This window comes from Streptosporangium subroseum (genome assembly GCF_900188345.1).
Taxonomy (GTDB): Bacteria; Actinomycetota; Actinomycetes; order Streptosporangiales; family Streptosporangiaceae; genus Streptosporangium; species Streptosporangium subroseum.
Genome location: NZ_FZOD01000030.1, coordinates 1 through 56,700, shown reverse-complemented (window position 1 = coordinate 56,700; position 56,700 = coordinate 1). Strand labels below are relative to the sequence as shown.

General features: G+C 68.5%; 51 protein-coding genes, 1 tRNA gene and 1 pseudogene (1 of these 53 only partly in view). 24 read left to right on the top strand and 29 right to left on the bottom strand.

Annotated elements, in window-relative coordinates:
• Positions 1-1,664, bottom strand: partial view of a sugar ABC transporter ATP-binding protein gene (locus tag CHC08_RS26635; protein WP_245878591.1) — the 5' portion only. 151 nt of this gene lie to the left of the window's left edge; the window shows 1,664 of its 1,815 coding nt (coding positions 1-1,664); its start codon is at positions 1,662-1,664; its stop codon lies beyond the left edge, outside the window.
• Between the two features lie 103 nt (positions 1,665-1,767).
• Positions 1,768-2,805 carry an ABC transporter substrate-binding protein gene (locus CHC08_RS26630; protein WP_089210103.1) on the bottom strand — a complete coding sequence of 346 codons (1,038 nt, stop codon included), beginning with the start codon at positions 2,803-2,805 and terminating at the stop codon, positions 1,768-1,770.
• Between the two features lie 785 nt (positions 2,806-3,590).
• Between CHC08_RS26630 and CHC08_RS26625 the strand changes: the two genes are divergently transcribed.
• From CHC08_RS26625 to CHC08_RS51715, 3 genes and pseudogenes are all read left to right on the top strand, one after another.
• A complete protein-coding gene (locus tag CHC08_RS26625; RefSeq protein WP_218825502.1) occupies positions 3,591-4,067 on the top strand; it encodes a peptidylprolyl isomerase in 477 nt (158 codons plus the stop codon).
• Between the two features lie 61 nt (positions 4,068-4,128).
• Positions 4,129-4,368 (top strand): annotated as a pseudogene (locus CHC08_RS52985) (SDR family NAD(P)-dependent oxidoreductase); the annotation flags it as partial.
• 29 nt (positions 4,369-4,397) lie between these two features.
• Positions 4,398-4,502 (top strand): SDR family oxidoreductase, encoded by a 105-nt coding sequence (locus CHC08_RS51715; protein WP_245878590.1) that lies wholly within the window; start codon positions 4,398-4,400, stop codon positions 4,500-4,502.
• A gap of 17 nt (positions 4,503-4,519) precedes the next feature.
• On the opposite strand, the gene CHC08_RS26615 is transcribed toward CHC08_RS51715, so the two are convergent.
• Positions 4,520-5,296 (bottom strand): ABC transporter permease, encoded by a 777-nt coding sequence (locus CHC08_RS26615; protein WP_089210102.1) that lies wholly within the window; start codon positions 5,294-5,296, stop codon positions 4,520-4,522.
• Entirely contained in the window at positions 5,293-6,192 is a 900-nt protein-coding gene (locus CHC08_RS26610) for an ABC transporter ATP-binding protein (protein WP_089210146.1), read from the bottom strand. The genes CHC08_RS26615 and CHC08_RS26610 overlap by 4 nt, the downstream gene beginning before the upstream one ends.
• A 346-nt stretch (positions 6,193-6,538) precedes the next feature.
• Here CHC08_RS26610 and CHC08_RS26605 point away from each other — a divergent pair, with 346 nt between their 5' ends.
• Positions 6,539-9,853, top strand: coding sequence for an AfsR/SARP family transcriptional regulator (locus CHC08_RS26605; RefSeq protein WP_089210101.1), 3,315 nt, complete (start codon positions 6,539-6,541; stop codon positions 9,851-9,853).
• Here the strand turns inward: CHC08_RS26605 and CHC08_RS26600 are convergent.
• From CHC08_RS26600 to CHC08_RS26585, 4 genes are all read right to left on the bottom strand, one after another.
• Positions 9,801-10,610 carry an ABC transporter permease gene (locus tag CHC08_RS26600; RefSeq protein ID WP_089210100.1) on the bottom strand — a complete coding sequence of 270 codons (810 nt, stop codon included), beginning with the start codon at positions 10,608-10,610 and terminating at the stop codon, positions 9,801-9,803. The two genes, CHC08_RS26605 and CHC08_RS26600, sit on opposite strands and share 53 nt — an antisense overlap.
• Entirely contained in the window at positions 10,607-11,557 is a 951-nt protein-coding gene (locus CHC08_RS26595) for an ATP-binding cassette domain-containing protein (protein ID WP_089210099.1), read from the bottom strand. The genes CHC08_RS26600 and CHC08_RS26595 overlap by 4 nt, the downstream gene beginning before the upstream one ends.
• Positions 11,558-11,775: 218 nt before the next feature.
• Complete coding sequence (locus tag CHC08_RS26590; protein WP_218825498.1) at positions 11,776-12,456, bottom strand: nucleoside/nucleotide kinase family protein; 681 nt, start codon at positions 12,454-12,456, stop codon at positions 11,776-11,778.
• Between the two features lie 68 nt (positions 12,457-12,524).
• Positions 12,525-13,607: a substrate-binding domain-containing protein gene (locus CHC08_RS26585; protein WP_089210098.1), complete on the bottom strand. Its 1,083-nt coding sequence runs from the start codon at positions 13,605-13,607 to the stop codon at positions 12,525-12,527.
• Between the two features lie 216 nt (positions 13,608-13,823).
• On the opposite strand from CHC08_RS26585, the gene CHC08_RS26580 reads away from it, so the two are divergent.
• Positions 13,824-14,519, top strand: coding sequence for a hypothetical protein (locus CHC08_RS26580; protein ID WP_089210144.1), 696 nt, complete (start codon positions 13,824-13,826; stop codon positions 14,517-14,519).
• 19 nt (positions 14,520-14,538) lie between these two features.
• On the opposite strand, the gene CHC08_RS26575 is transcribed toward CHC08_RS26580, so the two are convergent.
• The 3 genes from CHC08_RS26575 to CHC08_RS26565 form a co-directional block, all read right to left on the bottom strand.
• Complete coding sequence (locus CHC08_RS26575; RefSeq protein WP_245878589.1) at positions 14,539-15,396, bottom strand: SDR family oxidoreductase; 858 nt, start codon at positions 15,394-15,396, stop codon at positions 14,539-14,541.
• Positions 15,393-16,628, bottom strand: a complete 1,236-nt coding sequence (locus tag CHC08_RS26570) for an acyl-CoA dehydrogenase family protein (protein WP_089210097.1) — start codon at positions 16,626-16,628, stop codon at positions 15,393-15,395. The genes CHC08_RS26575 and CHC08_RS26570 overlap by 4 nt, the downstream gene beginning before the upstream one ends.
• A gap of 78 nt (positions 16,629-16,706) precedes the next feature.
• On the bottom strand, positions 16,707-17,756 hold the full coding sequence (locus CHC08_RS26565; protein WP_089210096.1) for a phosphotransferase family protein: 1,050 nt from the start codon (positions 17,754-17,756) through the stop codon (positions 16,707-16,709).
• Between the two features lie 120 nt (positions 17,757-17,876).
• Between CHC08_RS26565 and CHC08_RS26560 the strand changes: the two genes are divergently transcribed.
• Positions 17,877-18,581: a TetR/AcrR family transcriptional regulator gene (locus CHC08_RS26560; RefSeq protein WP_089210095.1), complete on the top strand. Its 705-nt coding sequence runs from the start codon at positions 17,877-17,879 to the stop codon at positions 18,579-18,581.
• Here the strand turns inward: CHC08_RS26560 and CHC08_RS26555 are convergent.
• The 5 genes from CHC08_RS26555 to CHC08_RS26535 form a co-directional block, all read right to left on the bottom strand.
• Positions 18,559-19,161 (bottom strand): GTP-binding protein, encoded by a 603-nt coding sequence (locus CHC08_RS26555; protein WP_089210094.1) that lies wholly within the window; start codon positions 19,159-19,161, stop codon positions 18,559-18,561. The genes CHC08_RS26560 and CHC08_RS26555 overlap by 23 nt on opposite strands.
• Positions 19,142-19,492, bottom strand: a complete 351-nt coding sequence (locus CHC08_RS26550; protein ID WP_089210142.1) for a DUF742 domain-containing protein — start codon at positions 19,490-19,492, stop codon at positions 19,142-19,144. The genes CHC08_RS26555 and CHC08_RS26550 overlap by 20 nt, the downstream gene beginning before the upstream one ends.
• Positions 19,489-19,914, bottom strand: a complete 426-nt coding sequence (locus tag CHC08_RS26545) for a roadblock/LC7 domain-containing protein (protein ID WP_089210093.1) — start codon at positions 19,912-19,914, stop codon at positions 19,489-19,491. Before CHC08_RS26545 ends, CHC08_RS26550 begins: the two co-directional genes overlap by 4 nt.
• Positions 19,895-22,276, bottom strand: coding sequence for a sensor histidine kinase (locus CHC08_RS26540; RefSeq protein ID WP_179282226.1), 2,382 nt, complete (start codon positions 22,274-22,276; stop codon positions 19,895-19,897). The genes CHC08_RS26545 and CHC08_RS26540 overlap by 20 nt, the downstream gene beginning before the upstream one ends.
• A 417-nt stretch (positions 22,277-22,693) precedes the next feature.
• Positions 22,694-23,983, bottom strand: coding sequence for an MFS transporter (locus tag CHC08_RS26535; RefSeq protein ID WP_245878588.1), 1,290 nt, complete (start codon positions 23,981-23,983; stop codon positions 22,694-22,696).
• A gap of 1,135 nt (positions 23,984-25,118) precedes the next feature.
• Here CHC08_RS26535 and CHC08_RS26530 point away from each other — a divergent pair.
• Positions 25,119-25,463 (top strand): MerR family transcriptional regulator, encoded by a 345-nt coding sequence (locus CHC08_RS26530; protein WP_089210090.1) that lies wholly within the window; start codon positions 25,119-25,121, stop codon positions 25,461-25,463.
• Here the strand turns inward: CHC08_RS26530 and CHC08_RS26525 are convergent, their stop codons facing one another.
• The 3 genes from CHC08_RS26525 to CHC08_RS26515 form a co-directional block, all read right to left on the bottom strand.
• Positions 25,464-26,492 (bottom strand): YihY/virulence factor BrkB family protein, encoded by a 1,029-nt coding sequence (locus tag CHC08_RS26525; protein WP_089210089.1) that lies wholly within the window; start codon positions 26,490-26,492, stop codon positions 25,464-25,466.
• A 205-nt stretch (positions 26,493-26,697) separates the two neighbouring features.
• Positions 26,698-26,771, bottom strand: a tRNA-Met gene (locus CHC08_RS26520).
• A gap of 92 nt (positions 26,772-26,863) precedes the next feature.
• The gene (locus CHC08_RS26515; RefSeq protein ID WP_089210088.1) at positions 26,864-27,670 is read right to left on the bottom strand and encodes a class I SAM-dependent methyltransferase; all 807 of its coding nucleotides are present in this window, start codon (positions 27,668-27,670) and stop codon (positions 26,864-26,866) included.
• Between the two features lie 148 nt (positions 27,671-27,818).
• Between CHC08_RS26515 and pcaD the strand changes: the two genes are divergently transcribed.
• The 5 genes from pcaD to CHC08_RS52510 all read left to right on the top strand — a co-directional run bounded on the left by pcaD (position 27,819) and on the right by CHC08_RS52510 (position 33,084).
• A complete protein-coding gene (gene pcaD / locus CHC08_RS26510; protein WP_089210087.1) occupies positions 27,819-28,559 on the top strand; it encodes a 3-oxoadipate enol-lactonase in 741 nt (246 codons plus the stop codon).
• Positions 28,560-28,619: 60 nt separating this feature from the next.
• Positions 28,620-30,353, top strand: a complete 1,734-nt coding sequence (locus CHC08_RS26505) for a pyruvate dehydrogenase (protein WP_089210086.1) — start codon at positions 28,620-28,622, stop codon at positions 30,351-30,353.
• Positions 30,354-30,380: 27 nt separating this feature from the next.
• Entirely contained in the window at positions 30,381-31,448 is a 1,068-nt protein-coding gene (locus CHC08_RS26500; RefSeq protein WP_245878587.1) for a DUF2293 domain-containing protein, read from the top strand.
• The gene (locus tag CHC08_RS26495) at positions 31,441-31,812 is read left to right on the top strand and encodes an MmcQ/YjbR family DNA-binding protein (RefSeq protein ID WP_218825497.1); all 372 of its coding nucleotides are present in this window, start codon (positions 31,441-31,443) and stop codon (positions 31,810-31,812) included. Before CHC08_RS26500 ends, CHC08_RS26495 begins: the two co-directional genes overlap by 8 nt.
• 435 nt (positions 31,813-32,247) lie before the next feature.
• The gene (locus tag CHC08_RS52510) at positions 32,248-33,084 is read left to right on the top strand and encodes a hypothetical protein (RefSeq protein WP_179282225.1); all 837 of its coding nucleotides are present in this window, start codon (positions 32,248-32,250) and stop codon (positions 33,082-33,084) included.
• A gap of 90 nt (positions 33,085-33,174) precedes the next feature.
• On the opposite strand, the gene kynU is transcribed toward CHC08_RS52510, so the two are convergent.
• Positions 33,175-34,419, bottom strand: coding sequence for a kynureninase (gene kynU, locus CHC08_RS26485; RefSeq protein ID WP_089210084.1), 1,245 nt, complete (start codon positions 34,417-34,419; stop codon positions 33,175-33,177).
• Between the two features lie 234 nt (positions 34,420-34,653).
• Positions 34,654-35,817, bottom strand: coding sequence for a low temperature requirement protein A (locus CHC08_RS26480; protein ID WP_179282224.1), 1,164 nt, complete (start codon positions 35,815-35,817; stop codon positions 34,654-34,656).
• A gap of 281 nt (positions 35,818-36,098) precedes the next feature.
• Between CHC08_RS26480 and CHC08_RS26475 the strand changes: the two genes are divergently transcribed.
• From CHC08_RS26475 to CHC08_RS26465, 3 genes are all read left to right on the top strand, one after another.
• Positions 36,099-36,491 (top strand): VanZ family protein, encoded by a 393-nt coding sequence (locus CHC08_RS26475; protein ID WP_218825496.1) that lies wholly within the window; start codon positions 36,099-36,101, stop codon positions 36,489-36,491.
• Between the two features lie 150 nt (positions 36,492-36,641).
• Positions 36,642-37,394, top strand: coding sequence for a GntR family transcriptional regulator (locus CHC08_RS26470; protein ID WP_089210081.1), 753 nt, complete (start codon positions 36,642-36,644; stop codon positions 37,392-37,394).
• 126 nt (positions 37,395-37,520) lie between these two features.
• Positions 37,521-37,757, top strand: coding sequence for a hypothetical protein (locus tag CHC08_RS26465; RefSeq protein WP_089210080.1), 237 nt, complete (start codon positions 37,521-37,523; stop codon positions 37,755-37,757).
• Positions 37,758-38,055: 298 nt separating this feature from the next.
• Here the strand turns inward: CHC08_RS26465 and CHC08_RS26460 are convergent, their stop codons facing one another.
• Entirely contained in the window at positions 38,056-39,306 is a 1,251-nt protein-coding gene (locus CHC08_RS26460; protein ID WP_089210140.1) for a hypothetical protein, read from the bottom strand.
• A 134-nt stretch (positions 39,307-39,440) separates the two neighbouring features.
• On the opposite strand from CHC08_RS26460, the gene CHC08_RS26455 reads away from it, so the two are divergent.
• Together CHC08_RS26455 and CHC08_RS26450 are read left to right on the top strand one after the other, a co-directional pair.
• Complete coding sequence (locus tag CHC08_RS26455) at positions 39,441-39,983, top strand: gamma carbonic anhydrase family protein (RefSeq protein WP_089210079.1); 543 nt, start codon at positions 39,441-39,443, stop codon at positions 39,981-39,983.
• Between the two features lie 166 nt (positions 39,984-40,149).
• Positions 40,150-41,493, top strand: a complete 1,344-nt coding sequence (locus CHC08_RS26450) for a hypothetical protein (protein ID WP_089210078.1) — start codon at positions 40,150-40,152, stop codon at positions 41,491-41,493.
• 483 nt (positions 41,494-41,976) lie between these two features.
• Here the strand turns inward: CHC08_RS26450 and CHC08_RS26445 are convergent, their stop codons facing one another.
• The 6 genes from CHC08_RS26445 to CHC08_RS26420 all read right to left on the bottom strand — a co-directional run bounded on the left by CHC08_RS26445 (position 41,977) and on the right by CHC08_RS26420 (position 48,739).
• Positions 41,977-42,258 (bottom strand): metal-sensitive transcriptional regulator, encoded by a 282-nt coding sequence (locus tag CHC08_RS26445; RefSeq protein WP_089210077.1) that lies wholly within the window; start codon positions 42,256-42,258, stop codon positions 41,977-41,979.
• An 18-nt stretch (positions 42,259-42,276) separates the two neighbouring features.
• Entirely contained in the window at positions 42,277-43,353 is a 1,077-nt protein-coding gene (locus CHC08_RS26440; RefSeq protein ID WP_089210076.1) for a glycosyltransferase, read from the bottom strand.
• Entirely contained in the window at positions 43,350-44,150 is an 801-nt protein-coding gene (locus CHC08_RS26435) for a hypothetical protein (RefSeq protein ID WP_245878586.1), read from the bottom strand. The genes CHC08_RS26440 and CHC08_RS26435 overlap by 4 nt, the downstream gene beginning before the upstream one ends.
• A 331-nt stretch (positions 44,151-44,481) precedes the next feature.
• Positions 44,482-46,629: a heterodisulfide reductase-related iron-sulfur binding cluster gene (locus tag CHC08_RS26430; RefSeq protein ID WP_089210075.1), complete on the bottom strand. Its 2,148-nt coding sequence runs from the start codon at positions 46,627-46,629 to the stop codon at positions 44,482-44,484.
• Between the two features lie 405 nt (positions 46,630-47,034).
• Complete coding sequence (locus CHC08_RS26425; protein ID WP_089210074.1) at positions 47,035-47,652, bottom strand: TetR/AcrR family transcriptional regulator; 618 nt, start codon at positions 47,650-47,652, stop codon at positions 47,035-47,037.
• 274 nt (positions 47,653-47,926) lie between these two features.
• Positions 47,927-48,739: a sugar phosphate isomerase/epimerase family protein gene (locus CHC08_RS26420; RefSeq protein ID WP_089210073.1), complete on the bottom strand. Its 813-nt coding sequence runs from the start codon at positions 48,737-48,739 to the stop codon at positions 47,927-47,929.
• A 481-nt stretch (positions 48,740-49,220) separates the two neighbouring features.
• On the opposite strand from CHC08_RS26420, the gene CHC08_RS26415 reads away from it, so the two are divergent.
• The 6 genes from CHC08_RS26415 to CHC08_RS26390 all read left to right on the top strand — a co-directional run bounded on the left by CHC08_RS26415 (position 49,221) and on the right by CHC08_RS26390 (position 54,537).
• On the top strand, positions 49,221-49,919 hold the full coding sequence (locus tag CHC08_RS26415) for a class I SAM-dependent methyltransferase (RefSeq protein ID WP_089210072.1): 699 nt from the start codon (positions 49,221-49,223) through the stop codon (positions 49,917-49,919).
• A 151-nt stretch (positions 49,920-50,070) separates the two neighbouring features.
• Positions 50,071-50,451 (top strand): MerR family transcriptional regulator, encoded by a 381-nt coding sequence (locus CHC08_RS26410; protein ID WP_089210071.1) that lies wholly within the window; start codon positions 50,071-50,073, stop codon positions 50,449-50,451.
• Positions 50,448-50,762, top strand: a complete 315-nt coding sequence (gene trxA / locus CHC08_RS26405) for a thioredoxin (RefSeq protein WP_089210070.1) — start codon at positions 50,448-50,450, stop codon at positions 50,760-50,762. The genes CHC08_RS26410 and trxA overlap by 4 nt, the downstream gene beginning before the upstream one ends.
• 186 nt (positions 50,763-50,948) lie before the next feature.
• Entirely contained in the window at positions 50,949-52,349 is a 1,401-nt protein-coding gene (radA, locus tag CHC08_RS26400; RefSeq protein WP_089210069.1) for a DNA repair protein RadA, read from the top strand.
• Between the two features lie 172 nt (positions 52,350-52,521).
• The gene (gene disA / locus CHC08_RS26395) at positions 52,522-53,607 is read left to right on the top strand and encodes a DNA integrity scanning diadenylate cyclase DisA (RefSeq protein WP_089210068.1); all 1,086 of its coding nucleotides are present in this window, start codon (positions 52,522-52,524) and stop codon (positions 53,605-53,607) included.
• 456 nt (positions 53,608-54,063) lie between these two features.
• A complete protein-coding gene (locus tag CHC08_RS26390; protein WP_089210067.1) occupies positions 54,064-54,537 on the top strand; it encodes a carboxymuconolactone decarboxylase family protein in 474 nt (157 codons plus the stop codon).
• Between the two features lie 163 nt (positions 54,538-54,700).
• On the opposite strand, the gene CHC08_RS26385 is transcribed toward CHC08_RS26390, so the two are convergent.
• The gene (locus CHC08_RS26385) at positions 54,701-55,381 is read right to left on the bottom strand and encodes a hypothetical protein (protein ID WP_089210066.1); all 681 of its coding nucleotides are present in this window, start codon (positions 55,379-55,381) and stop codon (positions 54,701-54,703) included.
• A gap of 350 nt (positions 55,382-55,731) precedes the next feature.
• On the opposite strand from CHC08_RS26385, the gene CHC08_RS26380 reads away from it, so the two are divergent.
• Positions 55,732-56,607: an A/G-specific adenine glycosylase gene (locus CHC08_RS26380; RefSeq protein ID WP_179282223.1), complete on the top strand. Its 876-nt coding sequence runs from the start codon at positions 55,732-55,734 to the stop codon at positions 56,605-56,607.
• Positions 56,608-56,700 lie beyond the last annotated feature (93 nt).

Here is a 56,700-nt window from a genome sequence, read left to right as displayed (position 1 = left end):
CCGCCGGAGGCCGATGGGCCTCCGGCTCCCCGAGCCGGAGGCGTCTCTGGTTCCGCGCCGCGGGAGGCCGGCGGAAGCCCGGCTCCCGTGCGGTTGGGGGAAGGCGGCGACTCCTGTCGAGGGGCCGGGATCTCCGCGCCCCTGCCACCACTGGCCAGGCGGAGCACGTCCTCCTCCGAGGCGGTTCCGGGAAGCTCGCCCGCGACCTCCCCGTCGCGCAGCACAAGGATGCGATCGGAGAGGCCCAGCAGTTCCGGGAGGTACGACGAGACCACGATGATCCCCAGCCCCTTCGCGGCCAGGTCTCCGATGACCGCGTAGAGCTCGCCCTTGGCCCCGACGTCGATGCCCTTCGTCGGCTCGTCGAAGATCAGTATTTTCGGCTTGGTCAGCAGCCAGCGGGCGAGCAGGACCTTCTGCTGGTTGCCGCCGGACAGCGTCGACACCGGCTGGTCGTAGGAACCGGCCCGCAGCCGCAGGCTGTCGAGCAGCCGATCCGCCTCCTCGGACTGCTCGCGGCCGGGCAGGAGGCCACGCCGGGAGCCGCTGCGCAGGCTGGCAATGGTGACGTTCTCCCGGATCGACAGCTCCGGCAGCAGCCCCAGCACCTTGCGGTCCTCGGTGAGCAGCCCCACACCGGCGTTCATCATCGCGCGCGGTCCACGGGGTTTCACGGGCCTGCCCTCGATCTCCAGCTCACCTGCCGCGATCGGATCGGCACCGAAGATGGACAGCAGCAACTCGCTCCGTCCCGACCCCAGCAGCCCTCCGATGCCGAGGATCTCCCCGGCTCCGACGTCGAAGTCGATGCTCGGGGAGTTCTCCGACCGTCGCAGTCCCCGGACCCGGAGCACGGGGGTTCCGGCATGCCGGTGACTCTCCGGATAGAGCGAGCTGATCTCGCGTCCGACCATGGCGGTGATCAGGCGATCCTCGTCGTAGTCACTGATCGGCCCCGACTCGGACAGGCCTCCGTCCCGCAGAACGGTCACCCGGTCCCCGATCTCGAACATCTCCTCAAGCCGGTGGGTCACGTACAGCATCGCTATCCCGCGCTCGCGTAGCCGCAGGATGTGTTCGAGGAGCCGCGCCGACTCCGCCTCGGTGAGCGCCGTGGTCGGCTCGTCGAACACGATCGCCTTGACGGAGTCGGCGGTGAGCACCTTGGCGATCTCCACGAGCTGGCGCGTGGCCGCCGGGAGCCGCTCCACGATCGCGTCCGGGCTGAGGTCCGTCAGACCGACCTCGTCGAGGGCCTCCCTGGTACGGCCGCGCAGCCGGCTTCTGGTGATGATCCCGCTGCGCGCCGGAAGGCGGCCCATGAACAGGTTCTCCGCGACCGACAGATGGGGAAGAAGGCTGAGCTCCTGGTAGACGGCCTGGACCCCGGCCGCCCGTACGGAGGCGGGGGTCGGCGCGGTGACCGGCTCGCCGTCGATCTCGTAGGCGCCGCTGTCGCGGCGCAACGCGCCCGTCAGCACCCGGATCAGCGTTGACTTTCCCGCGCCGTTCTCCCCCGCCAGGCAGTGCACCTGACCCGGGACCAGGCGGAGTGAGACGTCGGTGAGCGCCTGGACGGGACCGAAGGCCTTCGAGACGTCGCGCAACTCGACGACGGGCTCCCTCGTCGTTCCTCCCTCATCTCGTCCCGCGTTCCTCGCCATTCCGCCTTCGCCTCATCCCGCGTTCCGTGTCCCGTGCTCCGCGTTCACCGTCATTCCGCCTTCATCTCGTCCGTGTCCTGTGTCCCGTGTCCCGTGATCACCGTCATTCCGTCTTCATCGTCGGTGGGTTGAGCAGCTGCCTCACATCGGGCTCGTTGAGGTTCTTCTTGTCCGCCACGACCGCACCGGGGTCGATGTCACGCGGCGGGATACGGCCGGACGCGGCCATCCCGGCCGCCAGGACACCCTGGTAACCGAAGAAGTAGGGGTTCTGCACCACCAGCGCGTCGATGGTGCCCGCGGCGAGCGCCGCGTTCTCCTGCGGGTCGGAGTCGAATGCCACGACGGGAACGGTGGCCGCCACGTTGTTGTCCTGGATCGCCCGGGCCGCGCCCACCCCCGAGGTGTTGTTGTCCGCGAACACCCCCGCCAGGTCCCGGTTGGCGGTCAGCGCGTCGTTGACCTGCGACGCCGCGGTGTTGATGTCGTTGTTGTTGTAACGCTGCAGCGGCACCTTGACCTGCGGGCAGTTGTTCGCGAGGCCCTGCTTGAAGCCGGCGTCCCGGTCGACCAGTGACTGGATACCGGCCACGGAAGACTCGATCATGACGCTGCCGCTCGTCTTGTTCTGCGCCTTGAGCAACTCACACATGCGCTTGCCGGCCTGCATTCCGGCCTTGACGTTGTCGGTGCCGATGAACCCCTCCGAGGGCGTGGTCACGCGGCTGTCCACGGTGATGACCTTGAGACCCGCCTTGCGCGCGCGGTCGATCGCCGAGTTGAGGGCGCTGGAGGAGTTGGGCGCGATGACGATGCCGTCAACGCCCCGGGAGATGGAGTTCTCGACCAGCTGCACCTGCTGGTCGATGTTGGTCTCCGACGTGGGCCCGAAGGTGCTCACCTTGAGGCCGAAGTCCCCTCCCGACTGCTTCGCCCCGGCGATCATCGTCTGCCAGAACGAGGAGTCGCTCGCCTTGATGATCACATCGATCTTCTTGCCGCTCGCCGCCCCACCCGAGCCTCCGCCCGTTGGCTGGCCGGTCGAACCTGTGGCGCGCCCTCCCACCACCCCGAGCACCAGCGCCACCAGCGCGATGGCTGCGACGAGCGAGAGCGAGAAGGCGATACGTGAGCGAGCCATGACGACCTCCCGGAGATTCCTCTTCAAGGATCTCGACAGGCGTCCCAGGCGGTTGCCGCGACAAAAGCCACGGATCGCGGGCAAACGCCTGCGGCGGTGAGGTGACCCATACGGAAATCTTCACTCAACAAGGACTGATAAAAGTCGCTTATTTACAGCAAAGCTCGGAAAGTTTCGCAATGGAAACCGGCGAAGGAAAAGAACTCGTTACCTGCGGCGACCGTTCACACCGCCATCCCCATGGAAGATTCCAGAAACCGTGTCACCCGCTCCGAGCGGTGATGTCCTCTCCCGGTGACAACGCGCCCCGCACCATGGCCGGGCCTACGCGACCTCGCCACCGGCAAGGGAGCCTCCCGGTCCGGAAATCCGCGGAGACACGCACTTGATCGTTGATCATGCCATGATCGCGTCCTACTGTGAGTGTCCACGCGGATGCTCACAGTAGAAAATTTCCGGGTTTCAGATCATGGAAGATCGCGAATTTCGCCGGCTCATCGGGCCGGCGACTCGAATGGCGTCGGCCCGCGACAGAAGCTCTCGGCCTCCAATCGTCGCCTATGCGACCGGGTCGGCCGGGAGATTTCGGGGCTCCCTTCGCCGCACCTTTCATACCTCTTGTCAATCATCGATTCCAAACGAGGCTCCATATGAACAGGCACATCATTGGCCGAATGATCGTCACCCTGACGACCGCCGTCGTCGTCGTATCTCCGAGCGCGTCGGCCGGAGCATCGGCCCAGGTCGCGGGGGACCCCCAGAGGCTTCCGAAGGTGTTCTTCGATATGGAGCTGGGCGGAAAACCCATCGGGCGCATCATCTTCGAGTTGCGTAGCGACGTGGCGCCCGAGACGGCCGAGAACTTCAGGGCACTGTCCACCGGCGAGAAGGGCTATGGGTACAAGGGGGCCAGGTTCCATCGGGTGATTAAGGACTTCATGATCCAGGGTGGTGACTTCACCAGAGGCGACGGAACCGGCGGTAGGAGCATTTACGGAGAAAGGTTTGGCGACGAGAATTTCACCCTCCACCATGACGATCCAGGCGCCCTGAGCATGGCGAACGCCGGGAAGGACACCAACGGCTCGCAGTTTTTCATCACGACCGTGAGAACGCCCGGCCTGGACGGGAGGCATGTCGTATTCGGCAGAGTGGTCGAGGGCATGGACGTGGTTCGCACGATCGAATCCTCCCCGACCGACCAGGGGGACAGGCCGCTGGAGGATGTCGTCGTGAAGGACTGCGGATTGCTGTCGAGCTGAGAGAGCACGGGCGCCGAGCCGCTCGGGCGTCGTCACCTCCTCGCGGAACCCGGTCGACGACCTGCCCGGCAACGTCCACTACGTCCAAGCCGACCTCAGCACGGCCGACGGCGCCACCCTCCTCGCCCGTGAGACGCTCGCCCACCTCGGCGGCCTCGACATCCTCGTCAACAACGCGGGGGGCGGGACGGCTTTCCCCGGAGGCATCGCGACGATCCCCGACGACCAGTGGCAGAACGCGCTCGACGCGAACTACCTCAGCGCCGTCCGGCTGACCTCACGACTGCTGGCGGCGCTGACCGAAAGGGGATCCCGCTGGCCCGAAAGGCCGTGCCGCGCGACATCTCCGAAGCCGTACTCTTCTTCGCCTCCAGCCGGTCCGCATGGATCACCGGCAGCCGGCTGCTCGTCGACGGCGGCGAACAACTGGGCTGAGCACACCGATCCCGGTGTCAGGCATCCCGCGATCGGAACACCACGAAGGCAACCATCAGCAGGACGGCTGTGAAGGCGGCCATCAGGCCGAGCCCTGTCCAGGGGGCCAGCCGTCCCGCCTGGTGGACGGTGGTGGTGACCTGGAGGCCGGCCGAGATCGGCCAGTAGGTGGTCACCCAGTCTCCGACGGCCGCGGGCATGAGCCTGGGTCCGATGATGGGGATGATGAAGTTGACGGCCACCACCACGGTCGTGGCGGCCATCGTGTCGCGCAGCAGGCAGCCGAGTGCCACGCCGATGAGACCCACCAGAGCCCAGATCAGCCCCATGCCGACGACGGCGCGCAGGACGCCGGGATGGCCGAGCTCCGCGGCCGGAGCACCGGCGGCTCCGATCACGGTCTGGCCGAGGAGGAACGAGCCGAAGGCGGCGACCTCCCCCATCACCAGGGCGATGACGCCGAACGTCCAGACCTTGGCGGCCAGCAGCCGTCCTCGCCGCGGGACCACGGTCAGGCTCGTGCGGATCATCCCGGTGGCGTACTCGGAGGTCACCACCAGCACGCCGAGCGAACCCACGCTGATCTGGGCGAACAGGAACCCGCCGTACATGCTGATGTAGGTGGCGTCGAACGCCGCTCCCGCCGCCTGGTAGCCCTTGCTCGCGCCGCCGGCGGTGAGCGCGCCCGCGCCCACCATGACGGCGACGGTCACCAGCAGGACGGGCACGTTGGACGGGATCGAGCGGAACTTGGTCCACTCCGAACGCACCGTGTCCGCGATGGCCGCCGTCATGCCACGCTCGCGTGGAACTCGACGCTGTCGCGGGTCAGATCCATGTAGGCCTGCTCCAATGAGCGTTGTGGTGTCAGCTCCGTCAGCACGACCCCGGCGGCCAGCGCGGCCTCGCCGATCTGCCTGGCCTCCAGCCCCGTGACGATGAAAGAACCGTCGGTACCCTGCTGAATGGAGCCACCCGCCTCGATCAGGCGAGGGGCGAGCCGGTCTTGACCGTCCGCCCGCACCAGCACGTTGGAACCCTGCCGGACGAACTCGCCGATCCCGATGTCCGCGATCAGCTTCCCCCTGCCGATGACGATGAGGTGGTCGGCGGTCTGCGCCATCTCGCTCATCAGATGGCTGGAGACCAGGACGGTGCGATCCTCGCCGGCAAGGGAGCGCATCAGCTCGCGGATCCACTTGATGCCCTCGGGATCCAGGCCGTTGACCGGCTCGTCGAACAACAGCACCTTCGGATCGCCGAGGAGCGCCGCCGCGATCCCGAGTCGTTGGCCCATGCCCAGGGAGAAGGATCCGGCCCGCTTGCGCGCCACCGATTCCAGTCCGACCAGATCCAGCACCTCGTCCACCCGTTTACCCGGAATGCCGTTGGTCTGGGCGAGGCAGAGCAGGTGGTTGCGTGCCGTACGTCCACTGTGCAGCGCGCGGGCATCCAGCAGAGCGCCCACCTCACGCATGGGTCTGGCCGTGCCGACGTATCCGTGGCCGTTGATCGTCACGCTCCCGGCGTTCGGCTTGTCGAGACCGAGGATCATTCTCATGGTCGTCGACTTGCCCGCTCCGTTCGGGCCGAGAAAGCCGGTGACCCGGCCGGGCTCGACGGTGAACGTCAGGTCGTCCACGGCTGTCCTGTCGCCGAAGCGCTTTGTCAGTCCGTCTATTCGGATCATGTTCACGTGCCTCTCGTGCGTATTTCCCGATCAAGAGGTCACACCTCGGCCGGCCCGTACGCGGGCACAATGAGGGCGTCGAGCATGGGGCAGAACTTGAGCCTGGTCTCCTCGATCTCCGCGTCCGGATCGGAGCCTGCCACGATCCCGCACCCGCGTACAGGGTGGCGGTCCCCTCGTGCGGGTGAGATGGCCGGGGACCGCTGGTGATGCGGCACCGTCCAGAAGATCAAGGGCGCGGCGACAGCGGGTGGAGTGGCCGGGGTCCGGGTCCGCCCCACGCCCCATGCAGAAGCTCAGGAACCGGCGGTGAGCGCCTCATGGCGGTAGGTGGCACAGTGCTGGTATGCACGTGGACATCCTGGGAGCGCTGAAGGTGACGGCCGGCGGTGAGGCCGTCGAGGTCGGGGGCGCGCGGCTCCGGGTGCTGCTGATCCGGCTCGCGCTGGGCGTGGGACGGGTCGTCACCGTCGAGGAGCTGTCGGACGCCCTGTGGCCGGAGGACAAGCCCGCCGACCGCGCGAACGCGATGCAGTCGCTGGTGTCCCGGCTGCGCCGGGCCCTGCCGGACGCGTCGGTGCTGAGCTCCGTTCCCGGGGGCTACCGGCTCGATCTGCCGTCCGACGCCGTCGACGCCCATCGGTTCGAACGGCTGGCGCGGGAGGGGCGGCGCGCGCTGACCGGCGGGGATCCGGTGACCGCCTCGCGCCTGCTGGGTGAGGCGCTCGGGCTGTGGCGGGGACCGGCCCTGGCCGACGCCGCGGAGGTTCCCTTCGCGACCGCGTACGCCGCCGGGCTGGACGAGGCGCGGCTGGCCGCGGCGGAGGATCGCGCCGAGGCGGAGCTGGCGTCCGGTCGCCCCGCCCACCTGGTGGCCGAGCTGTCGGTGCTCGCGGTCCGTCATCCGCTGCGAGAGCGGCTGCACGGACTGCTGGTGAGGGCGCTGTACGCCGCGGGAGGGCAGGCCGAGGCGCTGGTCGCCTACGAGGACTTCCGGCGCAGGCTCGCGAACGAGCTGGGCACCGATCCCGGGCCGGAGCTGCGGAAGATCCACCTGGAGGTGCTCCGCGCCGATCGGACGCCGCAGGCCGTACGGCCGCACGCCGCGCACAGGTCGCGGGGGAACCTGAGGGCGCCGCTGACCAGCTTCGTCGGACGGGACCGTGAGATCAGGCGGATCGGCGAGCAGCTGAAGGAGGGCCGCCTGGTCACGCTGGTCGGGCCGGGAGGCGCGGGCAAGACCCGGCTCGCGACGACCGTCGGCGCCGACCTCCCCGGTGGGGCCTGGCTGGTGGAGCTGGCACCGGTGACCGACCCCGCCGACGTCCCGCAGGCCGTGCTCGGCACGCTGGGCCATCCGGGCATCCTTGAGATGCCGGGCGCACCGCGCGACACCATGAGCCGGATCGTCGAGGTGCTCTCCGCCGGTGACACCACGCTGGTGCTGGACAACTGCGAGCACCTGATAGACGCCGCCGCCCGCCTGGCCGACGAGCTCCTGGGGCGCTGCCCCCGGCTGCGGGTGCTGGCCACGAGCCGCGAGCCACTCGGGATCCTCGGCGAGGCGCTGTGCCCGGTTCCCCCGCTCGAACTGCCGCAGCCCGGCGCCGCGCCGGAGCTGAGCCCGGCGGTCCGGCTCTTCATGGACCGGGCGGCGGCCGTACGGCCTGACTTCGTCCTCACCGACGAGGTGGTGGAGATCTGCCGGCGGCTGGACGGGTTGCCCCTGGCGATCGAGCTGGCCACCGCCAGGCTGCGATCCCTCACCATCGAGCAGGTCGCGGCGCGCCTCGACGACCGGTTCCGGCTGCTCACCGGCGGCAGCCGTACGGCGCTGCCCCGGCACCGGACGCTGCGCGCCGTGGTCGACTGGAGCTGGGATCTCCTCGACGACGCCGAACGCCGCCTCACGGAGCAGCTGGCGGTCTTCCCCGCGGGCGCCACGCCGGAGGCCGCCGAACGGCTGGGCGGAAGCATGGATCTGCTCGCCGCGCTGGTGGACAAGTCGCTGATCCAGCTCGTCGAGGGTCCGCGCTACCGCATGCTGGAGACGATCAGGGAGTTCGGGCTGGAACGCCTGGCGGAGAGCGGGCGGATCGCCGACGTCAGAGCCGCCCACGCCGCCTACTTCCTGGAGCTGGCCGAGACCGCCGAGCCATACCTGCGGGGCTCCGAGCAGCTGACCTGGATGCGCAGACTTGAGGCCGACGGGGACAACCTGCTCGCGGCGCTCCGCTTCGCCGCCGACACGGGCGACGCCGCGACGGCGGTACGGCTGGCCGCCGCGCTGACCCAGTTCTGGGGGATCCAGGGGAAAGAGGCCGAGGCCGCGGGATGGCAGCGGCTGGCCCTGGATGTTCCCGGGGAGTCACCGGAGCCGGCACGGACGATCGTGGCGGGCATGTGCCTGATAAACGCCTTCACCGTCGGCGGTTACGCGAAGCTGGCGGACACCGTCGACGCGTTGCAGGGCCTCGCCCTCGACGAGGTTTCCGACGAGAGCCACCCCCTCCTCTTCCTGATCGATCCCTTTCTCACGCTCATCACCGATGACACCGCCCGGGGCACGGCCATCATCGAGCGACGGCTGTCCCATCCGGATCCGTGGATCCGGGCGACGCTCCGGATGCTGCGGGGCTTCCTCCGGGAGAACGACGGTGACATGGCGGGCATGCGCCGCGACGCGGCCGACGCGGCCGACGGCTTCCGCGAGGTCGGGGATCGCTGGGGACTCGCCCACGCGTTGACCTCTCTGTCGAACGGGCACGGGCTGTTCGGCGACTTCGACGGAGCCATCAGCACCCTGGAGGAGGCGATCCGGCTCATCCAGGAGCTGAACCCCGACGACAACGCGGGCCACCAGCGGATCTGGCTCGCCACCGTACGGGTGAACAAGGGCGATGTGGAGAGGGCCCGCGCGGAGATGCTGGAGATCGCGGAATCGAACGCGCAGGGGTGGCCCGCACGGGAGGTGTCGTTCGCCCGGCTCAGTCTCGGGGACCTGGCCCGCCACGAGGGCAACCTGGACGAGGCGGCGAGACAGTACGGCATGGCGACGACCTCCCTCGCGAACGCCCCCGTCATCGCCCCGCAGTTCCGCGCCCTGATCCTGTCCTCCGAGGCACACCTGGCGGCGGACCTGGGCGATCTGGAGACGGCGGAGCGGCAGATCGACGAGGCGATCGGCCTGGCGCTGGAGGTGAAGGACATGCCGGTGCTGGCCCGGGTCGGGGTCGCCGCGGCGATGCTGTGGATGTGCCGCGGCGATACGGCCCGGGCCGCGAAGACGCTCGGCGCCGCCGAGCAGCTCCGGGGAGCGTCCGACCGGTTCAATCCGGACATCGTACGGCTGGCCGAACGGCTACGCGGCGAGCTCGGTGACGCCTCGTACGAGGCGGCCTACGCCGGCGGCCGGGATCTGGACCGGGCCGGCGCGCTCGCCTGCGTACGATCGACGACCGCCCGGACGGACGACCCGGCGAGTGATCAGGTGGACGGCCGGGCACGTGACTGGGGCACGCGACCCGGCGAGCGATCGGGTGGGCGGCCACGTGACCGGGCCGGTGCCCCGGTGAATGAGCGGGTGGACGGCGGGAAGCGGGTGGTGGTCAGACGCGGAGGCGGTAGGCGCGGACCGCCAGCGGTGCGAACACCACGATGAACGCGGCCGACCACAGCAGCGTCCACCCCACCGGGCCCGCCACGGGACCGCCCAGCATCAGGCCGCGGGCCGCGTCCATCACGTGGGAGACCGGGTTGACGTTCACCCAGGCCTGCAGCCAGCCGGGCATGCTCTCCTTCGGCGCCACCATGCTGGTACCGAAGGTCAGCGGGAACAGCACCAGGAACGCCACACCCTGCACGCCGCCCGGTTGCCGCATGAGCATGCCGATGAACACGAACGCCCAGCTCACGCTGAACGCGAAGAGGATCGTGAGCAGGCAGGCGGCCAGTGCCGACAACGGGTCCGTCTGGATCCGGAAGCCGATCGCGTAGCCGAAGCCGAGCAGGGAGACGATCGCCACGACATAGCGGATCAGGTCGCCGAGCACCGAGCCGACCAGGGGCGCGGACCTGGCGATCGGCAGGCTGCGGAACCTGTCGAACACGCCCTTGCCGATGTCGGTGTTGAGGTTGACCCCGGTGGCCATCCCCCCGAACATCACCGTCTGCACCATGATCGCCGGCAGCAGGAGCTGCAGGTAGTCGTGGGTTGAGCCGGAGATCGCACCGCCGAGCAGGAAGACGTACACCACCACGAAGATGACCGGCTGCAGTGTCACGTCGAGGAGTTGCTCCGGGGTGCGGAGGGTCTTGATCAGGCTCCGCCTGGCAAGGGCGAGGCTGTGCCTGACGAACCCGAAGGGCCGCGGGTTCTCGGGCACGGTCGTCGTAGGACGGGTCACGGTGAGAGTCATGCCGCGGTCTCCTCAACGGTGTGACGGCCGGTGAGGGTGAAGAAGACCTCGTCCAGACTGGGCAGGCGGAGCGAGAGTTCCGTGACGCCGATCCCCTCGCGGTCCAGCCGCCCGACCACCGTGGTGAACGCGGTGTCGTCGTCGACCGGGACGGCGATCACGCCCCGCGCGGGAGACTCCGGCTCACGTCCCGAGACGGCGGCGAGGATCGCGGTGGCGTCGGCGAGCCGGGCCGGGTCGGTGGGCCGTACCAGGATCGTCTGACCGCCCACGACCTGCTTGAGCTCGGCCGGGCTGCCGTGCGCGATCACTTTTCCGTGGTCGATGACCGAGATGTCGTCGGCGAGCGCGTCGGCCTCCTCCAGATACTGCGTGGTGAGCAGCACGGTGACGCCGTCTGTGACGAGCGAGCGGATGATGTTCCACACGTCGTCCCGTTTGGCCGGGTCGAGTCCGGTCGTCGGCTCGTCGAGATAGATGACGTCGGGGCGGCCGACAAGGCTGGCGGCCAGGTCGAGGCGGCGGCGCATGCCTCCGGAGTAGGTCTTGGCGGGCCTCGAACCGGCTTCGGCGAGCCCGAACTCCTTCAGCAGCTCCGCCGCGCGGGCCTTCGCGTCCACCCGGCACAGGTCGAGCAGCATCCCGATGAGAACGAGGTTCTCCATGCCGGTGAGGTCCTCGTCGACCGAGGCGTACTGCCCGGTGAGCCCGATCATGCGGCGGACCCTGCCGGCGTCCTTCACGACGTCCACGCCGCGCACCGCGGCACGTCCCGCGTCGGGACGGAGCAGTGTGGCGAGTATCCGGACCGCGGTCGTCTTGCCCGCGCCGTTCGGCCCGAGCACCCCGAGCACGGTGCCCTGTCCGGCGGCCAGGTCGATCCCCGCGAGCGCGGTGGTCTTCCCGAATCGTTTGACCAGTCCCTCGGCCTCAAAGGCAAGGTTCATGGCGTTTCCTCCCGTAAGTGATAACGCCACGCATCGTTGCCCGCTCCGCTGCCAGACCCCGCACAGATCGCTGTCGGCCGCATGAGGCGCGTGACAGGATCCAGCCCGGATCGGAAACCCGTGGCCGGTCCGGGCCCGGGCAGTCGTGTGAAACCCGCCGCGGAGGTCGGCTCGGGGTGAGGCAGCCGGGCCCCGCGATGAGGTCCGCGCCTCAGGTGTCAGCCGGCCGTCTTCCGGTCTCCGATCGACAGCAGGACCGATTCGGGGATCACGAGGTCGGCGTGCGGGCGGGTTCCGGCGATGAGGTCCGCGTTCGGCTGGTCGATCCTCATCACCCAGGACACGGCCGCGTCGTGGTCCTTGCCGAACTGCTCGTGGCGGGAGACGAGGCGGCGCACGCGCTCGTCGGGACCGAGGTCGCAGTACCAGACCTCGTCGAGCTGGGGCCGTACCTGCGCCCAGTCGCCCTGGTCGAGCAGCAGGTAGTTTCCCTCGGTGACGATGAGCCGGGTGTCCCGCGAGATCGGGATGCTCCCGGCGATCGGCTGCTCAAGGTCGCGTTCGAACGCGGGCGCGTAGATCACATCGTCCTCGTCCTCACGCAGGCGACGGAGCAGGGCCGCGTAACCGGCGGCGTCGAAGGTGTCCGGAGCCCCCTTGCGGTCGCGCCGTCCGAGCCGGTCGAGCTCGACGTCGGCGAGGTGGAAGCCGTCCATCGGCACGTGTGCCGCCCACTCCGGCGACCGGCCGTCCGGTGGGGTCTGCCGCAGCAGATCGACGAGGCTCTCGGCGAGCGTGGTCTTCCCCGCCCCCGGGCCGCCGGCGATGCCGAGCAGTGCCCGGTGCCCGCCTCGCACGAGAGAGCGGGCCCGAGTCGCCAGGTCCTGAAGGGTCATCATCGAAGCTTCTGGGCGATTCGGCGCAGCACGGACACCACATTACGGTGTCCGGCCGCACCGGACGGCCGTTACTTCGCGAGGTCTCTGAACGGATCCTCGTAGGCGTCGAACGGCTTGGGCATCGAGGCCAGCGCCTTACCGGCGTTCTCCTTGGTGACCATCCTGATCGGGGCCCTCACCTCGAACGGCAGCATCTTGCCCTTCGCGTCGGCCTGGCACGCCTCGACGCCCATCAGGCCCATCACGTACGGATACTGGGCGACGGTGCCGTCCAGAGAGCCTTCCTTGACCGCCTTGAGCGCCTCCTTGGCGCCGTCGACGCTGATGACCTTCACCCGGACCTTCTTGCCGGCGTCGGCGACGGCCCGTGCCACACCCAGTCCCATGTCGTCGTTGACGACGAAGAAGCCCACCAGGTTCGGGTGTTCTCGCATGGCATCGGCAGCGGCGGTGAGCGCCGTCTGCCGTTTCCACTTCGCGCCGACGGTCTGGACGACCTTGAGCCCGGTACCGATCCCCTGCCGGAATCCCTCGATCCTGGCGTCGCTGATGACATCCCCGGCGTCCCCTGCGATGACCACGACGTCACCGCCGGAGGGCAGCAGCTCGGCCATCCGCTGACCGGCCGTCCTGCCCGCCTCGGCGTTGTCCGTGCCGATGTAGGTGGCCAGCTTGACCTTGGCGGCCCCGGCCATCACGACGTCGACCGGGCTGTCGATGTTGACGATGGTCCTGCCCGACTCGGAGATCTTGGCAAGGTCCTGGATCAGCTCGGTACCGGAGGTCGGATTGACCACAAAACAGGACGAGGGCCGCTCGGCGAGAGCTTTGGGCTTGGCCGCCCGGCCCTTGGCGCCGGCGGCGGACTCGGCCGCCCGGACCGTGACGGGCACCCCCGCCGCACGAGCCTGGTCGTCGACGCCCTGTTTCATCAGCTGGAGGAACGGGTCCTCCAGCCCCCTGATCACGGCGGTGATGCTCGGATCGGCGTTGACCTTGGCGGACGTGGTGCCCGAGGTCCCCGAACGTGAGGCACCTGAACCGGCGGGTCCGCTGGACTTGTCGGCGCCGCAGCCTCCCAGCGCGAGCGTCCCCACGGCCAGGACCGCGGTGACCGCCGTCGCGCGACGGCCTTTGGTGTTCACGTGCATCAGGTGCCCCTTTCGGTGTCGGTGGGGCGACCGTATGGCTCCCGGTGAAGACCGACCACCTTTCTTTCGGCTGCTTACGTCGAAAGAATCTTGACCATGGTCGGGAGTGGGGGCACTTGCACGGGCGAGCTCGGGGTCGGGGACGATGAGCTCGGCGTCGCGGGCCATGTTGTGCCAAGTGCCCGGTGATGCGCGAAGGAAGGGGAAACCGTGAACATGAGGCCGCGATCCGCGCAACAGGGGCATCCCGGCGAGCTCCGGCTCCCCGCCGCGTGCGCGGTGCTGGTCGCCATCGCGCTGTACGCGGCACTGCCCAGCCAGCTCATCGTCGGGCCGCGGTTCGTCGTGCCCGTGCTGGAGCTGGTGCTGCTCGTGTTTCTCGTGGCGGTCAATCCACGCCGCATGCTCCGGGAGAACCGGTTACTGAGGCAGCTGTCCATCGCCCTCGTTCTCATCATCGCGGTGACCAACAGCGCCGCGCTGGTCCTCGTCATCATCGAGCTGGTCACCGGACATGCCAGCGAAGGCCGGCAGTTGCTGCTCGCCGCCGGTCAGGTGTGGCTGACCAACATCATCATCTTCGGGCTGGCCTTCTGGGAGCTCGACCGCGGCGGACCCGTACAGCGCACCCAGGCTCGGGACAAGGGCCTGCCGATGGCCGACTTCCGCTTTCCCCAGGACGAGGACCACGACGCCATCGACGAGGTGGCCGCCCGCTCGTCGGCCAAGTCGGGCTGGACACCCGGGTTCGTCGACTATCTCTACGTGTCGGTGACCAATTCCTCCGCGTTCAGCCCCACCGACACCATGCCGCTGTCCGCCCGGGCGAAGCTGCTCATGGCCACGGAGTCGGTGTCGGCCCTAGTGCTCTCGGTGGTCGTCATCTCCCGTGGGGTCAGCCTGCTGAAGTGACCCCGGTGGATCACGCGGCTCAGGCGCGCGGCCCCGGGGCGCGGCGGAAGGTGAAGGGCTGGCTCTCGCGTCCCGGGATCACGAACCAGCACTCACCCGTGCCGTCGCTGTCGAGCAGCTGGACGAACGTGTCGACGACGGCCGGGACGTCGAGGATCGGGAAGCCGATCTGCTCCAGCACCGCTTTGCTCTCCCCCAGGATCGCCGTGTCGGCGAACGAGGGACAGAGACCCTGCACCTTGACGCCGAGGGGTTCGAGATCCTGGCCGAGCGAGCGGACGAGCCCGACGACGGCGTGCTTGTTGGCCGCGTAGATGGGATCGCCGGGGATGCCGACGATCCCCGCCATGCTCGCCGTCGCCACGATGGTGCCGCCGCCGCCCGCCAGCAACGCGGGGATCGCGGCGTGCGCGCCGAACACGACGCCGTCGAGGTTGACGCCCATCGCCAGGCGGTAACGCTTGATGTCGAAGTCCTCGCGCAGTCCGCAGCCCGAGGCGATGCCGGCGTTGAGGAACGCGAGGTCGAGCCGGCCGTACCGCTCGACGGCGGTGGCCACCGCGGCCTCGTTCTCCTCAAGCTGAGTGACGTCGCAGTGCACGTACGTCGCGCCGAGCTCGTCGGCGAGGCTCTGGCCCGCGGTGTCGTCGATGTCCGCGAGGACGATCCTGGCCCCGCCCGCGGCCAGCCGCCGGGCCACCCCGGCGCCGATGCCGTTGCCTCCGCCGGTGATGAGCGCGACCTTGCCCTCAAGCCGGTCGCTGCGGACCGTGTTGAACGCCGCCGTGTCCTTCGCCCGCGGGCTCCCCGCCGTCAGGCCGCTGAGCAGACCGCCGCTGTTCCCGGCGAACTCGTTACCCGTTCCCTCTGCGCTCACAGCGGCAGTCCTCCGGTGGCGGCGTTGGTCGAACCCGTGCTCCTGTAAGCGGCGATCGTACGCTCGGCGATGCGCATTTGGTGGATCTCATCGGCTCCGTCGGCGAAACGTGCCCAGCGGGCGTGCTGGAACATATTGGCCAGCGGGGTGTCGGTCGAGTACCCCAGCGCGCCGTGCACCTGGATCGCCCGGTCGATGATCCGGTTGAGGCTGTTGGCCACGAAGTGCTTGGACATCGAGACCTCGGTACGGAAGTCCTCGCCCTTGTCGATCTTCGAGGCGGCGTGCAGGACCATGAGCTTGCACTGGTAGAGCTCCATGGCCGAATCGGCGATGAGCCACTGGACTCCCTGCTTCTCGGCCAGCAGCGATCCGTGGCTGTAGCGGTTGAGGGCGCGGTCGACCATCATGTCGAGCGCCGTCTCGGCCTGCGAGATCCAGCGCATGCAGTGCGCCAGGCGGGCCGGGCCCAGCCGATACTGGCCGAGCTGGTGACCGTTGCCGCGCCCGCCGAGGACCTGGCTGTCGTGCACCCGCAGGTCGGTGATGACGATCTCGCTGTGCCCTGTCGAGCCGTGCATCGTCTCGACCTCGCGGACGTCGTTCCACCCCTCCTGCGGGAGGTCGATGAGGAACGCGGTGTTGCCGCCCCGCGAGCCCTCGGGCACGTCGAGCTCGGTCTTCGCGATGAGGATGGCGAAGCTCGCACGGCGGGCGTTGGAGATGAACCACTTGTGACCGTTGATGACCCACTCATCGCCGTCCTTGACGGCATTCGTCCGGATGAGCGTGGGGTCCGAGCCGGCCACCTCGGGTTCGGTCATCGCGAAGCAGGACATCTTGACGCCCTTGAGCAGCGGTTTGAGGTATTTCTCCTTCTGCTCGTCCGTCGCCCAGTGCAGCAGCGTGTGCATGTTGCCCTCGTCGGGCGCGGAGCAGTTGAGGACCCACGGTCCCAGCCGGGTCTTGGCCGCCTCCGACTGCACCATGGCGAGCTCGACGTGGCCCAGACCCATGCCGCCCCACTCCTTGGGCATGTGCGGCAGCCACAGCCCCTCGGCCTGCGCCTTCCCGCGCAGCTCGAAGATGACGCGGAGGTACTCGTCGCGCGAGGTGACGGTCCCCTCGTCGTCGAAGCCCTTGACGGCCGGGATGATGGTCTCCTGGACGAAGGCCCGCACGCGTCGGCGGATCTCTTCGTGCTCGGGTGCGAGGGTGAAGTCGATGGCCATGGGGTTCCCCTTGCTGACGGTCTACAGGGATCTACGGTTGGGCGTACGCCTTGGCGGGTTGACGACGGTTCGCGGGGGCTACAGGTAGGTGTCGGCCTTGGCGAACAGGGCCAGGGTGATCGCGTGCAGAACGTCGCCGACGCCCTTGTCCGCCTTGCCCGCGCAGGCCCGCGCATAGGTGCCCTCCAGGATGATCCCGCACTTGAAACAGGCGAAGACCGTGTACCAGTCGATCGCCGACATGTCTCGGGTGGATCGCTCGGCGTAGCGCGCGATCAGCTCGGCGGGCGTGGGAAAGCCCCGCACGTCGTTGAGCGCGGCGGCGGGGCCGATGGGCGCGCCCTCGCCGGGCCACATGGCGACGGTCCATCCGAGATCGACGAGCGGATCGCCGATGGTGGACATCTCCCAGTCGACGATCGCGGCGAGACGCGGCCGGTCATGCTCGAACAAGACGTTGGCCAGGTGGTAGTCGCCGTGCATGATGCCCGGTGTCCACGCGACGGGCCGGTTGTCGTCAAGCCACCTGGCGACGCGGTCGAGCTCCGGGATCCGCGGCCCGCCGTAGCCCTTGAGCTCGCCGTACGTGCCGAGCTCGTGCATCCACCGGCCGACCTGGCGCTCGAGGAAACCCTGGGGCCGGCCGAAGTCGCCGAGCCCGGCCGCCTCGTGGTCGACGGCGCCGAGTGCGGCGATGCCGTCGATGACGTCGAAGGCGACCGCTCGCAGCCAGGCCTCGTCCGTCGCGTACGCGGCCGGCAGCCTCTGCGACGGGTTGAAGCCGTCGACCGGCTCCATCAGGTAGAAGACGACCCCGAGCACGTCCTCGTCCGGACAGGCGGCGATGAGTCCGGGGTGGGGGACGTCCGAGCCGGCCAGCGCGCTGAGGACGCGCGCCTCGCGGCGCAGCACCTCGTTGCTGGCCTTGCGCAGATGTCTCGGCGGCCGGCGCAGCACGTAGGCGCGGCCGCCGCGTTCGAGGCGCACGAGGATGTTCTGGGTGCCGCCCGCCAGCACCTCGACCCGCTCGAAGTCACCCGCCGGCAGGCCCTGCTCGTCCATCCACGGAGCCAGCCGTTCAAGGTCGACGAGCTCGCGATCGACGCCGTCCTGCCCAGGGATCGTCATACACGAGCCTTCTATCCTGTGCGGTGTAGCGGCCACCTCTGATGCGACTGCTTGATGATTTCAGTCACATGCATTATTACCCTATCGAGTGGCCCATCCACCAGTAAGCCAGGAGCCCGCATGCCCCCCAACCCCGGAGCCACGTCCAGGCAACTGGTGGCCGCGGCCGAGCGCCTGTTCGCCGAACGCGGGATCGACGGAGTGTCGCTGAGGGAGATCAACACCGCCGCCGGCCAGCGCAACTCGACGGCGCTGCAGTACCACTTCGGGGATCGCACGGGGCTGTTGAACGCGGTGCTCGCCAAACACCACCCCGAGATCGAGATGCGCCGTCACCAGTTACTCGACGAGTACGAGTCCCGGGGCGGCCTGCCGGAGACCGAGGCCCGCCGCACGCTGGCGGCGGCGCTCGTACGGCCGATGGCCGTGAAGCTGGCCGACCCCGACGGCGGCCGGGCCTACCTGCGGATCATGGAGCAGCTCGTCCACCGTACGGGCCTGCCCTCCCTCCAGAGCAGGCAGGCGGACCCCGGCCAGAGCATCAACAGGTGGCGCGAGCTTGTCGCCCCGATGCTCGAAGAGGTCGCCGTACGCCAGCTGCACCAGCGCTTCACGGCCATCCGGGTGACCTACGTCGAGCTGGCCCGCCGGGCCGCCGGGCCCGACGGCAAGGACGACAGGCTCTTCATCAGTCACCTGATCGACGTCGTGTCGGCGATCCTCGCCACGGAGGTGTCCGAGGAGACAGCCCGGCTGCTCGGGGAGCGCAAGAGCCGCTCCCGTCCCTCGGAGGGTGCTCCCCTCAGACGTGGTGGTGGTCCTTGAAGGCACCCCCCACCGCGTACGTGACCAGCATGGTCAGCACTTCCTTGACCGACTCGCGCTCGCGCACGTCGCAGAGCACGATCGGCGCCACCCCGTCCAGCCCCAGCGCCTTCCGTACCTTGACCGGGTCGTGACGCTTCGCCCCGTCGAAGCAGTTGACCGCGACCACAAACGGGAGCCCGCGCTGCTCGAAGTAGTCCACGGCCGGGAAGCAGTCCTGAAGGCGGCGGGTGTCGGCGACCACGACGGCGCCGAGCGCGCCGACGGCCAGCTCGTCCCACATGAACCAGAACCGATCCTGGCCGGGGGTTCCGAACAGGTAGAGCCACAGTCCTTCGCGGATGGTGATGCGGCCGAAGTCCAGCGCGACGGTCGTCGTGATCTTGGACTCCACGCCCGAGGTGTCGTCCACCCCGACGCTTCGTTCGCTCAGCAGTTCCTCGGTGTGCAGCGGCCGGATCTCGCTGATGGTACCGACCATGGTCGTTTTGCCGACTCCGAAGCCGCCGGCGACAAGGATCTTTATGGCCATCGCCGGAGTGACCGCGGTCACTCCGGGCTCAGAGCCCCCGTATTCCATGCAGCACTTCCTTGTAGATGCGTTCGTCGATTGTCTGCGCCGCCGACTGCGGCCGGTCGATGGTCACAAGGCCCTCACGCCGCAGGTCGCCGAGAATCACGCGGGTGACGTTGAGCGGTAGCTTCAGGTACGCCGCGACGTCCGCCACCGGGGTGGGCTTGCGGCACACCGACAGCACGGCGAGATGCTCCGGGACCAGGACCGCCGACTCGAAGGACGCGTCGGCGGTCGTGACGATGGCCACCAGGTCGAAGGTCTCGCCCAGCGGACGCGCGCGGCCACCGGTCAGTCCGAAAAGCCTGACCAGTGGCCCGGGATCCTCTCCCGTCACGACCTGGAACCGTTCCACGCCGGTGCCGGAGCCGCTCCCCTCGGTTGCACGGACAGGTGCTCGCCAACGCGCTTGACCATCAGCGCCATCTCGTAGGTGACCATGCCCAGCTCCGCGTCGCCGGCCGCGAGTACGGCCAGCCGGGCCCCCTGCCCCGCCGCGGTCACAAAAAGGAAGCCGTCCTCCATCTCGATGATGGTCTGCCGAACGGCGCCGAGGCCGAAGTGCCGTCCCGCGCCCAGGGCGAGGCTGTGACTGCCCGCCGAGATGGCCGAAAGGTGCTCGGCATCCTCCCTGGTCAGCTCGCGGGAACCGCCCATGGCCAGACCGTCGGCGGACAGCACGATGGCGTGCCGGACACCGGGTACGCGCTGGGTCAGATCGTCCAGCAGCCAGCTCAGTTCAGATCTGGGGTCGGCCATCGGAGTGGCCCTCCTTTCCGGTCCATGTGTCCAGGCCCTGCTCGGCACGGCTACGGCCCTGCTGCCAGCCCTGTTGCATGGACGACATGCGGTCGAAGATCTCTTCAGGAGATCGGGTGGAAACATCACGCTGTTCCGGCGGGCACGGCTCGCGCAGCTGGGGAACGATGCTGGCCTGCCGTACCCGCATCGGAAGTCCGTCGAGGTCGTCGTCGGCGTCCGAGGCGGAGAAGGCCTGATGCTGGGGAGAGGATTTCGGCGGGATGTACTCGCTCTGCTGCTGGGCCGGGAACCGGCTTGGCAAGGAGTCTCCGCCGTGGGCCACGGGCTGTGCCTGCGGGACGGATGCCGGTCGGGACCACGGCTCCGGTGCCGCGCCCAGCGCCCGGACGGCCCGGCCGGTACGAGCCGCGCCGGTCGCCTGACCGCTCAGGGAGGGCTGCTCGGCCCCACCCATCCGGGTGCCGATGAGCGGGGACTCGGGTACGGCGAGCAGGTTGGGCGGCAGGAGCACGATCGCCGTGACGCCGTCGTAGGGCGAGGTCCGTAGCACGACCTTGATCCCGTGCCGGGCCGCGAGCCGGGCCACCACGAACAGGCCCAGCCGGTCGGTGTCGGCCAGATCGAACTCCGGCGGCTCGGAGAGCTGGACGTTGATCTCGTCGATGACGGACTGGCTCAGGCCCAGGCCCCGATCCTCGACCTCCACCGCGAAACCGTTGGCCGCCGTCATGCCCCGGACGTGCACCACGGTGTTCGGCGGGGAGAAGACGGTGGCGTTCTCCACCAGCTCGGCGATCAGGTGGATCACGTCGGTGGCCGCGCTGCCCACGAGCAGCGGGGCATGCGGCATGGCGAGCACCGTGACGCGGGTGTAGTCCTCCACCTCCAGCACGGAGCTGCGCACCAGGTCGAAGAGCGGCACCGGATCACGCCAGCGCCGGCCGGGGGCCGCGTCGGACAGGATGATCAGGTTCTCCGCGTGCCGCCGCATGCGGGTGGTCAGGTGGTCGAGCCTGAACAGGTCCTCCAGCATCTCCGGCTCCTCGGCCCGGCGTTCCATCGCGTCCAGCAGCGTGAGCTGGCGGTGGAGCAGGGCCTGGTTACGCCAGGCGAGGTTGAGGAAGACCTGGCCGACGCCCTTGCGGAGCGTGGCCTGGCCGACGGCTGCCTCCACGGCGGTTCGCCGTACGGTCGAGAGCGCGCGCATGACCCGGTCCACTTCGGCGGTCTCCGAGACCTCCAGTTCGGGGGTCTCGGCCACGGCGTCCACGTCGTCGCCCTTGCGAAGGCGCTCGACCAGCCGCGGCAGCCGCTCCTCGGCCAGTTCCACGGCCGCGGACTGGAGCCGCAGCAGCTCCCTGATCATGGAGCGTCCGAACCGGTAGGAGACCAGGATCGACACGACCACGATGAGCAGGCCCAGCCCCAGAACCAGCACGATCTGCCAGAACGCGGCGGACTTGAGGTCGTCCCCCTTCGCCATGGCACGGAGCAGGTCTCGCTGGCCGTCCCGGTCGAGGGTGCCGAGGACGCTCCCGGCGTCCTGCTTCCACAGGGTGGCGTCCACCGGGATCGCTCCGGCGGTGTCCCAGGCGAAGATCCTGTCCTCGGCCGCCTGGAACCGCTGGTAGACCGCACTCCCGACGAGTTCCCGGTAGTGCGCCAGCAGGTCGGGTCCGATGTCCCGCTCCGCGCTGGTCATGTAGATCCTGCGGCTGGTCATCGCGGCGACGAAGGCGGTGCGCTCGGCGCTGGTCATCTCGCCGCGCGCCAGCACGGCGGTGAGCACCGCGTGCTCCCGATACAGGAACTCGGCGGAGGTGGCGTAGGCGGTGAGTCCGTGCAGCACGCGGTAGAACGACACGTCGGTGAGCGCCGACGAGTTGCCGAACTGCCGGTTGGAGGCACTGATGAGCGCGTTGTAGGTCTCGGTCACCTGGAGCGGGGAGGCCTTCCCGCTGTCGGCGGAGGCACGCAGCTCACCGAGCCCGTCCAGGGCCTTCAGCAGGAGTTGCACGTCTGCGGGGGTGCCGCCGGCCTTGGCCTGGAGGTTGATGGACCCGACCAGTTCGCGCAGGCGCGCCGCCGCGCGATCGGTGACGATCCGCTGGGCCTCCAGCGACTTGTCGACCGAGGTCCGGCCGGCGACCTGCGCGGAGAGCTGGCGTTCCCGCTGGAATTCGACGATCAGCTGCCGAGCCGGGTCCCCGACCTCCTGCCACCGGTCCTGGGTCTGGGCGATGCCCACGATAGGCGCGACGGTGGAATAGGCGACGAATCCCCATAGGCCGATCAGCGAGACCAGCGGAACCAGGAGAATTCGAAGAATCTTCGAGCGGATCGGCGGGGGGGAACTCATGCATCTTGTCCAATTCCGCGGGTTCCTGCGCATAGTCGACAGCCGCAGGCAGCGGTCATCCCCCGCGGTCGCACGCCGCGACGGGTGCGCGTGTGATTCGACACACTATGCCCATGGGATAGAACGAGCATCAAGCTACTAATGCGAAGATTAAGTATCAATGTTCGTAGTACTGGGCCGCACTACTACCCTGCGAATTTCCAAGAAGCGGGCGAGCGGCATCACGCGATGAGATAAGTGGATAGTCCAGACATTAAGGACAATTTTCCGCTGATTCATCGTCGTTCGCCGGCATGCGGCGAGTATGGGACCGCGAAGGACGGCGGATACTTCAAGATCAATCATCGGTTCGCCCGCGCCACGCCGCGTTTCGCGTACGGCAGGCGGGGAGCGCCGCCCTTCGGGGTGTAACGGAGGTCAGTGACGAGCCGCCTCCAGCGCCCGCTGCGCGTCGCGCTCGAAGGAGCCGCGTGCGGCCAGCGTGATCAAACCTCCGAGCACCATGGGCACGATGAGGGCGTACATGGCCGAGACGAGCGAACCGGTCCTGTCGGAGGCGACGCCGACGATCAGCGGCCCGAACGCCGCACCCGCCGCCAAACTCACCTGGAGTACGGCGAAGCCGAGACCTCGCGTGGACGCGATCAGAACGTCGGCGAGCGAGGCCATCAGGTTGGGGATGGCCATCGACATCAGCACACTGGCGACCAGCATCACCAGACAGAACAGCACGATGGAATCCACCGTGAGCGCGCCGGCCAGGACGATCGAGCCGAGGGTGATGCCTCCGCCTCCGGCCAGGAGCCTGCCGCCCTTGCGGGTCTCATGCCAGATCCGGCCCAGCCGCGATCCGATGAGGGTGCCGCCGAGCACACCGGCGATGGTGACCAGGCCGCCCAGGGAGCCGGCCGCGGCGGTGCCGATGCCGAAGTTGCGCACCATCAACGAGGGCAGCCAGTAGAAGACACCGGCCAGGCCCAGGGTGAGCAGCACCAGACCGATCATGACCATGATCAGGGTGCGGATCGCCAGGATCTCGCGGAGCTGGCGGCCGAACGACGGCTTGGGCTCGGCCGTGGTCGCCGTGGTCGCGGGTTCGGTGGTGGCACCCGCGATCATCCGGTCGAGTTGCCCCCGGACGGGCTCGTGGAGCCGCCAGACGACAAGGGCGGTGAGCAGACCGGGCAAGACCATGAACAGGAAGGCGGAGCGCCAGCCGAACGCCTCCGCGAGGACGCCGCCGAGAATCGTGCCGATGCCACCCAGATAGGTGGTGACACGGGTCCAGCCGTAGGCCTGAGGCCGGCTGGCCGGGGGGTAGTAGTCGGCGAGCAGGCTGCCGGCGGCCGGGTTGTCGACGCTTTCGGCCGCGGAGAGGAAGACACGCATCACGTAGAAGAACGCGAATCCGGTGGCCAGGCCGGAGCCGAGTGTGGCCAGTGCCCAGCAGAGGACGACGACGGCGATGATCCGGGTGCGGTTGTGGCGGTCGGCGAAGTAGCCGGCGGGAAGTGAGACGAGCGCGGCGGCAAGGGCCGAGGCGGTCGGGATGGAGCCCGCGACGGTGTCGCTGAAGCCCCACTCGGCCTGGACCTGCGGCAACACGCCGGACAGTAGGCCGAACTCGATGCGATCGACCAGCCCGACAAGTAAGAGCACGGCCAGCGGAGCCCACCCGTAAGGTGCGCGGGACGTGACGTCAACCATCCCGCCGCGAGGTGCTCCAAGCTTCAGGCGTTCGGTAGTGGGCGTGTCGACCATTCCCCATCCCTCCTGTAGCCAGAATCTAGAATTTCCTTCTAGATCTTTGTCAGGAGGGTGACACAGATCACAGCGTCCGTAAATGGTGGAAATATCAGAGTTTGTACATCGGAAGGACGGAGCGTCCATGCCCTCCATAAACGATCATGCGGTACGGGTGCGCGCGGCGCCACCATCGGATGAGCTCGGCGCGTTGCCTCCGGCCAGGATTCCGATGCCGCAGGCGCCCGGCGGGCGGTGAAGCCTCTCTCCGGATCTGACGAAAATCTACTGCGGCGACAGTAGACATCCGGCGATGGCCCAACTAGTGTTTGTGACGTCGGAAGGGAAACAAATCCTCGACGGCAGATGACGAAACTGGACAGGAAAGATCGTCAGGCGTGCCGGGGCCAAGCAGATGAACGGGTCCCAGCCGGTGACGGGCAAGACCGTCAGGCGTGCCGGGGCCAAGCAGGCGAACGGGTCCCAGCCGGTGACGGGCAAGGTTGTCAGGCGTGCCGGGGCCGAGAAAAAGAACGGGTCCCAGCCGATGGCAAGCAGGACCGTCAGGCGTGCCGGGGCCAAGCAAGTGAACGGGTCTCAGCCGGTGACGGGTAAGACCGTCAGGCGTGCCGGGGCCAGGCAAGTGAACGGGTCCCAGCCGGTGACAAGTACGACTGTCAGGCGTGCGGGGGCCGAGAAAAAGAACGGGTCCCAGCCGGTGACAGGCAGGACCGTCAAGCGTGCCGGGGCCAAGCAGACGAACGGGTCCCAGCCGGTGACGTACCCTCGCGGATCGTTTAGGTGGATCGATCCGACAGGGCGCAGCAATCGATGGACAACCCAAGACTTAAGTAAGGAAGAAGGGAGAGTTGGGCGCCATTTGGATCGCCTGTCACGGTTGATGCCGACCGTGCGGGTGCCGCAGTCCCACAGGATGGAAGGTGGTCTCCGGTCACATACATGCGATCGTCGCACCCCCGCCATAGTGCGGCTGGTGCGGAAAACGAAAATCGGCGCGTGCGCCGGTAAGTGGTGTTGAACTCTTCGGGCCCCGGTGCATACAGGCACCGGGGCCCTGACGTGCGTTATGGAAGGTTCGATGGAAGTAGTCAACGCAGCATTGTCCGACAAGTTCGACGATGACGATTACCCCGCCTACACCATGGGCCGGGCCGCAGAGATCCTCGGCGTGACCGCCGCCTTCCTGCGCAGCCTGGGCACCGCCAACCTGATCGTGCCATTGCGCTCGGCCGGCGGCCACCGCCGCTACTCGCGCTACCAGCTACGCCTGGCCGCCCGCGCCCGCCAGCTCGTCGACCAGGGAACCCCGCTCGAAGCGGCCTGCCGCATCATCGTCCTGGAAGATCAGCTCGACGAAGCCCTACGCCTGAACGCCGAGCTCCAACAACGCCACCAAGCACCTCAAAAGCCCGCAAGCTCCTGATCATTCGGCGTCCGCGGTCCGTTCCAGGGAGGTCGCCGGAGCGGGCAAAGTCGACGGGGGCACCGCGGTGACCATCGCCGCGGGCGAGGACAGCGACGGCGGCTCCGGTTCCGACGACGCCGGGGGCTCCGAGGTGGTCTCGGATGATGTGCGCCTGGCCAGATCGGTGATCTGGCCTCTGGTACTGGTGGCGGTGAGCGTCGCGGCGAACAGGATGAGCTGGTTCAGGAGCTTGAGGAAGACCAGCATCCCGACGGCGCCGGCGACAACCTGGTAGGCGGGGTTGGCCGTGGTCATTTCGAGATAGAACTGGCCGAGGGTCTTGAGGACCTCGAGACCGGCGGTGATGAACAGGGCGGGCCCGAGCACCCGGCGTAGCGGCAGCCGCAGGCGTGGCGGTGCGCAGAGCAGGGCGATCGCCAGCAGGGTGTTCACCCCGAGACCGAGGACAAAGGCGACCGCGGAGAGCAGCCACTGCGACGGCGGATCTTCGACGCCCACCGTGTGCAGCAGCAGCCAGTTCAGTAGCGTCTCGGCCGCGAAGGCCACCGCGAGCGAGGCGGACAGCAACAGCCCGAGCCCGGCCATCACCGCCAGGTCGATGACCTGCCGGACGAAGAACCTGCCCGGATACTCCTCGATCCGCCAGATCGCTCTGATCGCCGAGCGCAGGGCGTCCATCCAGAACAGGCCGGTGAGTGGAAGACCGATGAAAGCGATCACTCCGGCCGTGCTCCTGGCATCCTGCAGTGCCTGCACGTCCAGCCGGGGGAGGTTCTCCGCGAGATAACCCTGCACCGTGTGCAGCACTTCCGGGTCGTCCAGGACCTGCCCGATGATCGCAAAACCGAGGAGCCCGAGCGCGAACACCGCGAAGAACGAGTAATAGGTGAGCGCGGCCGACAGGCGCCCGGCATCCACCTCGTCATAGCGCACGACGGCGCGCACCAGATGATCCAGCCAGCCATGGCGACGGCGAGCCTTCGCCCAGGCCGCCACGATCCGCCCGGTGAAACTCGTGACCATCATGCTCCGGGCTCTACCCGTAGCCCGCCGGACTACCGCCACAATGCCGGCCTCCGCGAGAGCCACGCTCAGTTCTCCGATCGGAAACGAGTCAGGTCGAAGACTAGCCGGTGGGAGACGAGGAGCCGGCCGCAGGCGGCCCGCTCAACAGGATCGGGAAAAAAGAAAGTGCCCGCCCTCCCGGAGGAGGACGAGCACTTTCGTTTCGTAGCGGGGACAGGATTTGAACCTGCGACCTGCGGATTATGAGCCCGCCGAGCTACCGAGCTGCTCCACCCCGCGTCGATGAATGGAACACTATCGGATCTTTGAACCCAACGTGACATCGACGGATCGTGAACACCGTGAAACCGCTCGGGAACCCCACCCTCAGGTCACGACGGTCTGCGGGCGAGAATCGAGTGGACGGCGAAGGAGGGCGCCCTGAACTCCGGATCCGCCATGACCTCGCGAACGTCCCTGAGCCCGTTCCGGGTCATCCCCGCCTCCAGGAAGCGGTCCTCCAGGTGAAGGCTGTTGCTGATCAGAAGGCCGAGCCCGGGAGATCCGGGCCCCCACACCTCGGTCCAGAGCACCGGGTCGACGTCCACCAGCCCCGCCTCGCCCATGGCCCGTGCGGCGGATCCGCCCCAGGTGGGATCGCTGCCCGCGGCTCCCAGAACCTGGGCCATGGCGGTGACGTACGAGCCGTACAGCTCTCTCGCGCGCGGGTCGGAGATCCGCGGCGCGACCCAGTGCGTGATGTCGATCTCGTCGATCTGGAGCCACCCGCCCGGCCGCAGCGCGGCACGCAGACGCTCCAGCACCTGCTGGCGCCCCGGCAGATGACTCAGCACCAACCGGGCGTGGACCAGGTCGAACGCGCCCTCCGGCAGTGGATCGTCGACGATGTCGTGCCGGATGACGGTGAGCCCGGGTCTGCGGGGGATGAGGCCGGGCTTGATGTCGGTGGCGAGCACGCGGCCGGTCGGCGCCACCCGCTCGGCCAGCCACAGGGCCACGCTGCCTCCCCCCGCCCCGACCTCCAAGCAGTTCCAGCCCGCGGTGACTCCGGTCTGCCCAAGGCGCTCCAACGTCAGTGGATCCAGGAGTTCGGCCAGATAGCGGTGCTGATCGACCGAATGGTCACCATTATTATCAAATACGTAATTAGACGTGGTCGCAGAATTCTGCCCGGTCATGATCTCCCTTCCAGTTCCGTGCCCGAATGCTAGGCGTTACCCATCGGAGATGTGATGATTTTCGGCAATATCGACTGATCCTTATATGTTGAAATGAACCGATCGACTAAGGTTTGTCCAATAAAAAACTTCTATTCGGCAGGCAAACATGTTGTATTACGAAATTGCTGGTCCCGCAGAGGCGCAGCCGATCATGCTCTCCGGTTCGCTGGGCACCACGCTGGAAATGTGGGACCCGCAGATGACCGCGCTGACCGAGCACTTCCGGGTCATCCGGTTCGACCACCGCGGGCACGGACGGTCGCCCGTGACCGGGGAGTGCTCGATCGCCGACCTGGGCGGTGACGTGCTGGAGCTCCTGGACCGGCTGAAGCTGCCCGTGGTCTCCTTCGCCGGGCTCTCGCTCGGCGGCATGGTCGGCATGTGGCTGGCCGCGCACGCGTCCGAGCGGATCGACCGGCTCGCCCTGCTGTGCACCTCGGCCAAGCTGGGCACCCCCGACTCCTGGTCCGAACGGGCGAGCGCGGTCCGCGCGGGAGGCACCGCGTCGATCACCGAAGCGGCCACCGGCCGGTGGTTCACCCCCGGATTCGGCGGGCGGGAGCCGTACGTCGCGATGCTCGCCGGCATCTCCGACGAGGGCTACGCCGCCTGCTGCGGGGCGATCGGGGCCATGGACCTCCGCCCCGATCTCCCCCGGATCAAGACCCCCACGCTCGTGCTGGCCGGCGCCGACGACCCCGCCACGCCCCCCGAGCACGCGGAGCGGATCGTCTCCGGCATTCCCGGCTCCCGGCTGGTCGTCCTGTCCGGAGCGGCCCACCTGGCCAACGTCGAGCGGCCGGACGCGGTTTCACAGCACCTGATCAGGCACTTCATGGAGGAGTGATTCACCGCGATCCGGTGAGATACCCCGATGACACGACAGACGAGGGGGAGGTGGGCGAGCATGGGCACCGTTGCCGAGCAGTTCATCGGGGTGTTACGCCAGGCCGGGGTGGAGCGGATCTACGGGGTGGTGGGCGACAGCCTGAATCCGGTGGTGGACGCGATCCGCAGGATCGACGGCATCGAGTGGGTGCACGTGCGCAACGAGGAGGCGGGGGCGTTCGCCGCCGCGGCCGAGGCGCAGGTCACCGGTCGCCTGGCGGTCTGCGCGGGCAGCTGCGGGCCGGGCAACACCCATCTGATCCAGGGGCTCTACGACGCCCACCGCAGCGGTGCCCCGGTGCTCGCGCTGGCCTCGCACATCCCCAGCGCGCAGATCGGCACGGAATTCTTCCAGGAGACCCATCCCGAGCGCCTGTTCGTGGAGTGCAGTCACTTCTGCGAGATGATCGGTACGGCCGAGCAGATGCCCCGGGTGCTGCGCATCGCCGTACAGACCGCGATCGGCCGCGGAGGCGTCTCGGTCGTGGTGCTTCCCGGCGACGTGGCCCAGCAGACGGCCGTGCACGACACCGGCCACCACGACCTCCTCACCCGCCGGGGCACGCTCGCGCCCCCGGCCGTTCAGGTCGCCGAGCTGGCCGCGGCGCTGAACCGCGCGGAGAAGGTGATGCTGTTCTGCGGCGCCGGGGTGCGCCACGCGCGTGAGGAGGTCATGAGACTGGCCGCCCGCACGCTGGCCCCGGTCGGGCACGCGCTGCGCGGCAAGGAGTGGATCCAGTACGACAACCCGTATGACGTGGGGATGAGCGGGCTGCTCGGGTACGGCGCGTGCTACGAGGCCATGCACGAGGCCGACCTGGTGGTGCTCGTCGGCACCGACTTCCCCTACGACAACTTCCTGCCGGGCAGGAACACGGTCCAGATCGACCACGACCCCGCGCGGCTGGGCCGCAGGACCCCGCTGGCGCTGGCCGTGCACGGCGATGTCGGTGAGACGATCCGCGCGGTGCTGCCCGGGGTCGCCCAGAAGACGAACCGCCGCTATCTCGACAGGATGCTGGCCAAGCACCTGAAGACGCTGGAGACCGTCGTGGAGGCGTACACCCACGACATCGAGCACCACCTCCCGATCCACCCCGAGTACGTCGCGGACCTCGTGGACGAGCTGGCCGCCGACGACGCGGTGTTCACCGTGGACACCGGCATGTGCAACGTCTGGGCCGCCCGCTATCTCAGCCCCAACGGACGCCGTCGCATCATCGGCTCCTTCCTGCACGGGAGCATGGCCAACGCGCTCCCGCACGCCATCGGCGCGCAGTTCGCCGCCCCCGGAAGGCAGGTCGTCTCGATCTCCGGCGACGGCGGGCTCGGCATGCTCCTCGGGGAGCTGCTGACCGTACGGCTGCACAACCTGCCGGTGAAGATCGTGGTGTTCGACAACTCCTCGCTCGGCATGGTGAAACTGGAGATGCTGGTCGACGGGATGCCCGACTTCGGCACCGACCACGCACCCGTCGACTATGCGGCGATCGCCGCCGCGATGGGCATCGGAGCCCTGCGTGTGGAGAATCCCTCGGACGTCCGGGAGGCGCTGTCCACGGCCTTCGCGACGTCCGGCCCGTATCTCCTGGACGTGGTCACCGACCCGGACGTGCTCTCCATGCCGCCGCACATCACCCGGCGGCAGGTGAAGGGGTTCGCCCTGGCCGCGAGCAAGATCGTGCTGACGGGCGGGGTGGGACGCATGCTCGATATGGCGAGGGCCAACCTGCGGAACATCCCGCGTCCCTGAGCGGGCCGGATACGGCAAGCTGGTGGCGTGAGCAAACTCGAGCGCCGGATCGTGGAGGCGGCGGAGGCCGCTCTCGCCCAGAGAAAGTTCGTGACCGCGATCGACGTGCTGACCGGGGTCGGCTGGCTGTACGCCAGGCACGTGGACGTCTGGCGGCAGGGCAGGGCGTCCGCGCTGGAGGATCTCGCGGCCGTGGACGGCGCCAAGATGGTCGACGCGGTGGCGATGCTCCGGCGCTGGGCGCTGTCAAAGGGGCTCACCCCCAGCGAGACCCCGTACGTCTCGGGCAGCCGTGACCGCGGTGAGCTGAGGTTCGTCGCCAAGGGGGACGACGGCGCCTTCCGCGTCCACTGGATCTCACCGGATCTGAGCGAGGCCCGGCGGCGGCAGCTCACCGAGCGGCAGAGCAAGGCCCCCGATCTGGTGGTGGTCGAGCCGCCGAAGGACTGGGAGTGCGTGGGCTGCGGCGGCACCGGCCCTTACCTGATCATGGAGAATTCCGGGTCGCACTGCCTGACCTGCGCGGACATGGACCATCTGGTTCTCCTGCCGGCGGGTGACGCGGCGCTCAGCCGCCGGGCGAAGAAGGAGAGCGGGCTGGCCGCCGTGGTGGTCCGGTTCAACGCGCGGCGCAAGCGTTACGAGCGGCTGGGCGTCCTGGTCGAGGAGGCCGCGCTGGAGCTGGCCGAGGAGCGGTGCCTGGCCGACGAGGAGGTACGGCTGCGCCGCCGGGAGCGCGATCGCGAACGGCGGGCCGGGGAGGATGTGGAGTTCCAGGCCGCGATGGCCGTGGAGATCACACGGATGTTCCCCGGCTGCCCGCCCGGGCGGGCCGAGAACATCGCCCGGCACGCCGGCCAGAGAAGCAGCGGCCGGGTGGGCCGGACCGCCGCCGCCAAGGTGTTCGACGCGAACGCGATCACGCTGGCCGTGGTCGCCTCGGTGCGGCACCTCGACACCGACTACGACCGGCTGCTGATGTCCGGGGTGCCCCGGGCCGAGGCCAGAGAACGGATCCGGGTGACCATCGACCGGGTGCTCGACCGCTGGCGCACAAATGTCGGTGCCCCGGAGCACAATGTGCCGCATGGATAAGTGGCGTGAGGTCCGTCAGACGCTGCGCGAATTCGCGCTCAGCATGCCGGAGGCCCACGAGGACCACCCGTGGGGCGAGACCGTCATCAAGGTCAACAAGAAGATCTTCCTTTTCCTCGGCATCGAGGAACCGACCGAGAAGTGGAGCCCGAGCGCCGGGGTGAAGCTGCCGGAGTCCAACGGCCACGCGCTTGCCGTCGAGGGCGTCAAACCCTCGGGGTACGGGCTCGGCAAGGCGGGATGGGTGACGATCCCGCTGATGGGCGAGTTGCCGGAGACGGAGGTGCTGCTCGACTGGGTCGAGGAGAGCTACCGGGCGGTTGCCCCCAAGAAGCTCGTCGCCGAGCTTGACGCCACCGGCTAGCGTCCCGCATTCCGCGCGCCAAACCGACTAATTCCGCTTTACGCCCATATCTCGTCATTATCGATAGGAGTACGGAGAGATCCAGAACTACGGGCAATAATCCTAGATCAACCTAATTCCCGCGTGGGCTCCATGATTACCCCGGGATGATTGCTCGCAATGCCGGAGCTTGCCCCCGGCCATATCCAGACGCATTCGGCGGAATTGGACTTGTGGCGGCAGCCCGTAGACCAGCGGCTATTTGGTGCCGTCGTCTCTTAACCGGTGCTTTCCCTGCCAAGTGGACTCCGCATCGGCGTGGCGTCACAGAGTCAGCCCATTGTGACTGTAAGTATCTGTATTGTCACGCTGAGCTGCCCGGATCACAGGTATGGACCGTGTTGCGGTCAGCGGGTTAGTCGCGGCAAGGGCCGCGTTCCGAAAGGAATGGTAACTATGTCCACGCCTAACTCCCGAATGGATTCCGCAGGCACGCGCACCCGGCCGAAGGACGGCCGGTCCTACAGGGGCCTGGCCACGCTGACCCTGGCCGGCTCCCTCTCCGTGACCCTCGCCGCCACCCTGTCCGCCTCCGCCGTCGCCTCCCCGTCGCTCGAGAGGCAGTCGTCCGCACCGGTCATCCCTGGTCTGCAGCTCCCCACTTCCACCCCCACTCCCACTCCCACCGTCACCGTCACCGCCAGAACCACCTCCACAAACAACAACACGGGGAACAGGCACAGGAGGCTGTGCAGGCCGAAGATCTACTTCAGGTTCCACTACGCCCGGCCGAGAAACTTCTTCGTTCCTCGCACCCGCTTCATCGACGGTCCCGGCGGGGAGATGAACGTGTCGGTCAACCGGCAGCACCGCGTGTACGCCGAGATCGAACTCGAGCACGAGTTCAATCCCGAGGTGGAGAGGAACGAGGAGAGGACCAGGGAGAGAGAGGTCACCGAGGACGACGTGGTCAACAGGGCGAACGTGGTCCGCGCGGCCAGACGGCTGTTCCGGATCCGGGACATGGACAGCCCCCTGCTCGCCGAGGAGTACATCGTCGAGACCGGGCACCAGTACACCCAGCCGATCACCGCGGGAATGTACGGCAACATGTGGTACCGCGTCTTCGGCTACCGAATGGGCTTCACGGCGTGGCACAGGGTCACCACCTGCGACGCGTACAAGATCACCGCCGGAATAGCCAACGTTCCCGCGAGGGTGGAAGGCTGGAGGTACTGGGAGACCAAGTACCCGATGTTCAACGGACACCGCCTGTGGGACAACTCGAAGTGATGAACCCTTCGATGACGTGTTCCACCGGTACGGCCCCGCGGAGATCCGGCCTCCCCGGGCGACGACGCATCTGAGGACGGAGACCCGTCCTCAGGTGACGGCGAGGCGCTGCTGATACCGCTCGTCGCGCCAGTGTTCCTTCTCCAGCACCTCGGCCAGGGTCGCGGCCGCGTCGTAGACGTCGGCGAACCGGATGTAGAGCGGCGCGAAGCCGAACCGGAGCACGTCGGGGGCGCGGAAGTCGCCGTGCACGCCGCGGTCGATCAGGGCGCGCATGATCGGATAGCCCTCGGGGTGGCTGAACCCGACCTGGCTGCCGCGGCGCTCCGGGTCGCGGGGGGAGATCAGCGTGAGGCCGTACGGCGCGCAGAAATCCTCGACCAGGTCGATGAAGAGCGAGGTCAGCGCCATGCTCTTGGCGCGCACCGCGGCCAGGTCCACCCGCTCCCAGATGTCCAGCGCCGCGTTGAGCGGGGCGTAGGACAGCACGTGCGGGGTGCTCACGGTGAAGCGCCGGATGCCGTCGGCGGGACGGAAGCCGGGCTCGAACGCGAACGGCGCCGCATGACCGTGCCAGCCGGTCAGCATGTGCTCCGCCTCGGCCTGGTGACGGGGGTGGACGTAGATGAACGCCGGGGCTCCCGGGCCGCCGTTGAGATATTTGTACGTGCATCCGACGGCGAAGTCGGCCTCGGACATGTCCACCTGCATGGCCCCGGCGCTGTGGCACAGGTCCCAGATCATCAGCGCGCCCGACGCCTGGACCCGCGCGGTCACCGCGGCCGTGTCGTGGCGGGCCCCCGTCCGGTAGTCCACCTGCGACAGGAGCACGCACGCGACCTCGTCCGAGAGCGCGCCGGAGAGCGCCTCGCCGAGGTCCTCGCCGTCGCGGAGGTCGCGAATCTCGTAGCCGCCCAGCGCCTTGGCCAGGCCCTCGACCATGTACCGGTCGGTCGGGAAGCTGGCCAGGTCGGAAATGATCACGCGGCGGTCCGGGCGGAGACCCAGTGCCGCGGAGACGGCCTTGACGATCGCGATCGAGGTGCTCTCGCCCACCACGACCTGGCCGGGACCCACGCCGATCAGCGGGGCGAGCCGGTCACCGGTGGTCAGGGGCAGGTCGTACCAGCCGGAGACGTTCCAGCCGCCGACCAGACGTCCCGCCCACTCCTCCTCCACGGTCCGCGTCACCGCGGCCATGGTGGTCCTCGGCGGGGCGCCGAGGGAGTTGCCGACCAGATAGATCGTTCCGTCGGGCAGGACGAACTCGTCCCTGAAGTGCTTGATGGGATCGTCAACGTCGAGTGCGAGGCACTCCGCGCGGCTGATGGCCACTGATCATCTCCGGGTTAGATACTTACAACCCTTCTATCATCCGGTATCGCCAAATATCGAAGCATCGAGCCGTGTTGGAGCCCGGACACCGGGTCCCGGGCGGCGGGTCCCGGACGGCGGGTCCCGGACGGCGGGTCCCGGACGGCGGGTCCCGGACGGCGGGTCCCGGGCGGCGGGTCCCGGACGGCGGGTCCCGGACGGCGCTCAGCCCGGCGGCCTCACCGGCCCGGGAAATCAGGGATCGCCCCGGGTGAGCTCCGTGGCGAAGACGGCGCCAATCATGATCAGAGCGGTCAGTTCCAGCGGCGTGGGCGTGAACACGACGAGCAGGATCAGCAGCGCCGCCACCAGATACGAGGCGCTGTGAGCGGAGCGGGGACGGTGCGGCCGGATATGGACGAACCAGACGCTGAGCAGGAAGAGGGCGACCGGAATCGCGACGGTCCACCTGACGGCCACCACGGGAAAGTCGCTCAACGGGCCGATCTTGAGATCGACGACCGCCGCGAAACCGGCTCCGAAGGCGGCGATCGAGGCGAAGACGAAGTAGTGGCCGTAGCTCCAGATGAAGGCCTGACGGTTGTCGTAGAGGAGGCGATGGGCGGGCCGGGCGTTGTAGAGCCACCACATCGAGCACACGATGGCGAGTCCGCTGACACCCACGAGGACCATCACCAAGAAGGGGGTGCCGGCCGTCATCCCCGAGCCGACCTCGATCATCGAGGTGAACACCGTCCCACCCAGCACGATCACGCTGAAGAGCATGTAACGCTCGGCGATGTGGCGCGGGTGCCAGGGTGTGATCCTTTCCCGTTCGGCCCACCACGGAATGGCCAGCTCGACCGCGCAGAGCAGGACAAACGCCACCCCGGCCCACACACCCGGAACCGCGAGGCGGGCGATCCAGAGGATCTGGACCCCGGCGATGCCGGCGGCGAACCGCAGGGCCATGAGGCGCATGCCGGGGTTGGTGGCAGCCGCGCGCAACCACTGACCGGCCAGGGCGAAGCGCATGATCGCATAGCCGCCTACGGCGATGGCAAAATCCCCCTCGAAGGCCCGTACCACCCCCGCGGCGAGGACCAGGGTTCCGAACATCTGCACGAAGGCGGAGATCCGGTAGATCGTGTCGTCGCGGTCGAAGGCGCTCGAGAACCATGTCCAGTTGACCCACGCCCACCAGATGGCGAAGAACGCCGCCGCGTACCCGGCCACGCCTTCCAGAACGTGGTCTTCGATGATCGCGTGGTGGAGGCTCGCGACCGCCTGCCCCATGGCGACCACGGAGACGAGGTCGAAGAAGAGTTCCAGCCGGGTGACCGTCCAGTGAGGCTCTTGTGGATCACGGCCGGACATCGCACCGGGCTGCCGAGCCGAGTCCGGGGGCTGATCGCTCACGGCATGCACCCCCTGAACGCGTATCGGCATGCGGGGCTCGAATCCCCCGGCGAGAGCCCTTGCTTAAAGGTCACCTTCCCGTACCCCGGGACACCCCTCGATGCAACTCCACACCCCGGCATGATTACCCCATGCAGCAGGCATGGAATGTATGGGGAAATATCATTATTGCGGCCGTTTTAGCTATTCCGTTCGCCTGCATTGGTATGTGCTTTCTCGCACTCCATCGCACCCGGAACGGACATCCGTTCCCCACTCGTACCGCCGTCGCCGATGTGATCATGGTGACCGGAACCACCCCCTGGATCTGGATGATCCTCACCCCGGGGAAGGGCGGAGCGAGCCTCAGCCTCACCCCGTTGAGGGACCTGTCAGCGATGCTACAAGGGCCGGTCGGGACGGCCTTCGTGCAGGTGGGAGGCAACCTGCTGGTCTTCGCCGCACTCGGCGCGATGCTGCCCGTCCGTTCGGCGCGGTTCGCTTCACTCACCCGGATCGCGGGCGTGGCGGCCGCCGCCTCGGTCATCGTCGAGCTCCTCCAGTACGGCCTGCGCCTCGGCCGGGTGAGCTCCGTCGACGACGTGCTGGTCAATACGGCGGGTGCCGTACTGGCAGCGGTCGTCACGCGCCGATGGTGGGCTTCTCGAATAGCGGCTGGGACCGTTCCACGTTAACGGACCGGGAAAACCCCCGAAGATCGCCACAAGGGCATGATTCTCCCAAAAGAAGCACGTTACCAACCTCCGTATCTGTGCGATCGTGGACAAGACGGGGCAAGTTCTCTGGAGACGCCAAACCCGGTTGGTGACAGAGGGTGATCGAACGTGCAGCAGTCCCCCGTACCTCCCGAACCTCCGATCTATCGGCGCATCGCCGACGGACTTCGCGAAGCGATCCTGTCCGGTGATCTCCAAGACGGGGATCGGCTTCCGGGCGAGAACGCCCTGATGGTGCAGTACGGCATAGCCCGTGCGACCGCCCGGCAGGCGCTGTCCGTACTCATCAACGAAGGACTGGCCGTGCCCAAGCGCGGATCGGGAGTGTACGTCAGGCAGTTCCGCCCCATCAGGCGGCACGGCTCGCGACGGCTCTCCCGCGAACAGTGGGAACGCGGCCAGGCGATCTGGGACTCGGACACCAGAGGCCGCCCCTACACCGTGGACGACGTGAACATCGACAGGGAGACCGCGGAGGAGTTCGTGGCCAGGGCGCTGAACAGCACCGAGGTGTGGGTGCGGCGGCGACGTTACTCGGTGGACGGGCGGCCGGTTCAGCTCGCCGTCTCCCATTTCCCCGCCGACCTGGTCGAGGACACTCCGATCACACAGGAGAACACCGGGCCGGGAGGCGTCTACGCGCGCCTCGGCGACCTCGGCCACGCCCCGGCGCACTTCACCGAGGAGGTGCGCGCCCGCATGCCCCATCCTCACGAGACCGTACAACTCGATCTCCCCGCCGGCACTCCGGTCATCGCGATCGCCAGGATCGCCTACACCGCGGCCGGTGTTCCCGTCGAGGTCAACGAGATGGTCCTCGACTCCGCCTCTTATGTACTCCAGTACGACTTCGACTCATAGATCAAGGCCATCCGTCAACCGATAGGTTGACCTGTCCCTCGCGATCATTGATTTCTCTAGAGAACTGACGCACCGTCGAAGGTGGAACGTCACAGAGACGGGCCTGGGCGCGGGGAAGGTGCACGGATGTCCTTCGATCGACACCTCGCAGAGATCGCCCGGGAGTTTCGCCACTGGACGATCTGGCGGAGTGACGCGGGCAGGTGGTGGGCCACCCGCCACCACCCGCTGACCGACGCCCAGCGTGACCTCGGCGCTGCGATGACCATCGACGCGGACGACCCGGACGAACTACGGGAGCGGCTGCAGAGCCAGGAGCGGTTGCGCAACCAACAGGAACGTTCCGATGACGTGGATACCTGATAGACCGCCCGGTGCCGGAGTCTGCGGATCTCACGCGGCCCCGGCGCCGGGCCCCCAATCGCGGAAGCCTCCGACCCTATCGGGGGCGGGGGCTTCCGCCCGACTTCTCATTGACTCAAGGGATCATCGGGACGTGGCATGTCGCCTCGACCGACCCCATCGCCTTCCCCCCGGCCCAAGGGGCCCCGGGATGCGGCCTGCCGTCCGGACCGACCCCATCGCCTTCCCCCGGCTCAAGGGGTCGCCGGGATGTGACACGTCGTCCGGACCGGCCCCGCCGCCGCTTGGCGGGCAGGCCTTACCTGCGGCGGGTGGCCGCGTATTCCTCTTCGGTCTCCTCGTCGTTCTTGCCCGGGGCCTGGCCCTGATTCGTGTCGGTGTCGTCGTAGACCTCGACGTGCCGGGTGTCCTGGTCGTCGCGGTTCTGGTCCCTGTCGTCGTCCTCGTCCACGATCACGCGGACGGCCTCGATGTCGGACGAGACGTCGGACGCGGCCTCCGGGCCGCCGGTCACGTGCACGACCTCGGATGAGGCATCCGGTTCGGCGTCGAACGAGGCGTCCGGATCGGCGCCGGACGTGATCTCCGGAACCTGGGCCTGCGCGGGAGCGACGGGGACGGGGAGAGCGGCCGTCTGGACACGGAACACCGGGAGCACCGAGGCCTCGTCGACCAGCTCGCCGGCGGAGCTCTCACGGTGGATCAGATCCCCCAGGACGGCGCCCATCTCGTGGAGGCGGCGCATGACCTCCTGGTGGGTGTCGGTGAGATAGGAGACCCGGCGGCCCGTGGTCTCGTCCAGGGCTACGGCGCGCTGCTGGGCGGCGTTCAGGGTGGAGTGGGCCTCGGCGTTGGCGGAGGCCACGGTCGACTCCGCCTCGGACCTGGCGCTGTTCAGGGTGGCCTCGGCCTCGGAGTGAGCGCCCTCGACCATCCGCTCGGCCTCGTTCCTGGCCGACGTGACCATCCGGTCGGCCTCGGTGCGGGCGCTGCGCAGGGTCTCCTCGGCCTCGCTGCGCGCCGCGTTGAGGGTCTCCTCGGCGTCTCCGCCCGCCTGGGAGAGCATCTGCTCGGAGGCCATCGTGGCCTGGGAGAACATCTGCTCGGCGGCGGCGGTGGCCTCGGCGACCCGTCGCTCGGCCTCCTGCTGGGCGGCGTTCAGGATCCCCTCGGCCCGCTCCTGGGCGGAGGTGACCAGCCGCTCGGCCTCCATGGCGGCGTCGTCGCGGAGCTTGGTGGCCTCAAGATCGGCGACCGACCTCTTGGAGGCCGCCTCCTCCTCGCCCAGCTTCAGGATCTGGCTGAGTCGCTGTCCAAGCTCGTCATAGTCTTGCGGAGAATCGGAAAGCCTCCGTCGAGCCTCGGACAGCTCGACCCGGCTCTGCTCGGTCTGATCAATCGCACGCGCGAGCCGCTCCTCAAGATCACGGATCTGGTTGCGGTTGCGGTTCATGTAGTCGTGAACCTGACGACGGCTGTAGCCGCGCATGACGACCTCGAACGAGTCCTCATGCATCAGGTCGGGAAAACTCTCGTGCTGGTTTGTCATGACACTGCCCATTGAGGTCGCGTGGCGGGAAAGGAGACGTAACGACTTTCCTGCTTACTGCCCCGGTCCGCAACCTGAACGCATGACCGCGCGCGGAAATATCGGACACGCCTGCCCCCCGTACCATCGGTTTCATGAACGCCACGCCGTACATCGCCTCCCTCGACGGTGATGCGATCCCACAGATCCATCCCGACGCCTACGTCGCCCCTGGCGCGACGATCGTCGGCCGGGTACGGCTGGGCCGTGCCGCCAACGTCTGGTACGGGGCGGTGCTCCGCGGTGACAACGAGTTCATCGAGGTCGCGGAGGAATGCAACATCCAGGACCTGTGCTGCCTGCACACCGATCCCGGGCTGCCCACCGTGCTCGAAGCACGGGTGAGCCTGGGTCACAGGGCCGTGGTGCACGGCGCCCACGTGGAGTCCGGCGCGCTCGTCGGCATCGGTGCGATCGTGCTCAACGGCGCCAGGATCGGCGCGGGTTCGCTGGTCGCGGCAGGTGCCCTGGTGAGCCCCGGTAAGAAGATTCCGGCCGGGGTGCTCGTCGCGGGCGTCCCCGCGAGGATCGTCCGCGAGCTCACCGACGACGACCGCGACTCCTTCGCCCGGACCCCCGCCACCTACATGGCCAAGGCCGCACGGCACCGAGCCGCCGTCGCCGTCCCCCCGGCCTGAGAACCGCGACCGCCGTCCGCCCGTCACGAGAGGCTCGGCCACGCCGTGAAACCCACCGCCCCGCCGGCGCGGGAGCCGCGACCGGCATGTCCGCTGCGCGCCGATTCGGCCCTTTAGGACACCGGCGGGATACCGATCGCTGACGATCCCGCGAGCCATAGGTAACATGACCGCCGTGTGGCAGTGGGACGGTTTTGACGCCATCGAGAGGGATGTGCGCACCATGGTCGCCGACCCCAGGTGGGCGGCGCTCCCGTCACTCGCGCGCGCCCAGGCCATCGCGCTGCGCACGCTGGCCGTCCCCGACGGCGGGCGCTGGCTGTTCGGCGCGCACGCCAGGTGGTACCGCCAGGACCCGGCCGACGGCCGCTGGCACCTGACCGCCCCACCCGTCGACCGGGGCTTCCGCGCCGCGGCACGGGTCGTCCAGGTCACCTCGATGATCCTGCCCCACCTGGTTCCCACCGGTCCCGACTTCACCACCGACCGGGGATCCGTCCAGGGGTTCATCGGCCCCGACGTGCCCTACGAGATCACCGAGCGGGTCCGCGACCTGGTCATCGCCCAGCGCGGCAGGCGCAGGGAGGACTTCCCGCTCACCGGGTCGTTCACCGAGATCTTCGCCAAGGAGGTGGCCAGCCCGGTCGCCGCCATCTGGGGCACCCTCATGTGGTGCGCCTACGCCCCCGCCTTCGACGGCAACGAGGTGCTGCTGTCGATGTTCGGTGAGTTCCTCGCCCGCCCGTTGCCCGGCGACGAGTGGGTCCGCTGGCTCCCCGCCGCCTCGCTGGACGACCTGGTCGCGCTGTACGGCGAGCGGGTCAGGGCGGGGCACCCCGAGGCCGCGTTCCGGCTGGTCGCACTGATGGCCGACACCGCCGACGCGGTGCGGGACGACCCCAGGTTCCGCCGCAGGGCGGACGCCCTGCTGATCATGCTCGACCCGTTGCTCCGCCGGATCGCCCAGGACCACTCCGTCGCCCATCACGGCGACGACGCCGTACGGCAGGCATGGCTCTCCCGCCGCCCGCCCCACGTGACGCTGCCGGACTCCTCGCCGGGGGAGCACTTCCAGCACGCGATGTACGACCTGGTCCAGGCGCTGGCGTTCCTCGCGCCCAAGGGCGCCGACCCTCGGGCGGTGGCCGCCTCGCTGCTCGCCGCCGACCTGGCGGCGTTCGCGCCCGGGGCGGCCGACGGGCTCTATCCGTGGCTGGATCCGGAGCTGCGCCACATCCTCCACGTGGTGCTCGGCGACCCGTCGCACCCGCTGCGGGGGTGCTGGCCGCGCTCGGGAGAGCTGCCCTCCGCGCTCCACCCGCCCGACCGGGCCGCGGCCGCGGCTCTTCTGGGCGCCGCCTACGCCACCGGGCTCGCGTGGTGCCGCCTCACCGGGACCGCGGTGCCGGGCCGCGGGTTCGCCACGGCCTCCGCGCTCGTGCACCGCCTGACGCACGAACGGGACGACCCCGTTCCCGGGGCATCAAGCACCTACCCGCGCCCCTTCTGACAGGCATCAGCATGGTTAAACCACAAATAGAGTCATTTCATCCTTACCCTCCCTATAGCCTTCTGGCTCCCCAGGTATCGGACAATTGCCTGAATTGTGATCTCGCAATCGGGAAATGATCCTTCCGAGGGCACGGTGGCGGCGCAAGGAATGGTCCCGATGGGCCATGGGCACGAAAGACCGCCCGCCGTAACCTCGAAGTGGGTGTGGGCTGCGGAAGGAAGGACGACGCGGTGGGGCACGACGACCTGGACTCTAGGGTCCATGACCGTGTCGCGTTGGACGAGATCGCGCTCTATGCCGAGGTGCTTACCGCCGTCGCCATCAGCGAACGGCCGCTCACCTTGGTGGAGCTCGACAACGCGCTCGGATTGAGTGCTTCGGCGATCTGCTGAGGCCGTTGGGAAAACCGTTTCGACGATCTGGTCCCGGACTCCTCAGGGGAGTCCGGGACGTGGTCGGAAAAGATAGTCCGGTGACTAGTCACGACCTGACGAGACGGGCGATCGCCGCCGACGCCTCCTTGACCTTCTCCTCAGCCTCCGGGCCGCCGGTGTTGATGGCATCGGCCACACAGTGGCCGATATGGTCCTCCAGCAGACCGAGGGCCACCGCCTGGAGCGCGCGCGTGGCAGCCGACACCTGTGTCAGCACATCGATGCAGTAGGCATCCTCTTCGACCATCCGCTGCAGGCCCCTGATCTGTCCCTCGATCCGACGCAGCCGGGTCAGATAGGCCTGCTTGTCTCCGCTGTACCCATGCATGTCCCAACGGTACCCGTGTCAGACACGGTGAGAAGTGACCGCGATCAGTTTCTCCCACTGCTCGGCCACCGAGGACGCCCCGTGGGCGGCAGCGGCCTTCAGCGCCCCCGCCGCGAGCTCCCGGCGCCGGCGCTCGTCGTCGATGAGCCTGAGCAGCGCGGACGCGTAAGCCTCGATCTCACCGTCGCCCTCGGGGACCAGAATCCCGCTGTGACCGTCGGCCACGAACTCGCCCGGCCCTCGCGGGCTGTCGAACCCGATCACCGGCACCCCGCTGGCCATCGCCTCGATCACGGTCATCCCGAGCACCTCCGCCCTGGAGGTCGTCGCCACGATCGACGCCTTGGCGAACTCGCCGGTCAGGTCGGAGGTCGTTCCCATGAAGTAGACGTGGTTGTGCAGGTTCAGGTCCTGGACCAGGGCCCGCAGGCGCTTCTCCTCCGGGCCTCCGCCGTACAGGCGCAGCCGCCAGTCGGGGCGTCTGTCGGCGACGACGGCGAACGCGCGGATCAGCCGATCGTGGGCCTTCAGCGGCACCCAGCGTCCGCCCGCCGCGACGATGCGGTTGTCCATCCGCGAGCGCGGCCAGGGCCCGGCGGGCAGCGCGTCCGGGATCTGCCTGACCCCGACGCTCCCCTTCAGCAGGAGCTCCCATTCCTCGCGGCTCGTCTCGGTGGCGGTGACGACCGCGTCCAGGCGCGGATAGAACTTCCTGATCGGCCCCGGCACCGGCGGGCGGCCCCACTCGCGCGCGATCCGCACCATGTCGCGCGGCGCGTGCCTGGCCACCTGGACGCTCAGTCCCGGCCGGGTGCTGATGAGCACGTCGGCCTTGAGCGCACGCAGCCGCCGCCACAGGGCCACCTCGGTGCTCATCTGGCCTCGCGGGAGCAGGCGGCGCACGTTGGGATGCGCGTCGACCACCCAGGACAGCTCCACCCTGGGCTCCACGGGGAAGAAGGGTCGCTCCCTGTGGCGCCGTACGCTGAGGATCTCGACGTCATGGCGTTCCGCGAGCTCTCCCGCGAGGTTGACGACGGACCGGACGTCACCGCGCATTCCGTAGACCGAGGGGATGAGCAGGCAGATCTTCACCCGCCCACTTCGATTCTGAGCTCGTCGTCCGCGGTGTAGCAGGGGCGGATCGGCACCCCGTCGATCTGCGTGGCCGGGTAGTGCAGGCGGCGGCGCTTGCCGTCCACGTCGTCCAGCCGGGAGCCCAGGCGGAGCGGCGCGGCCAGGCCGTCCACCCGCAGGGAGGGTTCCCAGGTGCCGGGTTGCTCGGGCGCGGCGTCGAGCACGTCGCACAGGGAGAGCGCGGCGTGAAACCGCACCCCCTGGACCGTTGCAATCGCACTCAGTTCGGCGTCGGACCAGCTGTGGCGCAGCGCCAGCCGCGCCTCGTGCCGGGACTCGTCGTCGTCGAAACCGGTGAAGGCCAGAAGCCCGGTGACCTCGAAACGGCCCTCCCGGAACCACACGGAACGGACCTCGGCGGCCGGCAGGGCGTCGTCGACCTTCAGCGCCAGGAAACCGTTACGGGTCCGGTAGGCGCGGTAGGCCAGGGTGCGGCGGCTCAGCGCGTAGGCGTCGAGGCGGTCGAGGGAGAATCCGGGATCGATGCTGGGCAGGCGCGTGCGCGTGCCGTCCTGTTTGAGGTAGGTGTCCCAGCGGCCGGGGCCGAGCTCCAGAGGCGCGAGCGAGACCGCGAGCGTGGCGTCGCGCGCCTCGGCGCCCGGAGCGCCCAGCACCACCCGGCGTTCGAGAGAGGTGGCTCGATGACGCAGGATCAGCTCCATGCCGTCGGTGAGCGGTTCATCGATGGACAGCCGAAGGGACAGAACATCGGCCAGGGTCACTTCGGCATCGGTGACAACAGCGCGCACCGTCACGCCCCCTCCCCGTCGAATGAGCTACGCGACGTTGAGGCTACCGTGATTTTCCCGTTATGTGGAGAAAGGTTTTCGAACCAGATGTCCTTTTCCCGCAAACTTGACCGAATGTCAGATACGGCTGCGGAAAATGCGGGCCGTATCCGACTGATGTCGAGCCGGGGCTCAGAACACTCTGAACCGCCGTCGAACCGGGACTCGGAACACTTCGAACCGCCCGTCGAGCCGGGACTCAGAACACTTCGAACCGCCCGTCGAGCCGGGACTCAGAACGCTCCGAACCGCCGTCAGGCCGGGGTTCGGAGCGCTCCGACCGTCATCGGTCCGGGGCTCAGGAGGCTCCGACCGGCTGACCCTTGATGGACTTGATCAGAAGCTGGGAGACGTCCACGACCTCCAGCGTCTCCTTGGCCTCGCCCGAGCTCTTCTTCTCGTTGATCGAGTCACCCAGCATGACCAGGCAGAACGGGCACGCGGTGGAGATCGTGTCCGGGTCGGTGGTCAGCGCCTCGTCCACGCGCTCGGTGTTGATGCGCTTGCCGAGCCGCTCCTCCATCCACATCCGCGCGCCGCCCGCGCCGCAGCAGAAGCCGCGGTCCTTGTGGCGGTGCATCTCCTGGGTCTGCACGCCGGGGACCTTGGCCATGATGTCCCGCGGCTGGGAGTAGACCTTGTTGTGGCGGCCGAGGAAGCACGGGTCGTGGTAGGTGATCTTCTCTTCGATCGGGATGACCGGGACGAGCTTGCCCTCGTCCACCAGCTTCGCCAGCAACTGGGTGTGGTGGACGACCTCGAAGGTGCCGCCGAGTTGCGGGTATTCGTTGGCGAGGGTGTTGAAGCAGTGCGGGCAGGTCGCGACGATCTTCTTGACCCCGGCCTCGTTCAGCGTCTCGATGTTCTGCTTGGCCAGCATGTCGAAGAGAAACTCCATGCCCAGACGGCGGGCCGGGTCGCCGGTGCAGGCCTCCATCGGGCCGAGCACCGCGAACTTGACCCCCGCGATGTGCAGCAGCTCCGCGACCGCCTTGGTGGTCTTCTTGGCCCGGTCCTCCAGGGCGCCCGCGCAGCCGACCCAGAACAGGTATTCGGTGTCCTCGGGCATTTTCTCGTCGATGAGCTGGATCTCGATCGGATCGTCGCGGTTCGCGAGCTCCTCGATCCAGTCGGCCCGCTTCATCTCGGACATCCCCCACGGGTTGCCCTTGTTCTCAAGGTTCTTGACCATGACGCCGGCCTCGGACGGGAAGTTCGACTCCACCATCACCTGGTAGCGGCGCATGTCGAGGATGTGGTCGATGTGCTCGATGTCCACCGGGCACTGCTCGACGCAGGCGCCGCAGTTGGTGCAGGACCAGAGCACGTCCGGGTGGATGACCCCGTCCTCGCCGACCAGGGGCTTGTTCAGCAGGGAGAGAACGTCCTCGTGCAGGTCGGCGCGCTGCTCCTCGGTGGCCATCAGGTACGGCGCGATCTTGAAGGCGTGGTCGCGCTGCTCCAGGATGAGCATCTTCGGTGACAGCGGCTTGTCGGTGTTCCAGGCCGGGCACTGGTCCTGGCAGCGACCGCACTCCGTACAGGTGTAGAAGTCGAGGAACCCCTTCCAGGTGGTGTCCTCGATCTTGCCCCGGCCGAGCCTGTCGCCGTCGAGGTCCTCGTCCTCGAAGTCGACGATCTTGCCGTCGATCCGCATCGGCTGCGCCGCGCCCATGCCGTCGGGACGGCGGGAGAACATCACGTTCAGCGGCGCGGTGAAGATGTGCAGGTGCTTGGAGTTCACCACGATGACGAGGAACACCAGCATGACGCCGATGTGCAGGAGCAGCCCGACGTGCTCGATCACCTCGTTGGCCGAGGCGCCCAGCGGCTTCAGCAGCGCGGCGACGCCCTCGGAGGCGAACGCCCCGGACGCGTAGGGGAGGTTGCCGGTGTTGATCGCCGCACCACGGAAGAGGAGCATCGTCCAGATCACGTTGAAGATCATGAAGAGGACGAGCCAGGCGCCGCCGAGGTGCGATCCCGAGAAGCGGGACTTACGTCCCAGCCTCTTCGGTGAGTTCTTGATCCTGATGACCGCGAAGGCGATCAGGCCCAGGAAGGCCGCGACCGCGATGAAGTCCTGCAGGAAGCCCAGGACCGCCCAGGTCCCGATGAGCGGGATGTGGAAGTCGGGAGTGCCGGTGATCGCGCCCTGGATCAGGGAGCCGTACGCCTCAAGATAGACGGTCGCCAGGATGAGGAACGCCCACATCACGAAGGCGTGCGCGACGCCGGAAGCCGTCCACTTCAGCAGCTTCCTCTGCCCCAGGACCTCGACCAGCTGAGCCTTGATCTCCTCGCCGACGTTCTTCCTGGCGTACTCGATCCGCTCGGGTGCGGCCGGCCCGATGGTGGCGAGCCCGTAGAGGAACAGCACGCGGCGCGCGGCAAGCGTGACCGCGACGGCTGTCATGATCAGCCCGATGATCGCTACCCAGAGCACAGATCCTCCCAAGACGGCGTTGGCTGCCAGCGTACGACCGCCGGTCATCCACGGTGACGACGGGTCATCAACGATCCTACCCGTGAGTAACTTTCTCTCCGAGCCGAGATCGCGTTGTCGGTAGTCACCATACGGTCAAACCAGTACCCAGAACAATGCTCTGTATACCGCTGCATGCCGTCCAGGATCGCCCGAAGGCCACGGGGATCCGTACGGTGCGGGCCGTGGCTTCGGCTTTCACGGGCCGACGGTCCGGCACGAGAGGGCTTATCGGGAGAGGCATCCCTCGTCCGGCACGGCCGACGGGATCGCCGAGCTCCTCGGCGGCCGGCGTGGGGGCCTTCGACGGGCGGCGCGGGAGGGCCTGCCGAGGGGGCGTCCCCGGCGTTCACGCCGGAGGGGAGGTCACCGGGGCGGATCGAGATAGCGCTGGATCGTGGGCGCGAGCAGCTCGACCAGCTCCTCGATGTCGATCGAGGCGAGTGGTTCGAGCTCGACGACGTAACGCATCAGGACCACGCCGAACATCTGGGCGAAGGCCACCTCCATCCGGATCGGCGGGATCTCGAGGATCTCCGCGACCCGGTTCAGCAACGCCTGCGTCACGAACTCGCGGATCATGACGACCATCCGGTCGTTGGTCATCGCGGTGCGGACCAGCGCCAGCACGGGCTGGCGGGCCTCGGCGTCGGCGGTCATCGTCAGGATGAACCGGACCAGCCGCTCACCGATCTCCTCGCGCGGCCCCGCGAGAATCGTCGGGATGACGTTCGCGGGGTTGATCGGCAGCTCCATGGCCGCGACGAACATGCCCTCCTTGCTGGTGAAATAGTGGTGGACCAGCGCCGGGTCCACCCCCGCCTGGCGGGCGATGCCCCGGATGGTGGCCTTGTCGAACCCCTTCTCGGAGAAGGTCTCGCGCGCCGCCGCGAGGATCTGTCCCCGCGTGTCGGCCGTCCCCGGCCTGCGTCCCGGGCGCCTCTTGACCACCGTCGCCGGCTCTTCCGGCGGAGGTTCGGTCATGTCGTGCTCGCTGATGTCCTACTCGCTTACGGCCGGTTGGCTCACGCGCCGCCGTTCACCGGCGCGCTGCCAACTTACGGATGGTTCAGCTGACACGTTCCAACTTACGGATGATTCGGACCAACTTACGGGTGGTTCGGCTGACACGTTCTTATTTACGGATGGTTCGATTACCTGCTTACGGATAGAAGGTCCACCCGTGCGCCGTTCGCCTGAGCGCTCACCGATCTCACGCGCCGGCCTTCACCCGTCGGCTCTCACACGCCGGACGACCTCACACGTTGGTCGACGCGGCGAGGTGCAGGCGCGCGAAGGCGAGGGCCTCGGTGAGGTCGTCGATCCGCTCCGTACGGCTGGCGGCCTTGCGCGTGTTGATCTCCAGCACGACCAGCCCGTCGTAGCCGTTTCCCGCCATCCGCTCCAGGATCGGGGCGCAGGGCTGGCCGCCCCGGCCGGGAACCAGGTGCTCGTCCTTGTTCTGCACCCCGACGCCGTCGGCCAGGTGCAGGTGGGCGAGCCGGTCACCGAGCTTGGTGAACATCTCCAGGGCGTCGGACCCGGACACCGCAGTGTGGGAGAGATCCAGCGTGACGTGCGGGAAGTCGTAGTCGACCGGATTCCAGTCGGGTGAGTACGGTACGACCTCGTTGCCCCTGGCCTTCAGCGGGAACATGTTCTCCACCGCGAAGACCACGTCCGTCTCATCGCGCATCCTGGCGAGGCCGACCTCGAAATCGCGTGCGTAGTCGCGCTGCCAGCGGAACGGCGGATGCACCACGACCGTTCTGGCCCCGACTCGCTCGGCGGCCTTCTGCGCCCGTTGAAGCTTGGCCCACGGGTCCTTGCCCCAGACTCGCTGGGTGACCAGCAGGCATGGCGCGTGGATGGCCAGGATCGGCAGTTGGTAGTGGTCGGACAGTCGCTCCAGAACATCGACGTCCTGGCTCACGGGATCGGCGCCCACCATGATCTCGACGCCGTCGTATCCCAGCCGCGCGGCCAGCTCGAAGGCGTCGGGGGTGCGTTCGGGGTACACCGACGCGGTGGACAGCGCGATCTTCGCCCCAGGTACTCGGATGGCACTCATACAACTTCCTTGTCTCCGGCTCGGAGCACACGCTCGCGAACGCCGCCGTGCCCGATGGCTCGCTCGCTTCGCTCACTCACGTTTGCCAGCCTAAGCGCGTCCTGAGAAGAGTGGCGTGCAGCCTCACCGGACATCTAGGGCGGATGCCCCCATCCTTCGGGGCGGGAGGAGGCTCTTCCTGCGTTTTCTCGTGGTGTACAGGTCGGGCTCGGTGGGGCTGGGATGTTCCGCGATAGCCAAGCGGGATGTGCTTGTCAGTCACGTGGGATGTGCGTGTTTGAGCGCGGCGGGGCGTGCCGTGTCCGCGCGGGAAGGCTTCGGGGTTGCCCGGGCCGATGAACCGCGAACCGGCAGACCCGGCTGAAAGGCCGGGTGCTGGAATCCTCGATTTTCAAACCGGGGAGGACGTCAATGATGCAGTGGAGATCACATCGCCAGGACGGGGGTCCTGTAACGGTTCAAGCGTCGCTACGGTAATGGCATGCCGCGGTTCATGAAGGGCGCCATCCCCAGCCCCAACATCTGGAACACGCCCCAGATCTACGAGGTGGAGAACCGCGCGGTGGACCCCGAGGGCCGGGTCGAGGCCGCGATGACGGCCATCCGGCCGTGGACCGGGGCGACCGTCCTCGACATCGGTTGCGGCACCGGCTACCACCTGCCGTCCCTGTCGGCCACGGCCGCTCGCGTGATCGGCGTCGAGCCGCACGAAGACCTCGTCCGGCTGGCCCGGCAGCGCTGCCGGGCCCTGCCCAACGTCGAGATCCACGCGGCCACGGCCCAGGCGCTACCGCTCGCCGACGCCTCGGTGGACGTGTCCTTCGCCCGCTGGGCCTACTTCTTCGGCCCCGGTTGCGAGCCGGGACTGGCCGAGCTCTCCCGGGTCGTACGGCGAGGCGGCGCGGCCTTCGTGATCGACCTGGACCCCACGCGCGGCGCCTTCGGCCGCTGGTTCAGCCAGTCCATCCCCGCCTACTCGGCCAGGTCCGTCGAAAGGTTCTGGAGCCGTCAGGGCTGGCACACCCAGCGCCTCGACCTGCGCATGTCCTTCGACCGCCGCGACGACCTGGAGGCGGTGCTCCGCATCGAGTTCACCCCCGCGATCGCCGAGCGGGCCATCGCCGAGACCCCCGGCCTGGAGATCGCCTACCCCAACGTCCTGCGCTGGAAGCTGTTCTGACCGCCCACCCCACGACGGCGAACGCCGCGACGAGGGACGTCGAAGGACACGGCGACGACGGAGGGACGGACGGAGGAACAACCGGCTCGTCGCAGGTGCTTGACCTTGACGTCGGTGTCAACGTTTATCGTGAGGCCAAGGGGAGGGCCGAATGCGGATTGGGGAGCTCGCGCGACGGGCCGGGGTCAGCACCCGGGCTCTGCGCTACTACGAGCAGCAGGGCATGATCGTGGCGCGGCGGACGGCCAACGGCTACCGGGAGTACGGCGAGGCCGACCTCAAGCTCGTCACCGAGATCCGGTCGCTGCTCAGCGTCGGGTTCACCCTGGAGGACGCCCGGCCGTTCGTGGCCTGCCTGCGGGCCGGGCACGAATCCGGAGGATCCTGCCCCGAGTCGGTGGCGGTCTACCAGCGCAAGCTGACCGAGATCGACGACGAGATCCGCACGCTGCTCACCCGGCGGGCAGAGGTGGCCGCACAGCTGACCACGGTCTGTCCCGGATGCGTACTGAGGAAAATAGGAGAATCATGATCACGCTGACCGCCGAGAACTTCGCCGAGCAGGTGCTGGAGAGCGACAAGCCGGTCCTGGTCGATTTCTGGGCCGATTGGTGCGGGCCCTGCAAGATGATCGCGCCCGTCCTGGAGGAGATCGAGGCCGAGTACGGCGACCGCGTCACGATCGCCAAGCTCAACGCCGACGAATACCCCGAGATCACGGCCAAGTACGGGGTCCTCGGCCTGCCGACGCTCAACCTCTACAAGGGGGGCGAGGTGGTCCAGCAGATCAAGGGCGCCAAGCCCAAGCGCCTGCTCCTCGCCGACCTCGAAGGCCACATCTAGGCAGGACCGCTCCGGGGTCGCCTCCGGCCCCGGGCGACGGGGGCCGTGCCGTCCGCCACCGAGCCCGCTCCGGCCCGGGGCGGGTGACGTCTGTCCGGCAGGGTGGAGTCCCCCGTGACTTTTTTCACCGGGTAGGGCACGCCGTACCGGGTGAAAGTTGTCGGTCCCTGCCGGTACCGTTCGGCCATGGTGAAGAAGGTCGGCTATCGCTGTGCCGAGTGCGGATGGCAGACCGCCAAATGGGTGGGGCGCTGTGGCGAGTGCCAGGCCTGGGGCACGGTCGCCGAGGAGAATGCCCGCGGAGGCGTGCACGTGGCCACCGCCGGGGCGGTGTCGGCTCCGGCGGTCCCGATCGGGCAGATCAAGGCCGAGGTGGCGCACGCGCGCAGCACCGGGGTTCCCGAGCTCGACCGGGCCCTCGGCGGCGGCCTGGTGCCCGGCGCGGTCGTCCTGCTGGCCGGTGAGCCCGGCATCGGCAAGTCCACGCTCCTGCTGGAGGCAGCGGCCAAGATCGCCCGGCAGCAGACCGTCCTCTACATCACGGGCGAGGAGTCCGCCGCCCAGGTGCGGGTCAGGGCCGACCGGATCGGCGCGATCCAGGACCGTCTCTACCTCGCGGCCGAGACCGACCTGGGCGCGCTGGTGACCCACGTCGAGCAGGTCCAGCCCGACCTGCTCATCGTCGACTCGGTGCAGACCATCGGCTCCGCTCTCGCGACCGGCGTTCCCGGTGGGGTCACGCAGGTCAGGGAGGTCGCCGGCAACCTGGTGCGGCTGGCCAAGGAGCGCGGCATGTCCACGGTGCTGGTCGGCCACGTCACCAAGGAGGGCTCGATCGCCGGTCCCCGCACGCTGGAGCACCTGGTCGACGTCGTGCTCCACTTCGAGGGCGACCGGCACTCCCGGCTCCGCATGGTCCGCGCGATCAAAAACCGGTACGGCCCGGTCGACGAGGTCGGCTGCTTCGACCTGCACGAGGGGGGCATCGAGGGCATCGCCGACGCCAGCGGCCTGTTCGTCTCCCATCGCGCCGAGCCCGTCCCCGGCACGTGCGTCACGGTCACCCTGGAGGGCACCCGGCCGCTGCCGGCCGAGGTTCAGGCACTGGTCGCCAGGACCGAGGCCCAGCAGCCCCGCCGCTCCTCCTCCGGGCTCGACACCTATCGGGTGACGATGGTGCTGGCCGTGCTGGAGCGGCGGCTCAACGCCAAGCTCGGCGGCTGCGACGTGTTCACCGCGACCGTGGGCGGCATCAAGCTCAGCGATCCCGCGATCGACCTGTCGGTGATGCTCGCGGTGGCCAGCGCGGCCGGAGACAAGGCGCTGCCGTCCGGGCTCGTCGTGCTGGGCGAGGTGGGCCTGGCCGGGGAGCTGCGCCCGGTGCGCGACGTACGGCGCCGCCTGTCGGAGGCGGCGCGACTGGGCTTCACCCGCGCGCTGGTCCCCACGGGCTCCCTCGACACGGGCAAGAAGCGCAACGGCGAAAACTCCCTGGTCCCGGTCGCCGGGCGCGGGGCGAACTTCGCACCCGGCTTCGACGTCGTCGAGGCGCAGAATGTCTGGGACGCACTCACACACGTCACATAAATCACACACGTTCGGCGACCGGCGGCCCCGGTGGCGACCTCGGCGCGGTGATGACCGGCGGATCCGGTCAGAATGCGCGGTCACCGTATTGGGGTGTGATCCTCCGCCGATTCCGGCCCTCACGGAACCTTCGCCGGTAAGCTGAGCGTGATACGCGGACCACGGGGGTCATGTGGCAGCAACCTATAGAGGTCTCGACGAACGCCGCAGAGGCATTCTGGCCGCGGTCGCCCCAGGCACCGCCTTACGCGACGGCCTGGAGCGCATCCTCCGCGGTCACACAGGCGGTCTGATCGTGCTGGGCTATGACGACACGGTCGAGGAGATCTGCAGCGGCGGGTTCGAGCTGGACGTCGAGTTCTCCGCGACGCGACTGCGTGAGCTGGCCAAGATGGACGGCGCCATCGTCCTCAACTCAGGTGATCTCCAGATCGTGCGCGCGGCCGTGCACCTGATGCCCGACCCGTCGATCCCCACAGACGAGTCCGGCACCCGTCACCGCACCGCGCAGCGCGTGGCGGTGCAGACGGCCTTCCCCGTCATCTCCCTCAGCAAGTCCATGAGGATCATCGCTCTTTACCTGGACGGCATCCGCTACGTGCTGGAGGAGTCCGCGGTGATCCTTTCCAAGGCCAACCAGGCCCTGGCCACGCTGGAGCGCTACAAGATGCGCCTGGACGAGGTCTCGGGCACGCTGTCGGCGCTGGAGATCGAGGATCTGGTGACGGTCCGCGACATCGCGGTGGTCGCCCAGCGACTGGAGATGGTCAGGCGCATCTCCGACGAGATCGCCGGCTACGTCGTCGAGCTCGGCACCGACGGCCGGCTGCTCTCCCTGCAGCTGAACGAGCTGGTGGCCGGCACCGAAAGCGACCGCGAGCTCATCGTGCGCGACTACCTGCCCGCGACGGGCCGCCGCCCGCGCAAGTTCGCCGAGGCCCTGCACGACCTCGACCAGCTGTCCTCCGACGATCTGCTCAACCTCTCCGCCGTGGCCCAGATCCTCGGCCACTCGGGCAACGACGTGCTGGAAGGTCCGGTGAGCCCCAGGGGCTACCGCCTGCTGGCCAAGGTTCCCCGCCTTCCCGGCACGGTGGTCGATCGCCTGGTCGACCAGTTCGCCAGTTTGCAGAAACTCCTGGCCGCCAGCATCGGTGACCTCCAGGAGGTGGGCGGGGTCGGCGAGGCCAGGGCCCGTCACATCCGGGAGGGCCTGTCGAGGCTGGCCGAGTCGTCCATCCTGGAGCGCTACGTCTAGGCGGTTTCATCTGGATCAGCGAGCGGGCCGGTTCAGCTGGACCAGCGAGCGTGCCGGCTCAGCTGGACCAGCGAGCGTGCCGGCTCAGCTGGACCAGCGAGCGGACCGGAGATCGAGCGGGCTGGAGGAAGGTCTCTGCGCGTGGAGCCGGGCCGGAGGAGGCCCGCGACCATGAGAGCCGGGCGACGTCTCGGCAGCGGTGCCGAGCTTCGTCGTAGGTGGTCGCTGCCGCGGTGTGACGGCGGAAACGCACGCCGCATTTGTTGACGTCGCCGTAGACGGACGACCCTGCCGCGGGCCGGCGGGGAGACGCACGTCACATTTGTTAGCGTCGTCATAGGTGGACCCTGCCGTGGGCGACAGAGAGACGCACGTCACATTTGTTCCTGTCACATCTCGCCGAGCCATTACGTCAGAGAGGTGTAACCACCGACAACGGCAAGGAGTGAGTGCACCATGGATGCACGGTTGAACGCCTTCGGCAACCCGGTCGCGGGCAAGTTCCTGAAGCACATCGTCTCGGCGGGCAAGGTGGTCTCGGACTCGACACTGCCGGCCGCGACGCAGGAGCTGGTGAAGATCCGCGCCAGTCAGATCAACGGCTGCGGCTTCTGCACCGACATGCACACCAAGGACGCCACGCACGCCGGGGAGACCTCGACGCGCCTCAACCTGGTCGCGGTCTGGCGGGAGGCCACGGTCTTCACCGAGGCCGAGCGCGCCGCCCTGGAGCTGACGGAGCAGGGCACCCGCATCGCCGACGCGGCCGGTGGCGTCCCGGACGAGGTCTGGGCGAACGCCGCCAAGCACTATGACGAGGACCAGCTCGCCGCCCTGGTGTCGCTCATCGCCCTCATCAATGCCTTCAACCGCCTGAACGTCATCATCCAGCAGCCCGCCGGCGACTACCAGCCCGGTCAGTTCGGCTAACGAGGAGCACCTGGCCGGGGCCGTCGGGGCCACCGGTGCCGTCTCGCACCAGCGGCAGCACACGTCCCGGGCCCCGGCTCGCCGGCGCCCGGGGCGTTGCTCCGGCGCACCCGGCGTCCGGCGTCCGGCGTCCGGCGTCCGGCGTCCGGCGTCCGGCGAGAATCTAGCGGAGGTGGAAGACGGTCTTGGGGCTCCTGAGACCGGGAGCGCGGGCCACGGCCACGTAGGTGCCGGGACGGGCAACGACCTGATCAGCCTTGCAGTCGGTGCCGGACCGGCGACGATCCCATTCGACCTCCCGGACGTACGGGATGCCGCGCTCAAGCTTGCGGATGTTGTCGATCTCTCCGCCGACGCAGTCGGCGGAGGACCAGACGCGGTCGTTGCCGGAGGTGATGCGAACCTCCATCCCCCGCGGCCCGACGTCGACCGTGCACATCTCATCGCCGATGTTCACCAACGTGAGAACGAACCGGGGCTGGCTGCCCGGCGCGTAGACCTCTCCCTGGTCCGCCATGTTCAGCACGAGGTCGGGGGAGTCGCAGACGTCCCCCGGTCGCTTCTGCCGGGAAATCTCCTGGGCCCTTTCGGACTTCGACGTCGGGCTCGGCGTAGGGCTCGGAGAGGGACTGATCGTCACGGTGGACAGGATCGCCGGCAACGGATCCGGCGTGGCCGATCGAGCACCCGAGGCACTCTCCTCCGACGCGTTCTCGGGACCGCTCGTCGAGGAACAGGCCCACGCCACGACCGCGACCACCACGAGCACCCCGACGAGCGCGGCCATCCGGCGCCGCCAGTAGACGTCAACGCCTATATCGTTGCGGAACGTGTCCGGATCCATACACACAGTATGGAGAGTCCTTTCGCTCCGTGGGGAACGACCCGCCGCCACCCTCATCCGTTTCAGCGGTCGAAGACAGACGAAAACGGCCCAAGCGGGCCTGCTCCGGCCCCGCCGAAGGCAGATGAAGACGGGCGAGCAGACTTGATCCGGCGGTGCCGAAGGACGGATGCACGGAGCGAACAGACACCATCCGGCACCGCTGAGGGCAGACACCGTCGAAGGCCGGTGAAGGCAGATCGGCAGACCCGCTCCGACACCACCGAAGGTGAGGAGCGGACCCACTCCGGGTCCGCCGAAGGCCGATGAAGGCGGGGCGAGCAGACCCGATCCGGCACTATCGTCGGAAGGTGCCCGAGTCGAACCGCCTGCTGGAACCCATTCTCGACTGGTATGCCGAGAGCGCTCGCGACCTCCCCTGGCGCACACCCGACGCCTCGCCATGGTCGATCCTGGTCAGCGAGATCATGTTGCAGCAGACGCCGGTGGTCAGGGTGCTGCCCGTCTGGATCGAGTGGATGGAGCGCTGGCCGACGCCGGCCGCCCTCGCCAAGGAGGCTCCCGGCGAGGCCGTACGGCACTGGGGCCGCCTCGGCTACCCCCGCCGGGCCCTCAACCTGCACGCGTGCGCCCGGGCGATCACCGACCATCACGGCGGCGAGGTCCCCTCCGACCACGCCGCCCTGCTGGCCCTCCCCGGCATCGGCGAGTACACCGCGGCCGCGGTGGCCAGTTTCGCCTTCAAGGGCCGCCACGCCGTTCTCGACACCAATGTGCGGCGAGTCCTGGCGCGGGCCGTGAGCGGCGAGGAATACCCGCCGAAGGCCACCACGCCCCCCGAGCGCAGACTCGCCGCGTCACTGCTCCCCGACGCCGACCGCGCCCCCGTGTGGGCGGTCGCCGTCATGGAGCTGGGCGCCCTGGTCTGTACGGCCCGCGCCGCCCGTTGCGCGGACTGCCCGATCAACGACCTGTGCGCCTGGCGCCTGGCGGGCAAGCCCGCCTACGACGGCCCCGCCCGCAAGGGTCAGACCTACGCCGGCACCGACCGCCAGTGCCGGGGCCGCCTCCTCGCCGTCCTCCGGCAGTCTCACGGCCCCGTCCCCAAAGACGCTCTCGACGTGGTCTGGGACGACGCCCCGCAGCGTGAGCGCGCCCTCGACGGTCTGATCACGGACGGTCTGGCCGAGGTCCTCGACGACGGCACCTACCGCCTTCCCGGCTGACCGGCGCGGCCGGTGGATGCGGCCGTCTTCCCTGTTGATTTATCCGGCTGCCCGACCGGTGGGTGCCGCCGTCTTCCCCGTTGATCGGCGCGA

What these genes read in the sequence shown, in the direction of transcription:
- CHC08_RS26630 (WP_089210103.1), bottom strand. Translation starts at nt 2,805, where the DNA reads ATGGCTCGCTCACGTATCGCCTTCTCGCTCTCGCTCGTCGCAGCCATC.
- CHC08_RS26625 (WP_218825502.1), top strand. Translation starts at nt 3,591, where the DNA reads ATGGAGCTGGGCGGAAAACCCATCGGGCGCATCATCTTCGAGTTGCGT.
- CHC08_RS26615 (WP_089210102.1), bottom strand. Translation starts at nt 5,296, where the DNA reads ATGACGGCGGCCATCGCGGACACGGTGCGTTCGGAGTGGACCAAGTTC.
- CHC08_RS26610 (WP_089210146.1), bottom strand. Translation starts at nt 6,192, where the DNA reads ATGATCCGAATAGACGGACTGACAAAGCGCTTCGGCGACAGGACAGCC.
- CHC08_RS26605 (WP_089210101.1), top strand. Translation starts at nt 6,539, where the DNA reads ATGCACGTGGACATCCTGGGAGCGCTGAAGGTGACGGCCGGCGGTGAG.
- CHC08_RS26600 (WP_089210100.1), bottom strand. Translation starts at nt 10,610, where the DNA reads ATGACTCTCACCGTGACCCGTCCTACGACGACCGTGCCCGAGAACCCG.
- CHC08_RS26595 (WP_089210099.1), bottom strand. Translation starts at nt 11,557, where the DNA reads ATGAACCTTGCCTTTGAGGCCGAGGGACTGGTCAAACGATTCGGGAAG.
- CHC08_RS26590 (WP_218825498.1), bottom strand. Translation starts at nt 12,456, where the DNA reads ATGATGACCCTTCAGGACCTGGCGACTCGGGCCCGCTCTCTCGTGCGA.
- CHC08_RS26585 (WP_089210098.1), bottom strand. Translation starts at nt 13,607, where the DNA reads ATGCACGTGAACACCAAAGGCCGTCGCGCGACGGCGGTCACCGCGGTC.
- CHC08_RS26580 (WP_089210144.1), top strand. Translation starts at nt 13,824, where the DNA reads ATGAGGCCGCGATCCGCGCAACAGGGGCATCCCGGCGAGCTCCGGCTC.
- CHC08_RS26570 (WP_089210097.1), bottom strand. Translation starts at nt 16,628, where the DNA reads ATGGCCATCGACTTCACCCTCGCACCCGAGCACGAAGAGATCCGCCGA.
- CHC08_RS26565 (WP_089210096.1), bottom strand. Translation starts at nt 17,756, where the DNA reads ATGACGATCCCTGGGCAGGACGGCGTCGATCGCGAGCTCGTCGACCTT.
- CHC08_RS26560 (WP_089210095.1), top strand. Translation starts at nt 17,877, where the DNA reads ATGCCCCCCAACCCCGGAGCCACGTCCAGGCAACTGGTGGCCGCGGCC.
- CHC08_RS26555 (WP_089210094.1), bottom strand. Translation starts at nt 19,161, where the DNA reads ATGGAATACGGGGGCTCTGAGCCCGGAGTGACCGCGGTCACTCCGGCG.
- CHC08_RS26545 (WP_089210093.1), bottom strand. Translation starts at nt 19,914, where the DNA reads ATGGCCGACCCCAGATCTGAACTGAGCTGGCTGCTGGACGATCTGACC.
- CHC08_RS26540 (WP_179282226.1), bottom strand. Translation starts at nt 22,276, where the DNA reads ATGAGTTCCCCCCCGCCGATCCGCTCGAAGATTCTTCGAATTCTCCTG.
- CHC08_RS26535 (WP_245878588.1), bottom strand. Translation starts at nt 23,983, where the DNA reads ATGGTTGACGTCACGTCCCGCGCACCTTACGGGTGGGCTCCGCTGGCC.
- CHC08_RS26530 (WP_089210090.1), top strand. Translation starts at nt 25,119, where the DNA reads ATGGAAGTAGTCAACGCAGCATTGTCCGACAAGTTCGACGATGACGAT.
- CHC08_RS26525 (WP_089210089.1), bottom strand. Translation starts at nt 26,492, where the DNA reads ATGATGGTCACGAGTTTCACCGGGCGGATCGTGGCGGCCTGGGCGAAG.
- CHC08_RS26515 (WP_089210088.1), bottom strand. Translation starts at nt 27,670, where the DNA reads ATGACCGGGCAGAATTCTGCGACCACGTCTAATTACGTATTTGATAAT.
- pcaD (WP_089210087.1), top strand. Translation starts at nt 27,819, where the DNA reads ATGTTGTATTACGAAATTGCTGGTCCCGCAGAGGCGCAGCCGATCATG.
- CHC08_RS26505 (WP_089210086.1), top strand. Translation starts at nt 28,620, where the DNA reads ATGGGCACCGTTGCCGAGCAGTTCATCGGGGTGTTACGCCAGGCCGGG.
- CHC08_RS26495 (WP_218825497.1), top strand. Translation starts at nt 31,441, where the DNA reads ATGGATAAGTGGCGTGAGGTCCGTCAGACGCTGCGCGAATTCGCGCTC.
- CHC08_RS52510 (WP_179282225.1), top strand. Translation starts at nt 32,248, where the DNA reads ATGTCCACGCCTAACTCCCGAATGGATTCCGCAGGCACGCGCACCCGG.
- CHC08_RS26475 (WP_218825496.1), top strand. Translation starts at nt 36,099, where the DNA reads ATGGTGACCGGAACCACCCCCTGGATCTGGATGATCCTCACCCCGGGG.
- CHC08_RS26465 (WP_089210080.1), top strand. Translation starts at nt 37,521, where the DNA reads ATGTCCTTCGATCGACACCTCGCAGAGATCGCCCGGGAGTTTCGCCAC.
- CHC08_RS26460 (WP_089210140.1), bottom strand. Translation starts at nt 39,306, where the DNA reads ATGACAAACCAGCACGAGAGTTTTCCCGACCTGATGCATGAGGACTCG.
- CHC08_RS26455 (WP_089210079.1), top strand. Translation starts at nt 39,441, where the DNA reads ATGAACGCCACGCCGTACATCGCCTCCCTCGACGGTGATGCGATCCCA.
- CHC08_RS26450 (WP_089210078.1), top strand. Translation starts at nt 40,150, where the DNA reads ATGACCGCCGTGTGGCAGTGGGACGGTTTTGACGCCATCGAGAGGGAT.
- CHC08_RS26445 (WP_089210077.1), bottom strand. Translation starts at nt 42,258, where the DNA reads ATGCATGGGTACAGCGGAGACAAGCAGGCCTATCTGACCCGGCTGCGT.
- CHC08_RS26425 (WP_089210074.1), bottom strand. Translation starts at nt 47,652, where the DNA reads ATGACCGAACCTCCGCCGGAAGAGCCGGCGACGGTGGTCAAGAGGCGC.
- CHC08_RS26420 (WP_089210073.1), bottom strand. Translation starts at nt 48,739, where the DNA reads ATGAGTGCCATCCGAGTACCTGGGGCGAAGATCGCGCTGTCCACCGCG.
- CHC08_RS26415 (WP_089210072.1), top strand. Translation starts at nt 49,221, where the DNA reads ATGCCGCGGTTCATGAAGGGCGCCATCCCCAGCCCCAACATCTGGAAC.
- CHC08_RS26410 (WP_089210071.1), top strand. Translation starts at nt 50,071, where the DNA reads ATGCGGATTGGGGAGCTCGCGCGACGGGCCGGGGTCAGCACCCGGGCT.
- trxA (WP_089210070.1), top strand. Translation starts at nt 50,448, where the DNA reads ATGATCACGCTGACCGCCGAGAACTTCGCCGAGCAGGTGCTGGAGAGC.
- radA (WP_089210069.1), top strand. Translation starts at nt 50,949, where the DNA reads ATGGTGAAGAAGGTCGGCTATCGCTGTGCCGAGTGCGGATGGCAGACC.
- CHC08_RS26390 (WP_089210067.1), top strand. Translation starts at nt 54,064, where the DNA reads ATGGATGCACGGTTGAACGCCTTCGGCAACCCGGTCGCGGGCAAGTTC.
- CHC08_RS26385 (WP_089210066.1), bottom strand. Translation starts at nt 55,381, where the DNA reads ATGGATCCGGACACGTTCCGCAACGATATAGGCGTTGACGTCTACTGG.